Source organism: Mesorhizobium sp. LNHC229A00, assembly GCF_000502415.1.
Taxonomy (GTDB): Bacteria; Pseudomonadota; Alphaproteobacteria; order Rhizobiales; family Rhizobiaceae; genus Mesorhizobium.
Window position 1 is genome coordinate 1 of the sequence record NZ_AYWQ01000029.1, and the last position, 57,671, is coordinate 57,671.

Annotated in this window: 49 protein-coding genes and 7 pseudogenes (1 of these 56 running past the window's edge); 36 read left to right on the forward strand and 20 right to left on the reverse strand. The window is 60.6% G+C overall.

The features are described from left to right. Nucleotides 1-134 precede the first annotated feature (134 nt). The 5 genes and pseudogenes from X742_RS0138785 to X742_RS01000000170890 form a co-directional block, all read left to right on the forward strand. The gene (locus tag X742_RS0138785) at nt 135-584 is read left to right on the forward strand and encodes a DUF3734 domain-containing protein (RefSeq protein ID WP_198019266.1); all 450 of its coding nucleotides are present in this window, start codon (nt 135-137) and stop codon (nt 582-584) included. A gap of 1,396 nt (nt 585-1,980) precedes the next feature. Beyond that, a complete protein-coding gene (locus X742_RS142070; protein WP_023775167.1) occupies nt 1,981-3,327 on the forward strand; it encodes a family 1 glycosylhydrolase in 1,347 nt (448 codons plus the stop codon). After that, nucleotides 3,314-4,051, forward strand: coding sequence for an SDR family oxidoreductase (locus tag X742_RS142065; protein ID WP_023775168.1), 738 nt, complete (start codon nt 3,314-3,316; stop codon nt 4,049-4,051). The genes X742_RS142070 and X742_RS142065 overlap by 14 nt, the downstream gene beginning before the upstream one ends. Before the next feature lie 1,152 nt (nt 4,052-5,203). After that, nucleotides 5,204-6,232: a chemotaxis protein CheB gene (locus X742_RS142055; protein ID WP_023775171.1), complete on the forward strand. Its 1,029-nt coding sequence runs from the start codon at nt 5,204-5,206 to the stop codon at nt 6,230-6,232. A gap of 141 nt (nt 6,233-6,373) precedes the next feature. Beyond that, nucleotides 6,374-6,865: pseudogene (locus tag X742_RS01000000170890) on the forward strand (transposase); the annotation flags it as partial. On the opposite strand, the pseudogene X742_RS1000000171765 reads toward X742_RS01000000170890, so the two are convergent. Both X742_RS1000000171765 and X742_RS142050 read right to left on the reverse strand, forming a co-directional pair. Beyond that, nucleotides 6,861-7,737 (reverse strand): annotated as a pseudogene (locus X742_RS1000000171765) (IS110 family transposase); the annotation flags it as partial. The pseudogenes X742_RS01000000170890 and X742_RS1000000171765 sit on opposite strands and share 5 nt — an antisense overlap. A 235-nt stretch (nt 7,738-7,972) precedes the next feature. Beyond that, the gene (locus tag X742_RS142050; protein WP_023775177.1) at nt 7,973-8,293 is read right to left on the reverse strand and encodes a hypothetical protein; all 321 of its coding nucleotides are present in this window, start codon (nt 8,291-8,293) and stop codon (nt 7,973-7,975) included. 1,155 nt (nt 8,294-9,448) lie between these two features. Here X742_RS142050 and X742_RS142045 point away from each other — a divergent pair. The 9 genes and pseudogenes from X742_RS142045 to X742_RS1000000173340 all read left to right on the forward strand — a co-directional run. Next, nucleotides 9,449-10,663: an ROK family transcriptional regulator gene (locus X742_RS142045; RefSeq protein ID WP_031248633.1), complete on the forward strand. Its 1,215-nt coding sequence runs from the start codon at nt 9,449-9,451 to the stop codon at nt 10,661-10,663. Next, nucleotides 10,660-11,925, forward strand: a complete 1,266-nt coding sequence (locus X742_RS142040; protein ID WP_023775179.1) for a M20/M25/M40 family metallo-hydrolase — start codon at nt 10,660-10,662, stop codon at nt 11,923-11,925. The genes X742_RS142045 and X742_RS142040 overlap by 4 nt, the downstream gene beginning before the upstream one ends. Before the next feature lie 32 nt (nt 11,926-11,957). Next, on the forward strand, nt 11,958-13,019 hold the full coding sequence (locus X742_RS142035; protein ID WP_023775180.1) for a substrate-binding domain-containing protein: 1,062 nt from the start codon (nt 11,958-11,960) through the stop codon (nt 13,017-13,019). Nucleotides 13,020-13,084: 65 nt separating this feature from the next. Continuing rightward, nucleotides 13,085-14,146 (forward strand): substrate-binding domain-containing protein, encoded by a 1,062-nt coding sequence (locus tag X742_RS142030; RefSeq protein ID WP_023775181.1) that lies wholly within the window; start codon nt 13,085-13,087, stop codon nt 14,144-14,146. A 34-nt stretch (nt 14,147-14,180) separates the two neighbouring features. After that, nucleotides 14,181-15,149 (forward strand): ABC transporter permease, encoded by a 969-nt coding sequence (locus X742_RS142025; protein WP_023775182.1) that lies wholly within the window; start codon nt 14,181-14,183, stop codon nt 15,147-15,149. Between the two features lie 12 nt (nt 15,150-15,161). Beyond that, nucleotides 15,162-16,454, forward strand: coding sequence for an alanine racemase (locus X742_RS142020; protein ID WP_023775183.1), 1,293 nt, complete (start codon nt 15,162-15,164; stop codon nt 16,452-16,454). Further along, nucleotides 16,340-16,630, forward strand: a complete 291-nt coding sequence (locus X742_RS142015; RefSeq protein ID WP_348524196.1) for a hypothetical protein — start codon at nt 16,340-16,342, stop codon at nt 16,628-16,630. The genes X742_RS142020 and X742_RS142015 overlap by 115 nt, the downstream gene beginning before the upstream one ends. A 9-nt stretch (nt 16,631-16,639) precedes the next feature. Continuing rightward, a complete protein-coding gene (locus X742_RS142010; RefSeq protein WP_023775185.1) occupies nt 16,640-17,479 on the forward strand; it encodes an ATP-binding cassette domain-containing protein in 840 nt (279 codons plus the stop codon). A 98-nt stretch (nt 17,480-17,577) separates the two neighbouring features. Beyond that, nucleotides 17,578-17,886: pseudogene (locus tag X742_RS1000000173340) on the forward strand (DUF4158 domain-containing protein); the annotation flags it as partial. Nucleotides 17,887-17,960: 74 nt separating this feature from the next. Here the strand turns inward: X742_RS1000000173340 and X742_RS1000000174400 are convergent. Then, nucleotides 17,961-18,704 carry an AAA family ATPase gene (locus tag X742_RS1000000174400; RefSeq protein WP_023775186.1) on the reverse strand — a complete coding sequence of 248 codons (744 nt, stop codon included), beginning with the start codon at nt 18,702-18,704 and terminating at the stop codon, nt 17,961-17,963. Between the two features lie 318 nt (nt 18,705-19,022). Between X742_RS1000000174400 and X742_RS142000 the strand changes: the two genes are divergently transcribed. After that, nucleotides 19,023-19,262 carry a hypothetical protein gene (locus tag X742_RS142000; protein ID WP_023775187.1) on the forward strand — a complete coding sequence of 80 codons (240 nt, stop codon included), beginning with the start codon at nt 19,023-19,025 and terminating at the stop codon, nt 19,260-19,262. A 173-nt stretch (nt 19,263-19,435) separates the two neighbouring features. Here the strand turns inward: X742_RS142000 and X742_RS02020 are convergent. Continuing rightward, a pseudogene (locus X742_RS02020) lies at nt 19,436-19,908 on the reverse strand (leucine zipper domain-containing protein); the annotation flags it as partial. A gap of 169 nt (nt 19,909-20,077) precedes the next feature. Then, complete coding sequence (locus X742_RS141995; protein WP_023775189.1) at nt 20,078-21,109, reverse strand: acyltransferase; 1,032 nt, start codon at nt 21,107-21,109, stop codon at nt 20,078-20,080. A 317-nt stretch (nt 21,110-21,426) separates the two neighbouring features. Between X742_RS141995 and X742_RS141990 the strand changes: the two genes are divergently transcribed. After that, nucleotides 21,427-21,609 (forward strand): hypothetical protein, encoded by a 183-nt coding sequence (locus X742_RS141990; RefSeq protein WP_023775190.1) that lies wholly within the window; start codon nt 21,427-21,429, stop codon nt 21,607-21,609. 31 nt (nt 21,610-21,640) lie between these two features. Here the strand turns inward: X742_RS141990 and X742_RS1000000174405 are convergent, their stop codons facing one another. Further along, complete coding sequence (locus X742_RS1000000174405) at nt 21,641-21,955, reverse strand: hypothetical protein (RefSeq protein WP_023775191.1); 315 nt, start codon at nt 21,953-21,955, stop codon at nt 21,641-21,643. Between the two features lie 69 nt (nt 21,956-22,024). Next, the gene (locus tag X742_RS0138815; protein WP_031248636.1) at nt 22,025-23,410 is read right to left on the reverse strand and encodes an FAD-binding oxidoreductase; all 1,386 of its coding nucleotides are present in this window, start codon (nt 23,408-23,410) and stop codon (nt 22,025-22,027) included. Nucleotides 23,411-23,892: 482 nt separating this feature from the next. Here X742_RS0138815 and X742_RS1000000176830 point away from each other — a divergent pair, with 482 nt between their 5' ends. The 18 genes and pseudogenes from X742_RS1000000176830 (at nt 23,893) to X742_RS01000000170910 (ending at nt 43,535) form a co-directional block, all read left to right on the forward strand. Continuing rightward, nucleotides 23,893-24,183 carry an adenylate/guanylate cyclase domain-containing protein gene (locus tag X742_RS1000000176830; protein WP_023775194.1) on the forward strand — a complete coding sequence of 97 codons (291 nt, stop codon included), beginning with the start codon at nt 23,893-23,895 and terminating at the stop codon, nt 24,181-24,183. Beyond that, nucleotides 24,180-24,575: a hypothetical protein gene (locus tag X742_RS1000000176835; RefSeq protein WP_023775195.1), complete on the forward strand. Its 396-nt coding sequence runs from the start codon at nt 24,180-24,182 to the stop codon at nt 24,573-24,575. Before X742_RS1000000176830 ends, X742_RS1000000176835 begins: the two co-directional genes overlap by 4 nt. Before the next feature lie 5 nt (nt 24,576-24,580). Then, nucleotides 24,581-25,786 carry a hypothetical protein gene (locus tag X742_RS1000000176840; protein ID WP_023775196.1) on the forward strand — a complete coding sequence of 402 codons (1,206 nt, stop codon included), beginning with the start codon at nt 24,581-24,583 and terminating at the stop codon, nt 25,784-25,786. A 230-nt stretch (nt 25,787-26,016) separates the two neighbouring features. Next, nucleotides 26,017-29,049, forward strand: coding sequence for a GAF domain-containing protein (locus X742_RS141985; protein ID WP_023775197.1), 3,033 nt, complete (start codon nt 26,017-26,019; stop codon nt 29,047-29,049). Beyond that, nucleotides 29,046-29,435 (forward strand): response regulator, encoded by a 390-nt coding sequence (locus tag X742_RS141980; RefSeq protein ID WP_023775198.1) that lies wholly within the window; start codon nt 29,046-29,048, stop codon nt 29,433-29,435. Before X742_RS141985 ends, X742_RS141980 begins: the two co-directional genes overlap by 4 nt. After that, on the forward strand, nt 29,432-30,676 hold the full coding sequence (locus tag X742_RS141975; RefSeq protein WP_023775199.1) for an adenylate/guanylate cyclase domain-containing protein: 1,245 nt from the start codon (nt 29,432-29,434) through the stop codon (nt 30,674-30,676). The genes X742_RS141980 and X742_RS141975 overlap by 4 nt, the downstream gene beginning before the upstream one ends. A 410-nt stretch (nt 30,677-31,086) precedes the next feature. Then, the gene (locus X742_RS141970) at nt 31,087-32,124 is read left to right on the forward strand and encodes an IS110 family transposase (RefSeq protein WP_023775200.1); all 1,038 of its coding nucleotides are present in this window, start codon (nt 31,087-31,089) and stop codon (nt 32,122-32,124) included. A 706-nt stretch (nt 32,125-32,830) separates the two neighbouring features. Further along, nucleotides 32,831-34,468, forward strand: a complete 1,638-nt coding sequence (locus X742_RS141965; protein WP_031248639.1) for a methyl-accepting chemotaxis protein — start codon at nt 32,831-32,833, stop codon at nt 34,466-34,468. Between the two features lie 24 nt (nt 34,469-34,492). Beyond that, nucleotides 34,493-34,957, forward strand: a complete 465-nt coding sequence (locus X742_RS141960; RefSeq protein ID WP_023775202.1) for a chemotaxis protein CheW — start codon at nt 34,493-34,495, stop codon at nt 34,955-34,957. Next, entirely contained in the window at nt 34,957-36,192 is a 1,236-nt protein-coding gene (locus X742_RS141955; protein ID WP_031248642.1) for a CheR family methyltransferase, read from the forward strand. Before X742_RS141960 ends, X742_RS141955 begins: the two co-directional genes overlap by 1 nt. After that, nucleotides 36,192-36,896, forward strand: coding sequence for a chemotaxis protein CheW (locus X742_RS1000000173350; RefSeq protein ID WP_084569685.1), 705 nt, complete (start codon nt 36,192-36,194; stop codon nt 36,894-36,896). The genes X742_RS141955 and X742_RS1000000173350 overlap by 1 nt, the downstream gene beginning before the upstream one ends. After that, entirely contained in the window at nt 36,893-39,151 is a 2,259-nt protein-coding gene (locus X742_RS141945) for a hybrid sensor histidine kinase/response regulator (protein ID WP_023775205.1), read from the forward strand. The genes X742_RS1000000173350 and X742_RS141945 overlap by 4 nt, the downstream gene beginning before the upstream one ends. Before the next feature lie 26 nt (nt 39,152-39,177). Further along, nucleotides 39,178-39,495: a response regulator gene (locus tag X742_RS141940; RefSeq protein ID WP_245275648.1), complete on the forward strand. Its 318-nt coding sequence runs from the start codon at nt 39,178-39,180 to the stop codon at nt 39,493-39,495. A 22-nt stretch (nt 39,496-39,517) separates the two neighbouring features. Next, complete coding sequence (locus X742_RS141935) at nt 39,518-40,696, forward strand: chemotaxis response regulator protein-glutamate methylesterase (protein ID WP_023775207.1); 1,179 nt, start codon at nt 39,518-39,520, stop codon at nt 40,694-40,696. Next, on the forward strand, nt 40,693-41,541 hold the full coding sequence (locus X742_RS141930; RefSeq protein WP_023775208.1) for a diguanylate cyclase: 849 nt from the start codon (nt 40,693-40,695) through the stop codon (nt 41,539-41,541). Before X742_RS141935 ends, X742_RS141930 begins: the two co-directional genes overlap by 4 nt. A gap of 227 nt (nt 41,542-41,768) precedes the next feature. Continuing rightward, nucleotides 41,769-42,014 (forward strand): annotated as a pseudogene (locus tag X742_RS01000000170905) (IS110 family transposase); the annotation flags it as partial. A gap of 372 nt (nt 42,015-42,386) precedes the next feature. After that, the gene (locus tag X742_RS141925) at nt 42,387-42,704 is read left to right on the forward strand and encodes a YMGG-like glycine zipper-containing protein (protein ID WP_023775211.1); all 318 of its coding nucleotides are present in this window, start codon (nt 42,387-42,389) and stop codon (nt 42,702-42,704) included. A 201-nt stretch (nt 42,705-42,905) separates the two neighbouring features. Continuing rightward, nucleotides 42,906-43,535: pseudogene (locus X742_RS01000000170910) on the forward strand (tyrosine-type recombinase/integrase). 380 nt (nt 43,536-43,915) lie between these two features. Here X742_RS01000000170910 and X742_RS141920 read toward each other — a convergent pair. The 10 genes and pseudogenes from X742_RS141920 to X742_RS1000000176845 form a co-directional block, all read right to left on the reverse strand. Continuing rightward, on the reverse strand, nt 43,916-44,827 hold the full coding sequence (locus X742_RS141920) for an ABC transporter permease (protein WP_023775213.1): 912 nt from the start codon (nt 44,825-44,827) through the stop codon (nt 43,916-43,918). Then, a complete protein-coding gene (locus X742_RS141915; RefSeq protein ID WP_023775214.1) occupies nt 44,824-45,924 on the reverse strand; it encodes an ABC transporter permease in 1,101 nt (366 codons plus the stop codon). The genes X742_RS141920 and X742_RS141915 overlap by 4 nt, the downstream gene beginning before the upstream one ends. Then, complete coding sequence (locus X742_RS141910) at nt 45,921-47,444, reverse strand: ABC transporter ATP-binding protein (protein WP_023775215.1); 1,524 nt, start codon at nt 47,442-47,444, stop codon at nt 45,921-45,923. Before X742_RS141910 ends, X742_RS141915 begins: the two co-directional genes overlap by 4 nt. A 2-nt stretch (nt 47,445-47,446) precedes the next feature. Then, a complete protein-coding gene (locus X742_RS141905) occupies nt 47,447-48,541 on the reverse strand; it encodes a BMP family ABC transporter substrate-binding protein (RefSeq protein WP_031248644.1) in 1,095 nt (364 codons plus the stop codon). 33 nt (nt 48,542-48,574) lie between these two features. Beyond that, on the reverse strand, nt 48,575-49,954 hold the full coding sequence (locus X742_RS141900; RefSeq protein ID WP_023775217.1) for an amidohydrolase: 1,380 nt from the start codon (nt 49,952-49,954) through the stop codon (nt 48,575-48,577). 1 nt (nt 49,955) lies between these two features. Then, on the reverse strand, nt 49,956-50,615 hold the full coding sequence (locus X742_RS141895; protein WP_023775218.1) for a glutathione S-transferase family protein: 660 nt from the start codon (nt 50,613-50,615) through the stop codon (nt 49,956-49,958). Further along, nucleotides 50,612-51,457 carry an aromatic ring-hydroxylating dioxygenase subunit alpha gene (locus X742_RS141890; RefSeq protein WP_023775219.1) on the reverse strand — a complete coding sequence of 282 codons (846 nt, stop codon included), beginning with the start codon at nt 51,455-51,457 and terminating at the stop codon, nt 50,612-50,614. The genes X742_RS141895 and X742_RS141890 overlap by 4 nt, the downstream gene beginning before the upstream one ends. Then, nucleotides 51,454-52,104 (reverse strand): Rieske (2Fe-2S) protein, encoded by a 651-nt coding sequence (locus X742_RS0138835; protein ID WP_031248645.1) that lies wholly within the window; start codon nt 52,102-52,104, stop codon nt 51,454-51,456. The genes X742_RS141890 and X742_RS0138835 overlap by 4 nt, the downstream gene beginning before the upstream one ends. A gap of 162 nt (nt 52,105-52,266) precedes the next feature. After that, a complete protein-coding gene (locus tag X742_RS141885) occupies nt 52,267-52,530 on the reverse strand; it encodes a hypothetical protein (RefSeq protein WP_023775221.1) in 264 nt (87 codons plus the stop codon). Nucleotides 52,531-52,634: 104 nt separating this feature from the next. Continuing rightward, nucleotides 52,635-52,751 (reverse strand): annotated as a pseudogene (locus tag X742_RS1000000176845) (hypothetical protein); the annotation flags it as partial. A 103-nt stretch (nt 52,752-52,854) separates the two neighbouring features. On the opposite strand from X742_RS1000000176845, the gene X742_RS1000000173355 reads away from it, so the two are divergent. Beyond that, nucleotides 52,855-53,421 (forward strand): SDR family oxidoreductase, encoded by a 567-nt coding sequence (locus tag X742_RS1000000173355; protein ID WP_084569687.1) that lies wholly within the window; start codon nt 52,855-52,857, stop codon nt 53,419-53,421. A gap of 258 nt (nt 53,422-53,679) precedes the next feature. Here the strand turns inward: X742_RS1000000173355 and X742_RS141875 are convergent, their stop codons facing one another. Continuing rightward, entirely contained in the window at nt 53,680-54,918 is a 1,239-nt protein-coding gene (locus X742_RS141875) for an NAD(P)/FAD-dependent oxidoreductase (RefSeq protein WP_031248647.1), read from the reverse strand. A gap of 48 nt (nt 54,919-54,966) precedes the next feature. Here X742_RS141875 and X742_RS141870 point away from each other — a divergent pair, with 48 nt between their 5' ends. Next, nucleotides 54,967-55,587, forward strand: coding sequence for a TetR family transcriptional regulator (locus X742_RS141870; RefSeq protein ID WP_245275646.1), 621 nt, complete (start codon nt 54,967-54,969; stop codon nt 55,585-55,587). Between the two features lie 55 nt (nt 55,588-55,642). Here X742_RS141870 and X742_RS1000000171775 read toward each other — a convergent pair whose 3' ends face one another. Together X742_RS1000000171775 and X742_RS141865 are read right to left on the reverse strand one after the other, a co-directional pair. Then, on the reverse strand, nt 55,643-56,635 hold the full coding sequence (locus tag X742_RS1000000171775; RefSeq protein ID WP_051407793.1) for a glycosyltransferase family 2 protein: 993 nt from the start codon (nt 56,633-56,635) through the stop codon (nt 55,643-55,645). Then, nucleotides 56,632-57,671, reverse strand: partial view of a cytochrome P450 gene (locus X742_RS141865; RefSeq protein ID WP_023775227.1) — the 3' portion only. 265 nt of this gene lie beyond the right edge of the window; only the last 1,040 of its 1,305 coding nucleotides appear in the window; its start codon lies off the right edge, out of view; its stop codon occupies nt 56,632-56,634. The genes X742_RS1000000171775 and X742_RS141865 overlap by 4 nt, the downstream gene beginning before the upstream one ends.

A 57,671-nucleotide genomic window follows, 5' to 3' on the forward strand; every position in this document is an offset into this window, starting at 1 on the left:
GTGGCAAGTTCTGACATGGATGGCTCCTTTGCTCGGGACGACAACATCCCAACTATGGCGCAATGCGACGCCGGGAGCAGGAGCCATCCACACCATCGATAGAGATCGGTGGGCGCTGGCTTGTCGATGGTGGGTTGTCGGCCAATTTGCCGGTCCGTCTCGCCCTGGGAGAACCGCGGAATTCAGACGCGTTCTGCATTGCACTCGATCTGCTGTCAGCTAAAGGCGACCGGCCTGACTCAACCGGAGCCGCCGCGGGACGCGCTCAGGATATTGTTTTCAGCTGTCAATCCCGCCACGCAATCCAGTCATTGACCAGAGAGTATGACCTTCGTCAGAGCATCAGTCCCCAGGCAGAGTTGGCGACAACGGTACTGCTCTACCTAGCCTACAATGGAGGCCGGCACGAAACAGCGCTGAAGATGCTCGACTTCACAACGGGCTCAATCCGCGAACGCTGGGCTGCCGGAAAGGCGGATATGCTGCAAGCACTGGATCAAACCGCCGGTCTGCCGGCGCCGGTCTCCCGGTCGCTGTCCACTCTCGCACTTGAGCACGGAAAGCTGAACTGGATTGCTTTTTAGAGGCTATTCGCACGACCGTCACGGCCAGCCTACCAAAAAGGTTGCCTCCAACGGAACAGGCCCGTCCAGTGACTCTCATTCCGCCGTCCGACACAGCCATGGTCAACAGAGACCAACAAGTTCGGGCTGCGCAACACTTGGACATTTGCGCGCGCAGACGACAGGCTAGTTGGAGAAGCATGGACACGACCGGCGCAGCCATTCGACGTCACACGCCTGGTGCAAAACATATCGCGCGTCAGAGCTCCGTATATCGTCGTAGCGTCTGCTTGGCTCGCGGAATGCCCGCAACAGGGTGCAGTTGCCTTAGCCATTCAGGAGCTAGCTTCCGTTCTTGCAGGCGAACCTGCGGCCAGCCAGCGGGCTACAGAGCGCGTGTTGCGTTCGCCCGGCTGCGCAAGGCCGGCATTGAGCCCCGCCGCTTGCTGGCCATCTATTTGGGCGTTGGGCGTTGATCGAAGACCACCTTGGCGCTCACCGCACCCAGGAATTCAAAATCGTGCAGGCCGCGAAGGCCATTCACCGGCTCGCAAGCGGACGCATAGAAGCTGGGAGATGCTTAACCCACCGGGCCTGACATCCGCACAGAGTTGGACGCCTACCCGAGATCTTCGGGGCTCGTGCTGCGGAAGATCGGAGAGAAGCTGGAGACGGGGGGAAGTGGAGTGGCTCGCGAAGCGGTCGCGGAAATTGTCACCATGAAGACGAAACTTTTCGGGGAGCACCCATCACACCTTCCGGGGTGGCGACCTGCTTGGGCTAAACGCGAAGGCTAGGACATAGTGCGCAAAGGCCAAACGAGCGAGTAACTTAGTGGCGGCATCGGGTGCCCACATGTTGAGCCGCGCGGCGGGCAACGAAAAGCTTAAGTCCCCCCATTCCCCTTGTGGTGCGCCTTGGTGGTCCGGCTTTAAGCTCTCGTCCATTTCCAGCCCCTTCAATGCAGATGACTTGGACCCAACACTTTTGAGTTCTCCCTTCGTTTGGCTTCCCAGTGATGGACGATCCTTCGTCACTCCGGATATTCTCGCTGCACTATTACCGCCAGCTGGGACCCGGTCATTGAACCCGGCATCCGGTGATCGGTATACAGAACATCTAGCGGGCCATTCGACCTCAGGTAGCTCCAGGCTTCGACGGCCGTGCTTGCCTCGATGACTTCGAGGCCAGGGAAGCCCCGGAGGGTGTCTGCGATGTCAATGCGAATGAACAATTCGTCTTCCACAACCATTACCGCGGCGGGTGACAGCTGAGCCGCGATCCCACAGGTCAGCTTCGATGATCCGCCAGCGGTCCGCTCGTCCTCCGGCCGACACGGTTAGGGTTTGGGGCGGCCGATTAGCCGGAACTGCGCTGCAAGCTGGACGTTAGCAGCTTGGCTGGCCCAGGTCCTTTCATGTTCAATTTCGTCTTTGCTACCGGCATTGAAAACAGCGCTCCCACGATCAGGGGAGGACGGGAGCGGGTCGACGAAATGGAGAAATGTCGCTTCTACCAGCAATGGCGCACCGACTTCGAACTGCTCCAGGAACTGGGTCTTCGCTTTCTCCGCTACGGGCCTCCAATTCACAAGACCTGGCTGGGCGACGGACACTACGACTGGACCTTCGCCGATGAGACCTTCGCTGACCTGAAGGCCAGGGATGTTCTTCCGATCGTCGACCTCTGCCATTTCGGCGTTCCAGACTGGGTGGGCAATTTCCAGAACCCGGATTTTCCGCTGCTGTTTGAACGTTACGCGCACGACTTCGCGACCCGCTTTCCTTGGATCCAGCTCTACACGCCCGTCAATGAGATGTTCATCTGCGCCACCTTTTCAGCGCGCTGGGGTTGGTGGAACGAGCAACTGAGCACCGATACCGCCTTCGTCAGCGCCCTCAAGCATATCGTGAAGGGCAACGTGGTGGCGATGCGGGCAATCCTGCAAGTGAGGCCCGAGGCTATCTTCATTCAAAGCGAATCCTCGGAATACTTCCACGCCGACTCCCCCGAGGCCATCGGCAAGGCGGAGCGTTTCAATAGCCAGCGCTTCCTATCGCTCGACCTCAATTACGGGCATGACGTCGACGCGCGCACTTATCGCTACCTGCTCGAAAACGGGATGACCGCGCAGGAGTACAGCTTCTTCCTGGAAAACCATTTGCGCAGGCATTGCGTGATGGGCACCGACTATTACCAGACCAACGAGCACCGGGTCTGGGCGGACGGGACCACGTCGGCTTCCGGCGAGGTGTTCGGCTATGACGAGATTACGCGCCAGTATTTCAACCGTTATCGCCTGCCTGTGATGCATACAGAGACAAACATCCGGGAAGGGCCGAACGGGGACGAAGCCGTTTACTGGTTGTGGAAGGAGTGGGCCAACGTGCTTAGGATCCGCAACGACGGCATACCTATCGTGGGCTTCACTTGGTACTCGCTCACCGATCAGGTGGACTGGGATAGCGCCCTGCGCGAGAACAACGGAAGGGTCAATGCGGTCGGCCTCTATGACCTGGATCGCAACCCCAGGGCGGTGGGAACCGCATACAAGGCGCTCATCGCCAACTGGAACAAGCTACTCGCCACCCAAAGTGTCTGCCTCGCTTTGCCCGTCTTTTTGCCGTCCGAGCAGGACGACCCAAGTGTTCGCGCGCAGCAGGACTATGCGCGGGGCCTTTTGCATGTGGACCGGATCGCCGAAGCTGGGGCCGAACCGCTGGAACCCTCCAAGGACAAGGTGAAACCCGATGCGCCTGGCTGACAAGAGCGCGATTGTGACTGGCGCCGCAAGCGGCATTGGGCTGGCCATCGCGACCCGCTTGGGCGCCGAAGGCGCCCGGGTTACCATCGCCGACCTGGATGGAGGCAGTGCGCAGGCGGCCGCACAGGCAGTCCGAAAAGCCGGCGCGCCGGACACCGCCGTCTCAGTTTGCGACGTTTCAGACGAGATTGCCGTCGGGCAGTGCTGTCGATTGGCGCTCGCGCGATTTGGCAGGTTGGACATCGTCGTCAACAACGCCGGCCTGATAATGTTCAAGCCCCTCGAGGCGTTCACCAGCGCGGACTGGCTGAAGGTGCTGAGTGTGGACTTGCTGGGGGCAGTCCATTTCACGCGTGAGGCATTCGCGCACATGACCCATGGCGGGTCGATCGTGAACATCTCGAGCGTGCACGCGCTCGAAACGACGCCGCATGTCGCCCCCTACGCAGCGGCGAAAGCCGCGCTGCTGTCGCTCACCCGGTCCACCGCGATCGAAGGCCGGGCGCGTGGCATACGCGCCAATGCTATCCTGCCAGGGGCCATCGACACACCGATGCTTTGGGAAAATCCGAACATCAAGTCCGGCGTCGAAACCATCAGCCCGGAAGATGTCGGCAAGCCGGAGCAGATTGCCGCGGCCGCCGCTTTCCTGGCTTCAGACGACGCCGCCTTTGTCAACGGCGCGGCGCTCAACGTGGATGGCGGCCGGTTGGCGCGGCTCTAGACGTGCTGTCTGATTTTCATGGAGCGAGGCTGTTTAAGGTAGATTTTCGCCTAAACGGCGCCGCTATACGGCGTCGGCTCCCGGTTCACTCGTCCGGCAATGTGGATAGAAAATCGCGAGAGGATTGGATGCGAGGTACACCCCTTACAGGAACTATGGCTGCCTATTCGATAGCAAAGGTCCGCCGGGCGACGTGTGTATCGGCTCAACCTGAAGCTGGTGTCAAATGATTATGGCCATGCCTTGATTATAGAAATCCCGCGGATTGTACGCTCCCAGAAAATGCGGGCGAGTTGTCGCCTTGAGAGCTAACGCCTTTCATTGTTTGGCCGACATGCTCCTCCCTCTCTCGAACCGACTGTTCGTCAGGTCGACGGTGTTCCTCCGAGCGACGCCTCTGCTCGGCGGCAAGAAATTCGCGGTAGGCGAACTCCGCCTTCCGGCTTCCTCCCGCTCAGCCACGAGGTCGCCCGCGGTGCCTCACCCAAACCTGCTGCACGCAGTGGCGGCACGCATTCCCCCCACGGAGATATCGTCCGAGGTCACGGAACTCGCGGCGCAGCCGGATGTTTTCCTCGACTAACGGAGGGTCGCAGGATGTCTGGTGATGAAGATTATCGCAGAGTCGCCCAGCTGTGACGACTAAGATCCATCAGTCGGAAAACCCGCCGGGCAAAAAGAGGTCGGCTATGAACGTCGCTAATCTGCAGCTGGAAGGGTGGATGATGGCGATCGCATCAATCAACAATGTGCTGGTTCATAGCGCCTGCTATCGATTGACGACATCGACACTGCGCTGAGGAAGCGGAAAATCAATAACGAACGAGGAGCGAACCTTCGCCGATATGTTGCCAGCCAACCGTGACGCCATTTCCTTTCCCATCCGGCTCCTGCTGATGGCGAAGCATTCGCAAGGCGAAACCGACGTCCCATTGTTTTCAGAACTGGCGAAGATGGTCGGCCAGACGAAAGGTCCCCACACCGATTAAGGGCGACGACAAACGCGAGCCGGCCGCGTCTGATCGGTCAAGTGAAAACGTTGCGAGCGAAGAGTTGGACTTTTTTGTGAGGAACGGCGAAGCTGAAGAAGCGTCAGCCGCTATCGCGAGACTCCCGCGTTGCGGGTCCAACCGCACAGGAGCAGGACTGTATATGACGAAGCGAGACATCATCGCGATCGGCGGTTCGATGGGCGCGATCGAAGCTGCGAAGGATCTCCTCGCGGGGCTGCCTGACGACTTCCCTGCTGCCGTGCTGATGGTCATCCATGTTGGTGCACGGGGGCTAAACCACTTGGCAGCAATGTTTGAGCCCAACTCGCGGCTTCCAGTCACCACCGCCGTGGATGGCGATTTGCTGGAGCAGGGCCATGTCTACGTTGCGGCAGCTGACCATCATCTGATCGTCGTCGATGGGGTAATCAGGCTGGGCAAGGGCCCTCGCGAGAACTTGGCCCGTCCTGCGGTTGATCCTTTGTTGCGATCAGTCGCAATCTCCTATGGCCCGCGGGCGGTAGGGGTCATTCTCAGTGGGCTTCTAAACGACGGGGCGGCTGGCCTAGCGGCAATCGCGCGGTGTGGCGGAGCAACCGCGGTACAAAATCCGGCCGACTCAAAAGCTTCCGATATGCCGCTTGGCGCGCTCTACGGGACGGACGTCGATTATCGTGGATCAGCAGCCGATCTCGCGACGGTGCTAACGGAGCTCGTTACGCAGGACGTCGATACCTCGTTCGAGGTGCCCGCTGATCTGGAGCTGGAGGTTCGCATCGCGCTGGGGAGACGATCCGATTCCTCCACGATTTCCACCATCGCCGATGTCACGCCAATATCCTGCCCTTCGTGCGGCGGCGTCTTGTCTCAAATGCGCAGCGGTCCTCCTCTCCGCTTTCGGTGCCAGGTTGGCCATGCATTCACTGCCGAGGTCCTGGCCGAAGAACAGGAGCCGTCCGTCGACGAAGCGATCCGCACTGCGCTACGGATTATAGAGGAGCGTGTTGTGCTTCTTGAAAAGATGGCTGTGCAAGCCACCCAGGCCGGACAAACCTACAGCGCGAGAGAGTACGAGCAGCGCTCGGGGGAGCTGCGCGAACAGGCGACGGTTCTCAGAACAGCGGTAATGCGCCCTGGAGCAGCATTGGCTTTGGAGATGGGCCACAGCCACGCGCTTACCACGAGTTAAGTCTGACCAACAACTGGCGCCCATGGCGACCGCTTTGAATTCGGGCTGCCGGGTGGGCTACCATCAACGACCGGAAGGATGCGATGACAATGTCGTGCTGGTCTCGCCGCGCCGTTTTTTTCCGAGGCTCTGGGCCAGCTAATCGCCGTCATCGTCGCGGTTGGCGTGCACGCGGACGGCCGGCGCGAGGTCCTGGGCATGGAGATTGGCACGTCGGAGGCCGAGCCGATCTGGACGGAGTTCCTGCGCAAGCTGACACGCCGCGGCCTGCGCGGGGCGATAGTCGTCTCTGACGCGCACGAGGGTCTAAAGAGCGCCGTCACCAAGGTTCTGTCGGCGACATGGCAGCGTTGCCGCGTCCACTTCATCAGAAACGTGCTGGCCCACGCCGGCAAGAGCGGCCGCCGCTTCGTTTCGGCCTTCATCGCCACCGCCTTCCCCTAGGAGACGCCCGAGGCCGCGTCCGTACAATGGCGCGCCGTTGCCGACCAGATCCGGCCGAAGGTGACGAAGCTGGCGATAATCATGGACGACGCCGAGCCCGACGTGCTGGCCTACATGACCTTCCCGAAGGAACATCGCGCCAAGATCCACTCGACGAATCCGATCGAGCGTCTCAACGGCGAGATCAAGCCATGGCGGCTTCTTCCCGATTGAACAACTGACCGGATTTCAGCATCGCATGCATGATGACAGCGAGCTTGCGGGCGACAGCGACAGCTGCCCGCTTGAAGCCGATCTTGTCACGCAGCTTCAGCCCCCATGTGCGCAGACTGCTGTCAGCCCGGCTGCGCGTCAGGATCACGACTGCGGCCTCAAGCCCTCTCAGATGAGGATCCCCACGCCGCGAGATATGACCATCATAATCGACTTCGCCGGATTGATAGCTCGGGTTGTCAAGCCCAGCCACGCTCCGACAGCGCGCGATGTCTTGAAATTCGATGGATCCTCGATGGCACCTATGAATGAAGTCGCAGTGATGGTGCCGTCGCCGGGGATCGATATCAATAGCTGGCATGCGTCATTGTGCCGGGCGTTGGCGACGAGCTGCTGTCCGAGTTCAGCAGCGCGGGCGCGCATGCTGAGCCAAGCTTCGAGAAGTGGCAGGACAATCCGGCCAAGCTCTTCCTGATCGGCCAGCAGGCGCCGGACGTCGGCTTCGAACTTGCCGCTCTTGCTTCGCGGAATGATCAGCCCGAACGTCTTCATGAGCCCGCGGATCTGGTTGGAGAGCTCGGTCGTGATCTTAACCAGCCGGCTCCGCGCGGCCACCAGCGTGCGGCTCAGCATGCTGTCATAGCCCTTCACCCGCACCTCGCGGTGAAGCCGACCTCGGCCAGATGCGCCAAGCCGTCGGCATCGTTGGCGTCCGTTTTGTACGGTGTCATGTCCAGCGCGGACTTGGCATGCCCGGCGTCGATGCAGATCGCCGGAAGTCCTTCGGCGCTCAAGGCATGATAGAACCACACCGACAAGGGTCCGGTCTCGAACACCACCCGCTCTGCAATCATGTGACGGCTTCCGGCCTTAGGGCGACTCGCTCCCGCGATTACCCCATGTTTGAAATTTGCCAGCCAGCCTCAATCGAGCTTCTTGATGCGCCCNGCTCAAGGCATGATAGAACCACACCGACAAGGGTCCGGTCTCGAACACCACCCGCTCTGCAATCATGTGACCGCTTCCGGCCTTAGGGGGACTCGCTCCCGCGATTACCCCATGTTTGAAATTTGCCAGCCAGCCTCAATCGAGCTTCTTGATGCGCCCCTTTTCGAGACGAAACGCGCCGTTCTGTCCGCCCTGACGTGCGAAGTCGGTCTGTAGCTCATCCCATGTGCCAAGATACTCGCCGCAACCGACGCAATTGATCGGCGTGCTAGGTTGGGCGTCTTTGGGAATCTGCAGTCGGATAATGCGGCAATAGGGGCATTCCAAAAGATGGTCCAGATACTTGCCGGCCATATTTTCAATGATCGTTGTCGTCTTCCTCGCCCGTCGCATTAGGTTGACAACGTTGCCGATCACGTCAGCGGGTCGCTTGGGGCCTTTGGGTCCGGTGGGCATACCTGGATCGTCCTTAAAGACAGTGCCCGGGCAAGCGGGCCAACTTCAGCGATAATCTCAGCCGTTGGGATATGCGCGTCAATTGCAGCAGCGGTAAGGTTGAATACATGCGACATGATCCCGATCCCTTGAAGGTCAGGATGGTTGAGGCTGTTAGTCACTTAACTGTCGAACAATTCTCGGGCGCGGTCCGATACGGGTCTTCTCTCCAAGCTTTCGCTAAAGCATGTAGGAAAGTTTGGCACGCGGCGCGACAATAGCGTTCGCGCGGCAAATTTGAAACTGAGGCAAACGGTTACGGACCTGGACGGGCAGCGTCGCGGACATGATCGAGACCGACGCAGTCTGAGAACGCGGCTACCCGCGAGGGGGACGAGCTCGAGCGGGTGACGACGAAAATCGTCTCGGTCGTTGTGGACGCGGTGATCCTTGCGATGTCCGGACGGGTTCGCGGCCTGGCCGACCGCAAGGTGCGCCACGTCTCGGCCGGCCTCGACCTGCCAAGTCGCAGGACCGAGCTGCAAATCCTCGACAATGCCGTGGCGACCTGCCTTGCCGCCCTGGGAAAGGTCCTCCGAGCCACACCCTGCCAACCTGCTCTTGCCTGCTGCAAGCGTTGGCGCTGTACGCGCAATGGTCGAGCAGCGATCCGGGATCGTTACAAACGTGCACGTTGCGCGAGGAGGCCGCGGCAGCTACTGATGCGCTTCAGGCGGCACGCGAGCGGGTCGGCGAAGAACGGGCACTGCCTTAGCCTGCCAGGGCGAGGCTGCTTTCGGCTTTGTCGACAGCAAGGGCCAGCGGGCACATTGGGGAAACCAAGGCGGCACGCGAGGCAGCGGATGCGGGTGCAACCCGATGGGAGGCCGCGATCATGCGGTTGCATCCCTGGTCGGGAGATGCGCAGGCATTGGCCAGAGTCGCCATTCCGAATGCTGGGCGGCTTGGTGCATGGAAGGCCGTGGCAGCAGAGCTCGGGAAGAGCAGGGGCGTCCTTTTCGAACGTCTTGCCGAGCACCGTGTTTCGGCGTGGATCTTGCTCGGGCAGCGTGGCATTTCATGGGGCGGCTCGTTACTGTCTGAAATTACGCGTACATTGACAACTCCAATTTTGAATATAAGTTCGGTCATAGAACGAATTAACCGGAGTTCGATGTGACCGACCTGCCGCGCATATCCCGTCAGTTCTCACAGCGCTCCGTGATGGAAGCGATCGTCCAGGGCGGGCCGATCTCGCGCGCCTCGATAGCCAAGCTGACAGGCCTGTCGAAGCAGACCATCTCTGAAATCATGCGTGGGCTCGAGCAGGAAGGCTGGGTCCAGGAAACCGGCCGTACCAGCGGCCATGTCGGGCGCACCGCCGTCACCTACGAACTGGTACACGACGCTGCCTATATCATCGCCGTCGACCTTGGCGGCACCAAGGTGCGGGTCGCGCTGACCGACCTTGCCTGCCAGATCTTTGCCGAAGCCGCCACGCCGACCGATCCGCGCGGTGGCCAGTTCGTCGTCGATCAGATTGCAGCGCTGGTCTTCGATGCCGCCGCCAGACAGCGCGTCGCGCGCAAGAAGATACGCCTCGCCGTCATCGGCGCGCCTGGCGCTCCGGACCCGGCTACCGGCCGCATTCTATTGGCGCCGAACATTGCCGGCTTCGCCACGATGAATGTGCTGGATGCCTTCGAAAAGGCGCTCGGCGTCGCGGTGATGATCGAAAACGACGTCAATCTTGCGGTGCTTGGCGAGAACTGGCTCGGTCGGGGCCAGGGCATCGACAATCTCGCCTATATCGCGCTCGGCACCGGCGTCGGCAGCGGGCTGATGCTGGGCGGCCATCTGGTGCGGGGTGCTGCGCACGCCGCTGGCGAGATCGGCTTCATGCCCATTGGTGCTGATGCCTTCGCGGAGGAATCGCTGCGCACCGGCGCCTTCGAACGCGCCGTGGCCACCCACGCCATGACTGATCGCTACCACGCCCTCACCGGCAGGCAGGTCTCCGTGCCGGCAATATTCGAGAATGCCGCGCGTGGCGACAAGGACGCGCTCGCCGTGCTCGATGAAACTGCCCGGCACCTGGCGCAAGGCGTTGCGGCAATCGCGGCGATCGCCAATCCCGAAAAAATCATCCTTGGCGGCTCGATTGGGCTGCGGCCCGAAATGCTGTCCAGGGTGAAGGCGCTTCTGCCGCTATGCTTTCCCTATCCGGTCACGGTCGAGGCGAGCGAACTCGGCGCACGCGCAGCCCTCATTGGCGCGGCGGCAATCGGGCTTGGCCAGTTGCACAACACGTTCTTCGGCGTCGACGCGCCGGATGGCCGGATTTCCCTGCCGCCTGCCCAGGCCGCCGCCCTGAAGGAGGCCGCGATATGACTGACGATATCACCGCCCGGCTGCAGGCAGCGCTCGACCGTGACGATGCGCTGACGCTGTTTCGCGGTGCCATCGCCCGCGAGAGCATCACCGGCAACGAAGCCAACGTCGTCGACTTCCTCGAAGCCAGGATGCGCGATCTTGACCTCAGCGGCCTGACCAGGACGGAATTCCTTTCCGGCCGGCCGAACATCTGGGGCGAGCGCAAAGGCGCGGGCCAAGGAGCCGACCGGGGCAAGCGCCTGCTGTTCATCGGCCATACCGACACCGTCCATGTCGACGGCTGGCGTGAGCATTGGGCAGGCACCGAGCGTGAGGAACCGTTCGCCGCCCCCATCATTGACGGCGCTGTCTGGGGCCGCGGCTCCGGCGACCTCAAGGCCGGCATCACTGCTTCGCTTGCTGCACTCGCGCTGCTCGACAAGGCCGGCATTCGCCTCAAGGGCGACGTCGCCTTTGCTTTCGTCGGCGATGAGGAGAGCGGCCAGCCCGGCACCGGCATTTCCGCCGGGATCAAGCACTTCGTCGGCAGCATCGAGGCAGGCGAGGTCGCCGCCCCCGATTTCACCGTCTATGTCGAACCGACCCGCCTTGCCGTCTATGCGGCTCAGATCGGTTTCTTCATCACTGACATCACGATTACGGGAAGGTCCGCCTATTTCGGCGTGCCGGAACTCGGCAAGGATGCGCTTCGCGCCAGCCATGCCGCGATGACGGCGCTGTGGAAACACTCCGACGAAATCGCCGCTCGCGCCGAGCACAGACTGGTCGGGCGCGGCTTCCTGCTCATCACGGGCCTGACAGGGGGCGGCTATATCGCCGTGCCCGAGCGTTGCACGCTATCGCTGATCCGCAAGCTGCTGCCGGGCGAGGACCTCGACACCGCCGCCGACGAAATCGAGGCCGCCGTGCGCGGCGCCATCAGCGATCCGGAGATATCGGTCGAGTTCGCCTATCCCGCCGGCCGCGACCATTCGCTTGGCGGCACCGCCGCCGAGATTGACCAAACCCGGAACGAAGTCGCCCTGCTGTCGGATGCGATGGCCGGCGCGATGAGCGGACGCGGCGGCATCGAGGGCGCGCCGTTCTGGTCGGAGTCCCCGTTCTTCGTCAACCGGCTCGGCATTCCCGCCGTCTATTGCGCGCCGGGTGATATCAGGAATTGCCACACATTCGAGGAGCACGTCGATGTCGAGGAATATCTCGCCGGCATCGTCGGCTTCGCCGCCTTCATGGCCCGCTACTGCGGGGTGGCCAAGTGATCAACCACCGAAGCAAAAATGGGAGAACTGACATGCTGATGAAGAAACTGATCGCCGCCGTCTTTGCCGGCGGACTGTTGCTGGCCGCCAACCCGGTCGTTGCGCAGACGGTCGGCCCGCAGGGCGAAGCCGCCACGCCAAGCGCCGACGTGACGCTGAGCGATGCCGACATCGCCGCCCTCAAGGACAAGGGCTACAAGGCGGCGCTGCTCTGGCATACCTCCTCCGACTTCACCAATGCGGTGACATCAGGCGCCACCGACGAGTTCGCTCGCGCCGGCATCACCATTGCGGTGAAGACGGATGCCCAGTTCGACGCTGCTCGCCAGCGCAGCGACATCGAGACGGCTTTGGCCGCCAAGCCGAACGTCATCCTGGCGCTGCCGCTCGACCCGGCCACCTCGGCCGAAGCTTTCCGACAGGCGGTCAAGGACGGCACCAAGCTGGTGTTCCTGTCCAACCTGCCCAAGGACTACAAGCAAGGCACAGACTACGCCTCGATCGTCACCGACGATCTATTCCAGATGGGCAAGCAGGCGGCAGATGCGATGGCCAAGGCCATCGGCGGCAAGGGCCAGGTCGGCTACATCTTCCACGATGCCAGCTATTACGTCACCAACCAGCGCGACAAGGCCTTCAAGACCACCATCGAGAAGGACTACCCTGATATCAAGATCGTCGCCGAACAGGGCATTTCCGATCCGGCCCGCGCCGAGGAACTGGCCAATGCCATGCTGCTGCAGCATCCCGATCTCGACGGCATCTACGTGACCTGGGCCGAGCCGGCCGACGGCGTGCTTTCGGCGCTGCGTGGCGCCGGCAACACCAAGACGAAGATCGTCACGCTCGACCTCGCCGAGCCGGTGGCGCTCGACATGGTCAAGGGCGGCAATGTCGCAGCACTCGTCGCCGACAAAGCCTATGAACTCGGCCGCGCCATGGCTGCTGCCGGCATGAAGTCGCTGCTCGGCCAGCCGACACCAGCCTTCGTCGTCGCTCCGGCGCTGACCGTGACCAAGGAGAATGTCGCGCAGGGCTGGAAGGACTCACTCAACCGCGAGGCGCCGCAGCCGGTGCTCGACGCAGCAAAGTAAGGCTCTCGCTCCGGTACGGCCCGCCGCACGGAGCTTTTCTTCGACCCAACAAAAAGGGAACTGACATGCGCAAAGCATCTGTAATCATGACTGCCGTGGCGAGCCTGTTTGCCATGCACGCCTTCGCCGCTGAAGGGGTCACCACAGGGCCGAATGGTGAAAAGCCGGTGCCAGCGAGAAGTCTTACGCTGACGGAGGCGCAAGAGCAGCAGATCAAGGACGGCAAGTTTACGGCCGCCCTCGTCTGGCACGAGATGAGCGAATACACCAACGCCGTCAACGCCGGCGCCCATGACGAGTTCAAGCGCCTCGGCATCGAGGTGGTCGCGCAGACCGATGCCGGTTTCGACGCCGCGCGACAGAAGGCCGATGTCGAGACGGTGATGGCCAAAAAGCCGTCGATCATCCTGTCGCTTCCCGTCGACCCGGCAACCGCAGCTTCGGTCTACGATCCGGCCCGCCACGCCGGCGTCAAGCTCGGCTTCGTCGACAATTGCCCGGCCGGCTACAAGCAGGGCACGGATTACGTCACCATCGTTTCCGACGATCTCTTCCAGATGGGCAACAAGGCCGGCATCGCCATGGCCGAGGCGCTCGGCAAGAAGGGCAAGGTCGGCTACATCTTCCACGATGCCGATTTCTACGTCACCAACCAGCGCGACCAGGCCTTCAAGAAGACCATCCAGCAGGACTATCCTGATATGAAGATCGAGGCCGAGGCCGGCATGGCCGACCCGGCGCGCAGCGAAGACATTGCCCAGGCGATGATCACCCAGCATCCGGACCTAGACGGCATCTATGTCACCTGGGCCGAACCGGCGCTGAGCGTGCTCTCGGCCTTGCGCGGCGCCGGCAATAGCCACACCAAGATCGTAACACTCGACCTCAACGAGCCTGCCGCGCTCGACATGGTCAAGGGCGGCAACATCGCGGCTCTTGTCGCCGACGAGGCCTACAGCATCGGCGTGACGCTGGCGCGCGCCTCGGCAGGCTCGCTGGTCGGCAACAAGGCCGAGCCATTCTATGCCGTTGATTCCATCGCCGTCACCAAGGACACGGTGAAGGACGGTTGGAAGAAGTCCCTCAACAGGGACGTACCAGCGGCCATCGCGGAAGCAATGAAATAGGCTCAAGGCGAAGCGCTCTCACCGGAGGGATAAAATGTCCAGTGCCAACACCAGTGCCGGTAGCAGCTTTGCCAGCCGCTCCAATCTGCAGCAATATGTCGTCTACCTCGGTTTCCTGGCGATCTTCCTGTTCTTCGCCATTGTGCTGAGGGACAGCGGCTTCCTCACCGTCCGCAATTTATCGAACATCGTTTTGCAGACGACGCCGGTGACGATCATGGCCATCGGCCTGGTCTTCGTCATGTCGGCCGGCGAAATCGATTTGTCGATCGGCTCGATCGTGGCGGTGGCGGCCCTTGCAGCCGCCGTCACCATCAACGCTTACGGCATGCCGGCAGGCATCGTCGCCGGCCTCGGCGCCGGCCTGCTTATCGGCGTCATCAACGGCGTCCTCGTCGCCTATGTCAGGCTGCCCTCCTTCCTGGTGACGCTGGCGACGCTTGGCCTGTTCGCCGGCGTTTCCCGTTCGATGACAGACCTGCGCTCGATCTCGGTGACCAATGAAGCCTTCACCGGCTTCTTCGGTTCCGGCTCGCTGCTCGGTGTCCCCTCGCTGGTCTGGTGGTCGGTAATTGCCGTCACCATCGGCCACTTGGTGTTCCGCGAAACCCGTTTCGGCGCGCATGTGCTGGCGACCGGCGACAATGCCCGCGCCGCAAGCGTGTCGGGCATTAGCGTGCCCAGGATCAGGCTCGCCGTGCTGGCCATCAGCGGCGGGCTGGCCGGTCTTGCCGGCCTGCTCTACGCCGGTCGCCTGCAGGCGGCGAAATATACGCTCGGCGAAACCGACCTGATGACGGTCATCGCCGCCGTCATCGTCGGCGGCACGCTGCTCAATGGCGGCAAGGGATCCGTGGTCGGCGCGCTGGTCGGCTCGCTGATGATGGGCATGCTCAACAACGGCCTGATCCTGATGGGCCTGTCGGTCTCCGACCAGATGATCGTGCGCGGCCTCATTATCCTGACCGCCGTCGCCGTGTCGCTGCGCGAAAAATCCCGCTGAAGGAAGCCATACATGTTTCTCGACGTTCTGCGCCGCCGCAACCCCGCTTTCATTGAAGCAGCTATGCGGTTGCACCAGCAAGGTAAGCTGCCGGCCAATGCTTATGTGCTGGATCTAGACACGGTTGAGGCCAATGCGCGGATTCTCAAGGACGAAGCCAGCCGCAACGGCCTGAAGATCTTCGCCATGACCAAGCAGGTCGGCCGCTCCTCGTCGTTCTGCCGGGCGGTGACGCGCGGCGGCATCGACCGCGCGGTCGCCGTTGACATGGCCTGCGCCCGCGCCACCCACAACGCAGGCATGAAGCTTGGCCATCTCGGCCATCTCCAGCAGGTCGCAAAATTCGAAGCGGCGGCTGCGGCGAAAACCTTCAAGCCGGACTACTGGACCGTGTTCAACGATGCCAAGGCTGGGGAAGCTGCGGCAGGCGCCAAGGCGGCCGGCTATGTGCAGGAGCTGCTGGCTCGCATATCGGCGGAAGGCGATATTTTCTACCGCGGCCATGAAGGCGGCTTCGACGCCGCCGACATCGTCGATGTCGCCGACCGCCTCGATGCACTGGCCGGCGGCCGCTTCGCCGGCATCACCACTTTCCCTGCTTTGCTGTTCGACCATGCCTCGCGAAAAGTGCTGCCGACCCCCAATCTGGCGACGCTCGCCAACGCGGCCGAAGCGCTGGCCAAGACAGGCCGCAAGGGCATCGAGATCAACGCGCCGGGCACCACCTCGAGCGTTATGCTGGCGGCACTCGCCGAAGCTGGCGCGACCCAGTGCGAGCCCGGGAATGGACTGCATGGCACCACGGCGCTGCATGTCATGGAAGATTTGCCGGAGCTGCCGGCGGTGCTCTATCTCACCGAGGTCTCGCATCTCTCGGGCGGCAAGGCCTATTGCCTTGGCGGCGGCTTCTACATCGACCCGATCTTCCCCGACTATGACGTCAAGGCAATCGTCTCGGCCGAGCCGACGACGGCAGGCTCGGCACTGCGCAGCGTTGAGGTGCCGCCGCCCTCGGCGATCGACTATTACGCCATGATTGATGCCGCCGGCGCGAACGCGCCAAAGCCTGGCGACAGCGCCGTGTTCGGCTTCCGTGGCCAGGCCTTCGTCACCCGCGCCCATATTGTCGGCATCTCNATCTCTCGGGCGGCAAGGCCTATTGCCTTGGCGGCGGCTTCTACATCGACCCGATCTTCCCCGACTATGAACTCAAGGCAATCGTCTCGGCCGAGCCGACGACGGCAGGCTCGGCACTGCGCAGCGTTGAGGTGCCGCCGCCCTCGGCGATCGACTACTACGCCATGATTGATGCCGCCGGCGCGAACGCGCCAAAGCCTGGCGACAGCGCCGTGTTCGGCTTCCGTGGCCAGGCCTTCGTCACCCGCGCCCATATTGTCGGCATCTCGGGCATTTCGACGGGCAATCCGAAAGTGGAAACCATCGAGAACGGGTTCGGTGAACCCTATGCCTGGCCCGTCTAGGAGAAACACATGACCTTGAGCGCGCCCATCCTTCAGCTGCAGGACATTCGCAAGAATTTCGGCGGCATCACCGCGATCGAGAGCTTCTCGCTCCAGGTTTTCCCGGGCGAGATCGTTGCACTTGTCGGCGACAACGGCGCCGGCAAGTCGACGCTGGTCAAGATCGTCTCGGGCGTCCACCCGCCCTCTTCCGGCACCATCATCATCGAAGGAAAACCGGTGACGATGTCGAACGCCACCATGGGGCGCTCGCACGGAATCGAGGTCGTCTACCAGGACCTGGCGCTGGCCGACCAGCAGACGGTCTACATGAACATGTTCCTCGGCCGCGAGCCGCTGAACCGCCTCGGTCTGCTCGACCGCCGCCGCATGATCGACGAGACCGAGAAACTGGTGAAGGAACTGGACGTGCGCATCCCCTCCGCCCACGCCACTATTCGTNTCGGTCTGCTCGACCGCCGCCGCATGATCGACGAGACCGAGAAACTGGTGAAGGAACTGGACGTGCGCATCCCCTCCGCCCACGCCACTATTCGTGATCTCTCCGGCGGCCAGCGCCAGGGCGTTGCGATCGCGCGCGCCACGCATTGGGCAAGCAAGCTGATCCTGCTGGATGAGCCGACAGCGGCGCTGGGCGTTGCCGAAACCGCCCGGGTGGAGGCTATCGTCCAGTCGCTGAAGCAGCGCAATGTCGGCATCCTGATCATCAGCCACAGCCTCGACCAGGTCTTCAAGCTCTCGGATCGCATCTGCGTGCTGAGGCGTGGCAAGCAGATTGGAATTCGCGAGACCGCGAAGACCGATAAGAACGAGATCATTGCCATGATCACTGGCCTGCAGCAGCAATAGCAGGAACTATCTCTGAGAGCCTCCCGCCAGGGCAACACCAAGTGCCTCACGCAGCGCTCATCCGACACTATTCGTTGTTGTCGGCTGACAGGTTTTAGATTGGACTTCGCAGACGAGAACACAATCAGCTCGGATTTGCCGTTCAGCTCTGCCTGATGCGATATCCGGGCAGGGTGTTAGNCAGACGAGAACACAATCAGCTCGGATTTGCCGTTCAGCTCTGCCTGATGCGATATCCGGGCAGGGTGTTAGCGGCCGATGAAACTCCGCCTCGCGCAATGCTAAAGTACGTAGCTGAGCAGATTGGCGCCGACGCTGGAAAGTTTGCGCTCTATGCACGCCGTGAAGAAACGCGTCGCGATCACATTGCTCGCTTGATGGTTTATCTGGCCGCACGGTCACAAACGGATGGAGCGGGCTCGCTCTGTTCAAGTGGTTGATAAAAGGAGGTGCGCCGTGGATGGCGTTAGCGTGGCCGTTCCTAGTCCGCAACATCTTGCTCTCGTCGGCGATCTCTCTTCGTTGATACCCAGCCCGTTTGGATATCGGCCGCGCCGCGCAAACTTGTTAATCGAAGCGCTATTACTCGGGTGGCGGCTCTGAGGCCGTCTGAATCCAAGCTTTCGACGCAAATAGTGGGTACCAGGAACGACTTAATTTCTTCCTCGACCAGCTTAACGTGTTCGATTTGATCAAGACTGCTCTGCAGATCAAGATCGAGGAACTTCTGAATGATTCCGAGAGTACGCCGGCGTTCCCTCAACCGAGCCTCTAGAATTCGTCTTGGCGCCCGCAATTGGACAAGAAGGTCCGGTTTGGGCAGAAGCTCGAGAGCACGCGACACTCGTTCACGATCCGTTATTCCGCTGAACAAAACCAGTGAGGATACGAATTGAACCATACCTTGATCAAAAATTGAGATCTTTGGATTAGATGCCATTGCGGCGCGCCAAGCTTGAAGAAGAGCCTCAAGATGCCAGTGCAGACGAGCTGCCCACATCTCGTTCTTGGGTGGGAGAATCTCAAACAGTTCTCCGAGAGAATGCTGTGCAATACACTTTGAATGAACGCCAGAAACCAGTTTAAAGGCGGCTCTTCTAACCGGGTGTGCACGGTCAGCGATCTGCAAAAGAACGGGCTGGCCCTGACCTCGCAGAACGCGCGCCAACTCGGAGGCCAAGGTGGTCTTACCAGCACCGGAGGGCCCAAATAGCTCCAAGATCATCTTTCAATCCAGACTGAGGGGAGCCGTCCGATAGTAATCTTAGCCAACGAACCAGGAAATGCGTCATCCGTACGAATGACCGTATCGTGAGTAAGACCGGGGCCCCGCCGCCGAAAGGTCTTGCGAAGGAAAAGGTCGACGGCTAAGGCCGCGTCTGGTCGGCCGCGTGCGGTTCCTGAAGGGCGAAGAGAAGCTACGTCACGCCTCAAGAACTTTCGGGAAAATAGCAGGCATTCTTACGCACCTTCTTGCAAGCGGACGCTGGCGAGGAATATAATCCTTTCGTTGCGGCGAACCCCTCAAACGGAGATCGCCACCATGGCTAGGTCAAAACCATCCAAACAGCTTTCCCAGGCAGAAATCGACCGCTTCCTGACGGCCGCAGAGGCTCTGCACAAGAGCATCATCAAGCCATTCATCTCGCCCCATTGCGAGCATTACCGCGCCACGCGAACCCTGCATGAGGCGCTGTTGAAGTCTGTGCGGGAAGTGACGGGGAAGGAAGTCGAGTTCATCCAGTGGAACACTACCGGGCCGGTGCGTCCTAAGGCGGAATGAACGCTATACGATTAACCCGCTACGGCGATTCCCAGGCCGATGGCGAGGCCGAGGCCGCATTGGCGAGCAGCGTGGTCGCGGACTTCCTTCATGTTAGTGAAACCTAATATTAAACCGACTCGTTACAGCGCCCCGGAGCGCACGGCACCGCCCCTACGGCTGGGTAGCGCCAGCCCACATATGCGGTGGCCAACCCGTTCAAATCGTCCGAGCTTCTTGATGTCGATGTGGCGATGTGGATCATGTCGCGGGGATGCTCGCGTTCGTAGCGGCGGATCGGTTCGGCTGGCGCGATGTCCTTCAGACGCGACAATCCGGCACGCCTGAGAACCCGGCTGACGGTGGCGGGCGAGACGCTCACCGCCACGGCGATGTGTTTGCCGGTCAGCCGCTGGCGGCGCAGGACGACGATGCGCTCGGCCACGGCCTGGCTGGTCAGACCCGGCATGACGTTGGGCCGTGACGAACGGTCGGCCATCCCTTTACTGCCTTCGGTCTTGTAGCGCTCGACCCAGCGCGCCACAATCTTGGGTGACACGCCATAGGTCCGCACCGCATAGGCTGTGGAAAGGCCGCCTTCTATCACCAAAAGCGCCATCTCCTCTCGATGCAGAGGCGTGAGACGGGCATTCTGGTGGATGTTCATTCGGACCCTCCGGTGAGTGCTGAAGCGTGGTATCTCCAGTCTCCTCGGTTTGGTCCGAATGGACAACCTAGCCAACCTGTGATCCGCATTCAGCGGGGGCGGAGGAACCCACCTTGCAGCACCAGTCATGGATGGAATGTCCGCCCCAAATAGCGCGGCGCCCGGAGGACTAGCGGCCGCCGACGGTCGGCGTGATGCTAGGCCTTCGCTCGTCGACCATCCGAGCCGGCGTGATCAGCTTCCTGGCCCACAACTGAACTGGTTGCTCAATGTACCTCCGCGAAACGACGGCCGTGCCAATCGCAGCCGGGAAAAGGACCGTGATCACGAACCAGGGCTGTCCGCTAAGTTGACCGAACAGATGGCTCAAAACCAGCTTCACCGGCACATGCAATACGTAGAGCGAGTAAGAGCAAACCCCTACGCGAACCAGCAATGGGGTCGCGAGAAGTAATGCTCGATCCGACGAAGCAGCCCAAACGGCAGAGATGAATGCTGCATTGACCAAGAAGTAGAGAATCGGACTGATGTGCGCCCAATCCGGGCGCCCAAAAAGCGAATAAAAAACCGCCAGGATAAGCGCAACGCAAGTCAATTTCGTCGCTCGGTCGGTGCGGATGCGGTAGAGCATCATGCCGGCGATAAACAGATGTCCGAACTGCGGCATTAGAAGCGACTGCACCATCCAGTCATTGTAGAAGCCCCACCCGTGGCCGCTTAGCAGGATTGCGCCTCTAAGCAAAATCATAAGCGTTAGCCAGGCAATCGATATAGCGTCTATATTCTGGAGTTGGCTGATTTTGAAAATCACCGCCATGGTAGCGTAGAACACGAGTTCATACGCTAAGCTCCAATATGGACTAACAAGGTTAGGCGCGTAAAGAAAGGCCTGCAGCATCGTGGCATTGATCAGTATGGTTCGACCGGTGGTTTGATCAGTCATCCATAGGAAAAGGCCGGCTACGCCGATTGAAAGCCAATATGCAGGATACAAACGGGCCGCACGACCGATGACAAATTCGGTTAACGATTTCACTCGCTCGAGCGTCATAAGGATCACGAACCCGCTGATCACAAAGAACAACTCGACGCCAAGCAGGCCATAGTAGGCGGGCCTGTCGACGTAGTGGTAGGCAACCACGCCAAGGGCGGCCAGACCTCGCAATCCGTCAAGAGCGCTGAGTCTTCGCGAGGCGGTCATTGGGTGCAAGCAATGAGATCAAACAAGACCGAGACGTAGCGCGCCTGCGCCATTCGTCAATGATGCTGATTAGCGCCGACCGCCAACTGGAAGCTTGGGTCATGAAGAGTAGCGGTAGGCGAGTTGCAACTTGGCGACAACAGAACACTGCCGCGAACACGAGCGTTCTCCGCCTGGAATGGGGCGGTGAAGAACACCGCCCGTTCTGGATGTCGGTTCCGACCGTTGGGGCTGGGGGATCATACATTCTGGGACTGACGCCGAGACACTTAGATGCCAATCTGCCCCGCCAGCATCCCCGCTTGGCGACCTGGTCCATGCTGCTCGAACAGGGCCTGGACAACGGTAATCTGATCGTTGCGTTGGCGGCTTTGGACGGCATCGAAGCCGCGGAGCGGGAGATCGAACGTCAGCCTGCCCAAGACAAGGAACGACTGAGCGCAGTGCTGCGACACGACACCGACGGCGGCAATGTCAATCGTCCCGATTCCGCAGGTTGATTTTTCGTGGCGGTGTTCGTTATTGCGTCGACTATTGAGTATCAATATAGGTCGACGAAAATCGGCTCTGGGTCGTCAGGCTGAATGGCGGCTTGTCGACGCGATTATCACGAAAGCTGTCGCTCTGATTGCGGCCCCTAATCTGCCGGCCAGCTTTGCGCCTCATTTCAGACATTGAGACCACGTCGTCTGCGCTCGGAAACGGACCCTCGCGATCTAGAATCAGCAGCTGGATGGACCAGCAAGCGCGTCGCGCAGCACACGGCTTGGCTGAAGAGTCCAGCACCAGATTCAGCCGTTCTGAACGCCCGTCGCCGACGATGACGACGAAATAAGGATGCGCCATAATGCTGCAATCACACTCCCATCCAAGGGAAAGCGTGGATCAGCTCACCTGGCTTTTCTCGAAGAGCGCCTAATGTGTCGCGGTCGAGATGTTCTGGTTGACGCTAAAAAAGTTGGTAGGGTCGTATTTCCTTTTTACCTCGGCAAGCCGGCTGTAATTGTCGCCGAAGGAGGCGCGGATCACTTGGTCCGCGGGCTCGCTCAGAAAATTCAGAAGGTGCATGCCGCTCGAATGCGGCTCGAATGCATCATACATGGCCCGTACCCAAGCAATATGCCTTTCGCTTTCGGCCGCATCCGTCCACTGTGCAGTCATCCCGATGTTGTATTCTGCGTTCCGCTGGACGAAGGCGGAGTCCGCGTAACTGATCCGGCCGGGCGCGCCGCCGTAGAACTCTACTATGCAGGCCGAAAGAGGCGACTCCATCCGATTTCCATGCTCGACAAGCAGGTCGATGATCGCGTCGGTAAGCTGCGGAACGAAGCTCGCCTTCCAGTAATTGTGGGTGCCGTCCGGGAATGCGCCGTCCAGCAGCTTCTGCATAGACGGGAAAGGCATTGCCTGGATGGCGTCAAGCAGCGGTGGACCGAAGGCTCGCAGCGGCGCCAGCACGCGCGTGCCTTCGTCCACGTCACCGCACCAGCATGTGATTATGCCGACCGCCGGCATGCCGTCCGGCGTCGTCAGCATGGCCGCGTAAGCAGTCAGTTCCTCCGGCGCCGTAGCCATGAAGTCGCGATAGAAGCGCAACACCTGGCCGGACTTGTCGCGGGCATGAACAATCAGGCCGCCGAGCACCGAAGATATTTTCTTCGCCCGGAAGGTGAAGCAGGTGACGATGCCGAAATTGCCGCCTCCGCCGCGCAAAGCCCAGAAGAGGTCGGGGTGGTCTGCCGCGTTGGCCGTCAGCAGGTGGCCCTCCGCAGTCACCAGCTCAAACGAGATTACATTGTCACAACTCAGTCCGTGCTTGCGCACCAGCCAGCCTACGCCGCCGCCGAGCGTCAGACCGGCAACGCCGGTCTTCGAGACGACGCCGACCGGCACCGCCAGCCCATGCAGATGCGCCTCTCGGTCGAGATCGCCAAGCGTCGCGCCGCCCTGAACTCGCACGGTCTGGGTTTTGGGCTCAACCAGCACGCCACGCATAGCGGAGAGGTCGATGACGATGCCGTTGTCGCATAACGCCCGCCCGGCGACATTGTGACCGCCCCCACGCACCGCGACAAGAAGGTCGTTCTGAGCAGCGAATCTCACCGCGTGGATTACATCAGCGACACCGAGGCAGCGTGCTATCAATCCTGGGTGTCGGTCGATTGCCGCGTTCCAAATACGGCGCGCCGCGTCGTATTCGGCATCAGCGGGCCGGATTGAGCGTCCAGCCAACCCGGAAGTAAACTCATCGATAAGATCGGCGCCAATCGGCACACCACTGCGGTTCTGAAGCTCCGTCACCTGCTACATCCTCCTCCTCAACGTCCTCGCGTAAGCTCACGCCTCGAGGCGAAAGTTAGCATAGCATCGGTTGGCGTGCCTGTGATGCCGAAAACACTCTCGACCCGATCAGCGGCGCTCGGAGCGTGAGTGGCTGCTTTGCCAATTGGATGTGCTCGAAAGCTGTCAGTCCGCTGGCCGCCCCAATCCTGTCGAGCAGCAATGCGCCTCATGTCGGTCGCTGAGGTTCCTTGATCGTCTCCCGAAAGCAGATGTTCGGCTTGGGCGGTATGACGACCGGGTCTAGCCCGAAGCGGGCACTCCCTTTTGCGAGCGCAATGCTTTAGGATGGTCTATTGGCGTCGACTGCGTCGCAATCGATGCCCGGAGGATTGACAAACTATCCGGTCGGACCGCAGAGCGGAGGGTGTTCCTTGACAGGTGCCCGAGTAGACGGGCGCTTAGCGGCGATCATGGCGACTGACATAGTCGGTTTTTTGCGAATGATCGACGCGGATGAGGCCGCGACTCTTTCGTCGTTCAAGGCGTTGCGGGCTGATATCGTCGATCCCATACTCGCAGAATATAAGGGCCGTATCGTCAAGCTGATGGGCGACGGAAGCTTGGTCGAGTTCAACTCGGTCGTCGATGCCGTGGCGTGCGCGGTAGCAATGCAGAAAGGCGTCGCCGTACATCAAGCGGGCAGCGCTCCTGATCGGCGCATCGTCCTTCGGATCGGGATCAACCTGGGCGATGTGGTGGTCGAAGGGACGATCTCTTCGGCGACGGCGTGAACGTTGCGGCACGGCTGGAGCAGCTCTCCCCGCCTGGCGGCGTGGTCCTCTCTGGCACCGCCTACGATCAGATGAAAGGCAAAATCAGCCTGCCGCTCGACAATATGGGCGAGCAACGGGTCAAGAACATTTCTGACCCAGTGCGGACCTATAGCGTTAGAATGGACGGGGCGCCGCGGGCCAGGAAGCTGCATGCGCGCCGCCGTCGCCAATGGCTGCCAATGGTCGCGATGGCCGGCGTTTTGCTCGCAGTTGCGGCAGCCGGAACCTGGTGGCTGAGGCCGACTGATAACGCCATTGACAAGCCAGCTATAGCAGTTTTGCCCTTCGACAACATTGGTGGCGACGAATCCTCGGGGAGGCTNATAACGCCATTGACAAGCCAGCTATAGCAGTTTTGCCCTTCGACAACATTGGTGGCGACGAATCCTCGGGGAGGTTAGCCGACGGCATAACCGAGGACCTCATCACCGATCTTGCTGACTTTTATGTAATTGCTCGAAATTCCACTGCGGTCTACGCTGGAAAGCCGATCGACGTCCGTCAGGTCGGCGCTGATCTGAAAGTGCGATATATGCTTGAAGGCTCCGTCCAACGCGCAGCCGATCAAATCCGCGTCACCGCCCAGCTTATCGACGCTAAAACAGGCGTCCATATCTGGTCCGATCGCTGGGATCGACCGTCGGAGGATGTGTTTGCGCTCCAGACGGAAATCGTGAAGCAGGCTGCCAGCCGCCTCGGCGGCACCGGGGCGATCATGGAGGCTGAGCACAGGGCAGCACAGCGCAAGCGGCCGGGGAACCTCAGCGCATATGAGAAGTATCTCCTCGCCCGCGAGAGGCTCATGGCGCCGACCAAGGAGGGAACTGACGAGGCCATTGGGCTGTTCAAGCAAGTGCTTGACGAGGACCCTAAGCTTGCCCGCGCGTGGGCGGATCTTGCATGGGCCTATGATCACACGACTTGGTTCGGGGCTGACTACGCAACGGCTCACCCGCTCGCATTGGAGGCGGCGCAGCGGGCGGTGGACATGGATCCTATGGACGGCGCGGCTCATGCTGTCTTGGCCAACCAAATCCTGTATGATGGGGACTACGGACGCGGAAAGGCGGAACTCGACACCGCGCTGCGTCTAAATCCCGGCTCAGCCAATATCCTGATCCTGGCCGCCAGCTGGGCGAGCACGTTCGGCGACCCTGAACGCGGCGGCGAGCTTGCGGATCAGGCGATCCGACTCGACCCCAACTACCCGCCCGTCATGGCGGGGTCATTCTACATCGCCTACTTCATGGCCGAACGCTATAAAGACACCCTGCGCGTCATCGACAAGGAGCCGGTCGAGAGCCGTACCCGATTGAGCTGGGCTATTCGGGCTGCCAGTTATGCCGCGCTCGATGAGCGGGAGAAGGCGGAGGCAGCTAAAAAGGAGGCGTTGACGCATCACCCAGATTTGACCGCCGAGAGCTTTGCGAACGAGCCTGGGTTTAATGAGACAGAGCGCAAGAAGCTCGCCGAAACGATGCTTGCCGCTGGTTTTGCGGCATTGCGCTTCCTGAAAAACTTGCCAGCCTTGCAAAGCCTTTCCGTCTGCCTCAATGCGTAAAGGGCTAAGGGCAAACGACGCTTAAGCCTCCCTGGTGTCGTCTGATGCTGACGCAAAGCCGTTGGGACCAACCTGGATGAAATAGGTGGGCTTTCTAGCCCCATCATTCCGAAAGAGACGTTCCGTTTTCGGCCCAAACCGTTGGGCGACCTAGTATTTCTACTTTCGTTCTGCCTATGGTTCGCATCTCGACCTAGTGGGCAGCGCTGCGACCGAGGGCTAGAACCTGCATGCGGCAATCACACGGCGAACTCGAAGCTAGGATTGGGCATCTCACGCGGGAGCTCAACGAAGCGCTCGAACGCGAGACGGCGACCGGCGAGCTGCTTCGCGTCATCGCCTCGTCGCCAACCGATATCAAGCCGGTCCTCGACGCTGTGGCGGCGAGCGCCGCCCGTCTTTGCGATGCCTATGACGTAATCATCCGTCTCAAGAAGAACGATATGCTCCATCTCGGTGCGCATTGGGGCCCAATTGCGGTCGATGAGGCGCCGTGGCCACTGGAGCGAGACCGGGTGATGGCGCGGTCGGTGATCGATGCGAGGACCGTCCAGGTCGAAGACCTGTCCGAGGCCGGCGCCGAATTCGCGGCAGGACGGGAAAAGGCCATTCAGTACGGCTTTCGCACCATTCTGGCGACACCTCTCGTGGGGGAGGGAAGAGCGATCGGTGCGATTAGCCTGCGGCGAAGAGAGGTGAGACCGTTCAGCGACAGGCAGATCGAGGTTCTGAAGACCTTCGCCGACCAGGCCGTGATCGCTATCTCGAACGTGCGGCTGTTCGAAGAAGTTCAGGCACGGACGGCCGAACTGACCGAAGCGCTTGCTCAGCAGACTGCGACCGCCGACGTGCTCAAGGTCATCAGCCGGTCGGCCTTCGACCTTGAACCTGTATTGCAGACGCTACTCGATTCGGCGATCCGCCTGGCAGGCGGAGATATGGGCTCGATCTCACTACGCGATGGCGATCGGCTACAGGTCATGACCGGGACCGGTTGGACGGATGAACTTCGCGCTTACGAGAAGAGCCATCCACACCCGATCGGGCGTGGGACATTTCAAGGTCGAGCGGCCCTCGAAGGGGCAACCGTCCATGTGCCCGATGTGTCCCAGGATATGGAATACAAAAGGCCGGAAGCGGCGAGCATGGGCCATTTCCGCGCGGCCCTTTCGGTACCCCTCAAGCGAGGCCAAGACGTGATCGGCGTCTTCGGCATGGCGAGACGGACCGTGGGGCCGTTCTCACAACGCCAGATCGAACTGGTGGAGACCTTCGCCGATCAGGCTGCTATCGCCATCGCGAATGTGCGCCTGTTCGACGAGGTGCAGGCGCGCAATCGCGAAGTAACCGAGGCGCTGGAGCGGGAGACTGCGACGGGCGCCATACTGCGCGTCATCGCCGCGTCACCGACCGACATCCAGCCGGTCCTTGACGCCGTCGCCGAAAGCGCCGCGCGCCTCTGCGACGCCTATGACGCGACGATCTACCTGCGACGCGCCGGTCGGCTGGCGGTGGGAGCCCATCACGGGCCGATCCCCGTCGACGACACCGGCCTGCCGGTCGCCCGCGACGTGGTCACCGGCCGCGCGGTGCTCGATCGCGCGCCGGTGCATGTCCTTGATTTGCAGGAGGCCGGCAGGGAGTTTCCGGTCGGAGCCGAGTTTGCGCGACGGCTCGGATTCCGCGCAATCCTTGCGGCTCCGCTCCTGCGCGAGGAGGACGTCATCGGAGCGATAATGATCCGGCGCGCCGAGGCAAGGCCATTCACCGACAAGCAGCTCGAACTGCTGAAGACTTTCGCCGACCAGGCCGTCATCGCGATTGAGAACGTCCGCTTGTTCGAGGAAGTGCAGCAGCGGACGCGGGAGGCTACCGAGGCGCTAGAGTACCAGACGGCGACCAGCGATGTGCTTAGCGTCATCAGCCGCTCGCCCACTGATGTGCAGCCGGTGTTCAACATGATAGCGCAAAGTGCCGCCCGTCTGTGCGAAGCGCAGTTCTGCTTCGTCTACAGATATGATGGCGAGCTTCTGCATTTCGTGGCGCATCACGGCATCACCGAAGAAAGCGTTCATATAGTACGCAACACCTTTCCCGTGGCTCCTACTCGCGGCAGCGCCGCCGAACGGGCGATCCTCTATCTTGACGTGGCGCAGATCCCGGACCTCACTTTAGACAATGAATTCACGCATCGCGCCGCGGCGGCTTTTTCGGGCCTGCGCAGCGCTGTCGCCGTGCCGATGCTGCGTGACGGCCTGCCCATTGGTTGCATAGCAGTCGGGCGCGCTGAGACGGGCGTTCTTGCCGCCAAGCAAGTAGAGCTTCTGAAGACTTTCGCCGATCAAGCGGTCATCGCCATCGAGAACGTCCGCCTGTTCGACGAGGTGCAGGCGCGCACCGAGCAACTGTCGCGCTCGCTCGACGACCTGCGCAAGGCCCAAGATCGACTCGTGCAGACCGAAAAGCTCGCCTCGCTCGGCCAGCTGACCGCGGGAATAGCTCACGAGATCAAGAACCCGCTCAACTTCGTCAACAACTTCTCCTCGCTGTCCGGCGACCTTATCGTGGAGCTGCTCGAGGCGTTGCAAGGCGCGGCGCTTGACGACAAGACCCGCAAGGAGATTGACGAGTTATCGGAGATGCTGAAGGGCAATCTCGACAAGGTCGTACAGCACGGCAAGCGCGCCGACTCGATCGTCAGGAACATGCTGCTCCATTCGCGCTCGGGCTCCGGCGAGCACCGGCCGATCGACATCAATGCGGTCGTGGAGGAGAGCTTGAACCTCGCCTATCATGGCGCCCGCGCCGAGGGAAAAGGCTTCAATATCATGCTGGAACGGAATTTCGATCCGGGCGCCGGTAAGGTCGATCTCTTTCCGCAGGAGATCACCCGCGTGCTGTTGAACCTGATCTCCAACGGCTTTTACGCGACAACGAAACGGCGTGCGGCTGATGGCGAAACCGGCTACGAGCCGGTGCTGGCGGCATCGACGAAGAACCTGGGCGATGCGGTCGAGATCAGGATCCGCGACAACGGCACCGGCATCCCGCCGGAGGTGAAGGAAAAGATGTTCAACCCGTTCTTCACCACCAAGCCGGCGGGCGAGGGAACGGGGCTCGGTCTGTCGTTAAGCCACGACATCGTCGTGAAACAGCACGCTGGCACCATAGAGGTCGACACCGAGCTGGGTTCCTTCACCGAATTCCGCATCGTTTTGCCGCGCAGCGCCGCAACGCTCGCCAAAGCTGGAGGAAGCGCTTGAGTCTGCTCATCCTGATCGTCGACGACGAACCCGACATCGAGCTGCTTTTCCGGCAGCAGTTCCGGCGCGACCTGAGAGCCGGGCGCTTCGACATGGCATTCGCGCTTTCGGCGCTGCACGCTCTCAGGGTGATCGAGGCGGCGGAAAGTGCCTCGCTGATCCTCATCCTATCGGACATCAACATGCCGGGCATGAGCGGCCTCGAGCTCCTGCCGAAAGCGAAGGCGTTGCGTCCCGATGTGCCCGTGATTATGATCACCGCATATGGCGACGCCGAGACCAAGCGGAAGGCGCTCGAAAACGGCGCCGAGGCGCTGTTGACGAAGCCCCTCGATTTTGTTGCGCTGCGCGGCGAGATCGACGCCCGCGTCGGGCTCGCGGCGTGACGGCGCTGATCCTCGTCGTCGACGACGAGCCGGACTTGGAGCCGCTCGTCCTGCAAAAGTTCCGCCGCCAGATCCGCGACGGCGACGTGAGCTTTATCTTTGCCCGCGATGGCGTCGAGGCGCTGGACGTGATCGCCGCCAATCCCGGAATCGAAATGGTCGTTGCCGACATCAACATGCCGCGCATGGACGGGCTGTCGCTGCTTGCGAAGCTCCAGGACGCCGAGGAGCGTTTGTCGACCATCATCGTGTCGGCCTACGGCGACATGGCTAACATCCGCACGGCAATGAACCGCGGAGCCTTTGATTTCCTTATGAAGCCGATCGATTTCGCCGACTTGGAGACGACTATCGCCAAGACGCTGAGGCACCTTGCACTTCTGCGCGACGCGCGGGGCAAGCAGGTGGCGGCCGAGCGCGCGCACGCCTCGCTGTCGCGCTACTTCTCGCCCAATCTCGCCGAGCGGCTCGCCAACGACGCTGGCGAGCTTGCCGGGCGGCGACGCGAGGTGGCGTCGCTGTTTACTGACATCGCCGGATTCACTGCGCTTGCGGAAACGCTCGACCCGGCGGTACTGGGCGAACTGCTAAACGTGTACCTCGCCGGCATGACTGACATCGTTTTCCACCACGAGGGCACGGTGGCCAAGATCGTGGGGGACGCACTGCATGTGCTCTTCGGCGCGCCGGGCGAGCAGCCCGACCATGCCCCCCGCGCCGTCGCCTGCGCGCTTGACCTCGACGACTTTTCGGAAGACTTCCGCGCCGGCTGGCGCGCCAGGGGCGTGGCGCTCGGCCCCACCCGTATCGGCGCCCACGCCGGGCCGGCGATCGTCGGCAATTTCGGCGGCGCCCGCTTCTTCGACTACACGGCCTATGGAGACACGATCAACATCGCGGCGCGGCTGGAAGCCGCCAACAAACAACTCGGCACCCGTATTTGCGTGAGCGAGAGCGTCGCGAGGCAAGTTATGAATTTCCGAGGGCGGCCGGTGGGTGACCTCGTGTTGAGAGGACGAACGGAGTCGCTGCGCGCTTACGAGCCACTAAGGCCTGAGCAATGCGACGACCTCGCGACGAAGGATTACCTGGCCGCCTTCGCTAAGCTGGAAGCCGGCGACCCTAGTGCGGTCACCTCGTTCGCTGCTGAAGTAGGCAGGCGCGCAGGGGACCAGCTTGCGAGCTTCCATTTGAAGCGCTTGCTGAACGGGGCAACAGGTCCGCGGATCAACATGGATTGATCGATTCGATGTTTAACGCCCGCTTCCTCTCCCTTCTATTTCTGAGGCTCGTTCCCAATTCTGCAATACGTGGACGGCACCGGCGGGCGCGTCGATCGTAGGATGGCTCGCAATGTAACATCCTTGACCATCGATAAGCGACGGCCTCGGGTTCCTGCAGCCCGTCCGACTTGGGTGAGCTTCGGGCGGCCGCCCCTTCAGGCGAATTTCTGCCTTTCCATCTTGGCTGCGCAAAGCGGACTGGCAGCCTTCGGCCCCGAAGCTGCCGGACGGCAATGCGCCTCATGCCTGCCGTTCCGTCGGGTTGGATCGTGCTCTGAAAGCAGATGAGGTGGATGGCTCCCGCTCCCGGCATCTGAGTGCCACAGTGGGTTTGCTGTCAGGCAACCCGAGCGAAGGAGCCATCCGCCATGCAGATTACCACCGTGGGCCTCGATCTGGCCAAGCGCATTTTTCAAGTTCACGCCGTGGACGCGTCTGGAGACGTTGTTGTGCGCAAGGCACTGCGCCGATCGCAAGTTCTGCCGTTCTTCGTCAAGCTACCGCGCTGCCTGATCGGGATCGAGGCCTGCGGGACGTCACATCACTGGGCTCGAGAACTGACGGAGCTCGGCCATGAGGTCCGCTTGATGCCGCCGAGCTACGTGAAGCCTTATGTGAAGCGCGGCAAGAATGATGCGGTGGACGCGGAAGCGATCTGCGAAGCGGTGACACGCCCGACCATGCGCTTCGTGGCGATGAAGTCGGCCGAGCAACAGGCGGCCCTGTCGCTTCACCGCACACGCAATCTTCTGGTCAAGCAGCGCACGCAACTCGTGAACATGATCCGCGGCTTGTTGGCTGAGTTCGGCATCGACATTCCCCAAGGTTTGGAGCGGGCGCTCAGGCTGGCGCACCAGATCGCCGCGAAGGAAGCGAGGCCGGAAGTGCCGGCAATGGCAACGCAGGTTCTCGGTCTCCTGTGCGGGCAGGTGCTCGACACCCATGTTCGTCTCCAGGCGATCGACCGTTCGATCAGTGCCCTCCAACGAACCGACGACGTCGCACGACGCTTGTCGACGATCCCCGGTATCGGTCCGGTAGGGGCTACAGCGTTGGCTGCATCCGTTGCCGATCCGGGACAGTTCCGCTCGGGTCGAGAGTTCGCCGCCTGGCTTGGGCTGACACCTTCGCAAAACTCGAGCGGCGGAAAGGACCGTCTCGGGCACATCACCAAGATGGGCGACCGGTATCTGAGAAAGCTCCTGGTGATCGGCGCGACCTCTCTGATCCGACGGGCAAGGCATAAGCCCGAGGCTGCGGATCCGCGCCTCCTCGCGTTGCTCGCCAGGAAGCCAGCGCGCGTGGCAAGCGTAGCCATGGCAAACAAGATGGCCCGCGTGGTGTGGGCGATCATGGCGCGCGGCGAAACCTATCAAGCTCGCCATGCCGCGAGCCTTGCGGCGTAAGGTTCGAAGAGATGAAATTTTAAGGGCCGAGAACAGTTCGAGCCGATCGATCGGCTCCATGAGGTTGTGAGAGCGACGCGATGTGATGGCGAGACCGGTCAGGCCGGGAACAGGGACAACCCGTCGAATGTCCGAGGCATCATAGCCTGATAAGCAGATTGGGACCCAGTTCGCCGACCCCATCAGGGCCAGCAGTCTCGAATGGCTGCATCAAAAGGCCGGACAGAAGACTGCACCCGACCAACGCGCCATAATGTCGAATTACCTCTTGCATCGCGGGAGCCATCCACAGAGGACATTTGCCCGGCTCGGTATTCAGAATGGTTTGCGGTTTGCTTAAACCACAATGGGCCCACTATGCTTGATAAGATGGTAGCCCGAATGACTTGAGCAGCTTCGCCGGAGCTCATGGTTGAAGCGGAATAATCGCTCCCTCCGGCAGCCTTGCTTTCAGCCATACACCTACAACAAAGTTGTCCGGCCCGCAGGGGGATTTTGGCCAATATGCATGTTTGCGTAACAGCGCGTTGTGCGCTCCAATGGAGCACAGGCTCTGCGACGCGGCCGGCCCATAGCGTTTGGCGCCGGTTGAACGGAAAAGAAACCATTCAGGATCAGACTGCTGGTTTCGACACGCCTGTTCGAATCGTCGGAACAAATGGTGCTAGTCGCGCTAGCGCAAAATGCCCCAATGGCGGAACCATCCATGAAAAGCCTGACGATACGTCACCGCATACTCGTGAGTTTCGCTGCCATCCTGGTAGTCATGTGCGTGATAGGTGTGATCACGTACGTATGGTTTCTTCAGACGCAGCAGGAAGCGACCGAGGTCGAAAAGGGCATCCTCCCAGATCTCTATCACAGCACAGAGATCATGATGGGTCAGATAACGGCTCATAGCCTGCTTCAGGAATATGCCCTTCAGGACAATCCGACGGACAAAAGCGTGGTTGAAAGCACCATCGTGGGCAATCGCGACCGCGTACAGCGGTTGATGGACGACTATGAACGAACCATCTTTTCGGATGTCGACAAGCAGAACTACGCCGTCGTCAAAGACCTCGCCAACCAATTTCGTCAGGCAGAAACTGCTGTGCTGGATGCAAGCCGGGCTGCCTTGTCAAAAGGTGAAGCCCCCAATGAACGCCCGGCCATCAAGAACACCGTCGAGCCGATTTTTCTGAAATTGCAGTCTGCCCTGCAAGCGATGGTTGATGATCACAGAGGCGAGGCAGACAGCGCGACGCAACGGATCAGTGAGATCGTCAACACGGCAGAAGTGGGTTTGGCATTTGGCTTGCTTGTAGCCCTCGGGTTGGCCTTTCTTTGCGGGTATTTCCTGTTCCGCGCCATTACTGGGCCGCTCACCCGCCTGGTCGATGCCGTTCAGTTGATGCGGCAAGGCGACTTCAGCGGCCGGCTCAACGTCGGGCGCCGGGACGAGTTCAGCATGCTTGCTGATGGCTTCAATGCAATGGCGGACGATCTCACCACGCTTATTGGCCAGATTCAGAAATCCAGCATCCAGGTCAACACTTCCATCACCGGAATTGCCGCCACCTCCAAGCAACAACAGGCGACTGCAACTGAAATCGCAGCGACCACTACGGAAATCCGCGCGACGGCAAAGGAGATCTCCGCCACGTCGAACGAGCTCGTCCGCACGATGAACGAGGTCTCGGCGGTCGCCGAGCAAACGGCAGCGGTCGCCGGCGGCGGACAGGCGGGACTGACCCGCATGGAAGCGACCATGCAGCAGGTGATGGACGCGGCCAGCGCCATCAATTCCAAGCTCGCGATCCTGAGCGAGAAGGCTGGCGGCATCAATCAGGTGGTGACGACCATCACCAAGGTGGCCGATCAGACAAACCTGCTTTCCCTTAATGCGTCGATCGAAGCCGAGAAGGCGGGCCAATATGGTCGCGGTTTTGCAGTGGTGGCGACCGAAATTCGAAGGCTCGCCGATCAGACGGCCGTTTCCACTTACGACATTGAGCAGATGGTCAAGGATATCCAGTCGGCAGTAGCGGCTGGTGTTATGGGGATGGACAAGTTTTCCGAGCAGGTCCGTCGCGGCATGCAGGAGGTTCAGCAGGTTGGCGGGCAACTCTTCGAAATCATTCAACAGGTGCAAGGCCTGGTGCCGCGCTTCGAAGTTGCCAATGAGGGCATGCAAGCTCAGGCTACCGGTGCAGGGCAGATCAGCGATACGCTGACACAGCTGAGCGATGCGGCTCAGCAAACAGTCGAGTCGCTTCAACAATCCACGCTCGCGATCGACGACCTCAATCAAGTTTCGGGCGGGCTGCGAAGCAGCATTTCCAGGTTCAAGTTGAGAGCATAGCTGAGCTGCTACCCGGAGGTGATAATGCTATTTCTCGCCTTCAACATGGGACATGACCTCTACCTACTTGATGTTCATCAGGTTGAAGAAGTTTTGCCGTACGTCGCCGCTAAAGGACTCCCAGGTGCGCCAACCGGGGTGATCGGCCTTGTCGATTATCGCGGCGCGCCGATCCCGCTGATCGATATCACTCTTCTTGCGCTTGGCCGCCCGTCGGTTCCGGTGCTGAGCACGCGAATGGTTGTAACGCGCTATTCCTCGCTGGATGGCGAGCAGCGCCTGCTAGCTATGCTGGCAGAGCGAGTCACGGATACGCTCGAGCGAGATCCTTCCGAATTCGCACCGTTTGGACTCGAGCCAGGAACTCCGCCTTATCTCGGTCCGGTGGCCTCGGACGAAGAAGGACTTACACAGTGGGTCAAGGTCGAGGCACTGCTTTCAGAAGAAATTCGTGCCGCACTACTGTGCCAGGTAGCGATGAGTGAATGATGTCCGATCCAGTAGAAAGGCTTCTGAAGGAAACCATCGGACTGGACACCGCCAGCGTTGGCCCGACAGTCGTCCGTCAATCGGTCCGAGAGCGGATGACTGCATGCGGGATAACCAACCCTGAGACCTATTGGCGGCTCTTGACGGGTTCCCCACAAGAACTGCAGGAACTGATTAATGCCGTCGTGGTCCCGGAGACCTGGTTCTTTCGCGATCGGGAAGCGTTCACGGCCTTGGCGCAGCATGCACGCATGCACAGGCGCGCCAACCAGCCCATAAAAATCTTGAGCCTGCCATGTTCAACGGGCGAAGAGCCTTATTCGGTCGCCATGGCGATGTTCGATGCTGGATTTGGAGCGCAAGAGTTCAAAATCGATGCGGTGGACATCAGCACCCGCAATCTTGCGATCGCCGAGCGCGCCGTCTACGGACGAAATTCGTTTCGCGGCAGTTACCTCGAATTCAAAGATCGCTATTTCGAACCGGCGGAAGGCGGGCACCAGGTTAATCCTGCGGTGTTGAAACAGGTTCGGTTCAGAGCCGGAAACCTGTTCGATTCTCGAGCGTCCTTTGGGGCCGAGGTTTATGATGTTCTCCTCTGTCGTAATTTGCTGATCTATTTTGATCGAGAGCTGCAGGATCGCGCGCTGGTTTCCCTTAAAGCCCTCCTCGCCAGCGATGGACTTCTGCTTGTCGGTCCTGCGGAATCGGCTCTTCCGAGGCTGCATGCTTTCACGTCCGCTGAATGGCCGATGGCGTTTGCCTTCCTGAAGTCAGGCACGGTTCAGGTCGTGGCCCAGACCGTTCCTGTCTCCAATTCAACACTGCCCCCCTCGGTGCCCAAGCCTTTGAAGAGCAAGATTGTTCCCCCGGTGGGCAGACAAGGGCACTTGCAAACCACGGCCCAGATGCTTGTTCAGATCACGGAGAGCCTTGCAACGATTGAGCGGATCGCGAATGCGGGACGGGTCAAGGAGGCACAGGAAGTCGCTCTGTCGCATCTCAAGCAATTCGGTCCTTCAGCGGAAATTTTCTACCTGCTGGGCCTCGCTCAGGATGCAGAGGGGGCTGCTCCCGAAGCGGTCCAGAACTATCGGAAGGCGCTCTACCTCGCACCGAACCATCGGGAGGCTCTTGCCCATCTTGCTCTGCTGCTCCGTAAGCAAGGTGACCACCATGGTGCCGAGGCGCTGACCGATCGGCTGGGTCGGATCCAAACGAGGAGCGGCACCTGATGTCAGCTCCGACAACGTTCGCACGCCCGGTGGAAGACATTGAAATTAACGACTGCTGGCGGCGGATAGGCGTCCGAGGTGACAAGTCTTGTCCCGAACTGGAGAAGCATCTCCATTGCCGCAATTGCCCCACTTACAAAAAGATAGCCCGGGGGCTGTTGGATCGCGCCGAGTCGTCGGACTATCGCGACGAACGGGCTAGAAATACCGGCCGCGAGATCAGTTCGACAGCCGAAGCCGGCGCGTTTCGGACAGCGGTCCTGTTCCGTCTGGGAGAGGAATGGCTGGCACTCCCAGCTAGTATTTTTCACGAAGTGGCCGAACCCCGTTCGATCCATTCGCTTCCACACCGCAGGAACAGCGCAGTGCTTGGCATCACCAATGTCCGCGGCGAGTTGCTTATTTGCCTGTCCCTGGCTGAACTGCTTGACATCGATGAGAGCCAGAACGGGGAACAAGGTAGACAAACCAAGAGTTTCCGTCGCCTGGTCGTGGTGGGTGAGCGCGACAAGCGAGTCGCTTTCATGGTCGACGAAATCCACGGCATATATCGCTACAGCGAAAATCAAACGCTCACTCCGCCAAGATCAGTTGGCAAAGCGGTCTTGTCCGCCATCGTTGCTGTGCTTCCATGGCAGGGGCGAACGGTTGGGTGTCTCGACGGAGGTCAACTGCTCGCGATGGTGGATCGGAGCATCGCATGACCGATGAGGATTTCAGTCAGGTTTCTATGTTGAGCCTGTTCCGGGCTGAACTGGAAACGCAGTCTCAAGCTTTGATTTCTGGCCTACTGGCGCTCGAACGCGATCCGATATCTGCCGACGCATTGGAAGGCTGCATGCGAGCAGCGCATTCCCTTAAAGGAGCTGCCCGTATCATCGATCTGATGCCAGCGGTCAAGGTTGCGCATGCAATGGAGGAGTGTCTGGTTGCCGCGCAACGTGGGCATCTCAGGCTGCGCCGGGAGCACGTCGACACGCTTCTACAAGGCATCGACATTCTTAAGTTGATAGCGTCGAACCCGACTTCGAACGATGGAGGCACAAACTCTGAAGTTGCCAGCTTCCTGGAGACGTTCAAGAAAGTACCCTTGTCTGACGGCGTACCCCTGGAACGCAATCTTGCAGATGATTTCACACTGCCAAGTGACGTCCAGGAAGACCTGGCAAGGTCATCTTCAGCAAGCCTTCTCGTTCGGCCGGAACCTCAGACTGATGGCAGTGGCGTGGGCTCTGAGCGAATGGTTCGGGTTACGGCGGACAGTTTGAACCGATTGCTCGGTCTGGCCGGCGAGTCCCTGATGGAGGCTCGGCGTCTCAGGCCATTCACCAACGGGTTGCTCCGATTGAAGAGACTGCAGTCGGACCTTGCAACCGCCTTCGATGATGTTCGCATGAAGCTGCCGTCGATGGACGAGGGATTGGCCCAAGCGCTTACTGAGGCGCAGCACAAACTTCGGCTGAGCGAAGTGTTCCTGGGAGCGCGCCTGGATGAGCTGGATTCGATAGACCGAAAGGCCACTGACCTCGCCAATCGACTCTATGACGAAACATTGGCGAGCCGGATGCGTCCGTTTGAAGACGGCGTGCGGCGTTATGCGAGAATGGCTCGTGACCTCGGCCGTACGCTTGGCAAGAAAGTGCGACTGGAGATCGTTGGCGGTTCAACCGGCATCGACCGTGATATTCTTGACCAGCTTGATGCACCTCTGGGGCATCTTCTCCGCAACGCTGTCGACCACGGATTGGAGTCGCCTGAAGAGCGTCTCGCGATCGGCAAAACCGAAGAAGGTCTCATAAGGCTGGAAGCGAGACACAATGCTGGCCTGCTGCAGATCTCTGTTGTGGACGATGGGAGGGGGATCGACCTCCAAAAACTGCGTGAGACCATCGTGACCCGACAGCTTGCAACGGCGCCAACCGTTGCAACGCTCAGCGAGGCGGAACTACTGGCGTTTCTGTTCCTTCCGGGTTTTTCAATGAAAGCGGATGTTACGGAGATTTCTGGCCGTGGCGTGGGGCTTGATGCAGTTCAGGCGATGACGAAGGAGGTCCGGGGCATCGCAACAGTCTCCTCAGAAATCGGCATCGGAACGCGGTTCCAATTGCAGCTGCCGCTGACGTTGTCAGTGCTCCGCACACTGCTCGTCGACATCGACGCAGAGCCCTATGCATTCCCACTCGCCGCGATTTCCAAGACAGTAAAGTTGAAACGCGCGGACATCGAACTCCTGCAGGGGCGGGCGCATTTTCGCTTCAACGACCGACAAATCGGACTGGTTACAGCACGCGAGGTGCTGAACCGTAGTGAGACTCTCCTGGAACAGGATGATATGTCTGTCGTCGTGCTCGGTGGAAATCAGGGCGAAGCATATGGCCTGATTGTTGATCGTTTCCTCGGAGAACGTGAGTTGGTGATCCGTCCTCTCGATCCTCGTTTTGCCAAGATCAAAGATATCAGCGCGGCGGCGCTCATGGAGGATGGTTCGCCGGTATTGATCCTCGACGTCGATGATTTAATTCGATCTGTGGAGAAGCTTGCCTCATCGGGCGGGCTACGAAGTCTTCGGCGAACTGCGGCCGACGCCGACGCTCGGAGGCGCAAGCGCGTGCTTGTGATCGACGATTCACTGACGGTCCGCGAACTTGAGCGCAAGCTGCTGGGCAATTACGGCTACGATGTCGAGGTCGCAGTTGACGGGATGGACGGGTGGAACGTCGTCCGATCGGGTCCCTTCGATCTTGTGGTGACTGACATCGACATGCCTCGCATGGACGGCATCGAACTGGTGAGCTTGATCAGAAATGATGCCCAGCTCAAGAACACACCGATCATGATCGTTTCTTACAAGGATCGGGAGGAAGATCGCACGCGCGGTCTTGATGCGGGCGCGGATTACTACTTGACCAAAGGAAGCTTTCACGACGAGGCGCTTATCCATGCNTCGACGATTCACTGACGGTCCGCGAACTTGAGCGCAAGCTGCTGGGCAATTACGGCTACGATGTCGAAGTCGCAGTTGACGGGATGGACGGGTGGAACGTCGTCCGATCTGGTCCCTTCGATCTTGTGGTGACTGACATCGACATGCCTCGCATGGACGGCATCGAACTGGTGAGCTTGATCAGAAATGATGCCCAGCTCAAGAACACGCCGATCATGATCGTTTCTTACAAGGATCGGGAGGAAGATCGCACGCGCGGTCTTGATGCGGGCGCGGATTACTACTTGACCAAAGGAAGCTTTCACGACGAGGCGCTTATCCATGCAGTTGTCGACCTGATCGGCGAGGCGACGACATGAGACCAGACATGCGGGCCAGCAAATGAGGATCGGCATCGTCAACGACCTGCCGATGGCCGTTGAGCTTCTCCGGCGGCTCGTCATTTCGAACATGGAACATCAGGTCGCCTGGATCGCGACCAACGGGCGTGAGGCAGTCGAAGCCTGCAGACGCGACCTCCCGGATCTCGTGCTTATGGACCTGACGATGCCGGAGATGGACGGCGTGGAAGCAACACGCAGGATTATGGCGGAGACACCCTGCATGATCCTGCTGGTGACAGCCAGCATCGAAGCGAACGTGCCCGGCGTCTATGAAGCGATGGGCCACGGCGCGCTTGACGCGGTCGATATCCCGTCGATCGGTATCGACGGCAAAGCATCATCGCAGTCCGCACGGCTTCTAGCCAATAAGATAGCGACAATGGGCAAGCTGGTCCGAGACGCACCATCGACGTCGAACGGGAGGATATCAAATGCGGCTCCCTCATCGTCTGGACACCTAATCGCGATCGGTGCCTCCGCGGGCGGGCCTGCTGCTGTTGCCACCGTCCTGAGCGCATTTCCCAGTGACTTTGTGGGCGCGATTGTGCTCGTCCAGCACCTCGATGCTCAGTTCGTTCCAGGCTTGGCCAATTGGCTAGGGCAGCATACCGCCCTTCCAATTCGTGCAGCTCGGGAAAGAGATGTGCCTCAAGCAGGTGCTGTTCTCATCGCCAGCAGCGCGGATCATCTGGTTTTCAAATCAGCCCAGCACCTCGGATACACGTCCAGCCCAAGGGACAATGTCTACCGACCGTCGGTTGATGTGTTTTTCGAAAGCGCGGCACAGTGGTGGCCAGGCTTGGTGATAGGTGTCTTGCTCACAGGAATGGGAAGGGACGGTGCCCGCGGTCTGAGACAACTTCGCGACAAGGGACATCTCACAATTGCGCAAGACAAAGAAACTAGCGCTGTTTATGGCATGCCCAAAGCCGCCGCTGCGATCGACGCGGCTATTGATATCCTTCCTCTAGGCTTGATCNGTGCCCGCGGTCTGAGACAACTTCGCGACAAGGGACATCTCACAATTGCGCAAGACAAAGAAACTAGCGCCGTTTATGGCATGCCCAAAGCCGCCGCTGCGATCGACGCGGCTATTGATATCCTTCCTCTAGGCTTGATCGGCTCACGTATTATCGAGGCCTGCGAGCGATCTACGTGGAAAGGCACCTTGGTATGACGCAAGAACCGGAACTGGTCCCGCCGCTCCCGGAGAATTATTCGTCGATGGTTCTCCTAGTCGATGATCAAATCATGGTCTGCGAGGCCGTCAGACGCGCTCTCGTCAACGAGCTGGACATCGCTTTCCACTTTTGCACCGATCCATTGAAAGCGATGGCGGTTGCGGACGAGGTCAGGCCAACGGTTATCCTGCAGGATCTCGTCATGCCGGGAATGGATGGGCTGAATCTGGTACGGGAATATAGGAAGAATTCTTCGACACAAGCTGTGCCGGTTATCGTGCTNTATCGCGCACTGCGGGAAAGCCAGAGACAGCTGATCAGCGCAAATCTCGAACTTGAGCGTCTGACGCGGATCGATGGCTTAACCGGTCTCGGCAACAGGCGCTACTTCGACGAGTACCTCGGCGCTGAGTGGAAACGCGCCCTGCGCGCGCAGACGCCCTTGTCGTTGCTGATGATCGATGCGGACAATTTCAAGCGCTACAATGATGCCTATGGCCATATGGCTGGCGATGATGTGCTCAAGCAAATTGCCCACGCGATCCAAAGTGGCGCCGGCCGTTCGACCGATCTGGCTGCGCGGTACGGTGGGGAGGAGTTCGTCGTCGTCCTGGTAGATGCCTCCCTGGCGCAAGCGAGCGCAATCGCAGAGCGGCTCGTCCAGGGCGTACGAGATTTGAAAATATCCCACGGCACTGGGCACGTGACCATCAGCGTCGGCGTCGCTAAAACGGTACCCACTGAGAATGAGACCCCACATGATCTCGTAAAAGCCGCTGATCTGGCACTTTTCCGTGCAAAGTCGGGGGGACGAGATCGCGTGGTGGTCGATGGTGTGTGACGTTTCGCGCAACATTTTCCGCCACATGACTTGGCGTTTCATGGACGCCGCGGACGTTTAGTTGTCAAATCCCATCGGGACGCAACCGACTGAATTTGAGTCTCAAGCGGAACGGCAGACTTCTCGCCGTTTTTAGCCCAAAGCTGCCGGTCCGCTTTTGATGCGGTGGACGGCTCTCCACCCCTTTCGGCTATAGTCGCGGGGGCTAGAGCTGGAGGAGATCTGCCATGGGCATTGCTACGACGATTGGTCTGGATATCGCCAAGTCGGTCTTTCAAGTGCACGGTGTGGATGCGGCTGGCGAGGTTGTCATCCGGAGGAAGCTGACCCGTGGGCGGGTCCTGGGGTTGTTCGAGAATCTGCCCCGATGCCTCGTCGGGATCGAGGCATGCAGTTCCTCGCATTATTGGGCTAGAGAACTGATTGCCCGAGGCAATGATGTGCGGCTGCTTCCTGCGCGGTATTTGAAGGCCTAGTTGAAGCGGGAGAAGAACGATGCGGCCGATGCTAAGGCCATCTGCCGTGACCCGGCCGAGGCGCCTGCTTTCCACGTTGAAGGGCTCTTTCAAGATGGCGAGGCCATACCGGAGCCGTCATCGATCGAGCAAGTGCTTGCCGGTGGAGGTCGGGGCGCTCTCACCACAATTGCAGTCCCATTGTAGATCGGCCGGTAACGCCCGCCCATCTTTGTGATTTGGACACCACGGTCTTCAACGGGCGAGAAACCTTGATTGACTTCGTGAGAAGTCACGCCGCCGTTTCGCCGCAATGCGCCAGCACTTGGGCGAAAGCGCCCCTGTTTTCAGTCTGTTGTCAGTTCCCGGCGCTTCAGAGGAGTTCTCGTGATGATCATCAAGAAGGCCATCCTGGCAGTGCTTATCACCGCAGCCCTTGCCGGCTGCGAAACGCAGACCGAGGGCCAGCAACGGGCCACCACCGGCGCGCTCGTCGGCGGCGCTGGCGGGGCGCTGCTTGGCCAGGCGATCGGCGGCAACACCAAGAGCACCGTGATCGGCGCCGCCAGCGGCGCCTTGCTCGGCGCGGTCGTTGGCTCGGCCACCACCCCGCAGCGCCGCGAAGATCAGCAATGCCGCTACCAGGACCGCTACGGCCGCATCTATATCGCGCCCTGCGACGACCGGTATTACAACGGCAATTATTGATTAGCTTCCGAGTGAGGGAGCCGGCGCGCAATGCCGGCACTCACGCCGTCATTCTTGTGTACGGTATGCCCGATACGACACTCTGAAGTGTCTGCATGGAATCTCTAATCGCGCTGGAAGCGGTAAGTCTGCATGCGGCTCACGAGCTTCCAGCCCGCCGATCGTTTTCTCTTCGGCCAATCAAGGCCGAGGAGAAATAATATGGGTTACTCTCAATACGATGCTGCCAGTCACGGTCGCGCTGCCTGGAATGCTGGCAAGAAAGTGGGGACGAAGCGACCCCTTACAAAAAAACAGATCTGCGCGATCCGCTTCTTCCTTGACCCCGAGAGGCGCGTTCGTGATCGTGCTCTTTTCGATCTGGCAATCGACAGCAAACTTCGCTGCTGCGACGTGGTTAAGATCAAGATTGGCGATCTGGCCGCGGGCTCGGAGATTCGGACGCGTGCGACTGTCGTGCAGCAGAAGACAGGTCGCCCGGTTCAATTCGAGCTAACAAGCGACGTGCGGGCCTTCTAGCTTGGCTCGAGAGGCGTGGCGGTACAGTCGACGACCATGCGTTTCCAAGTCGGATTGACCGTGCGCGCCACATGAGTACGAGGCAATACGCCCGCCTCATCGATGAGTGGGTGACCGCAATAGGTCTCCGGCGGGCGGAATATGGCACGCACTCGCTGCGACGAACAAAGGCGTCAATGATCTAACAAGGCGACGGGTAACCTGCGCGCTATACAGATCCTGCTTGGCCATACCAAGATCGAGAGTACTGTTCGCTATCTCGGTGTCGACCTCGAGGATGCGCTGACCTTGGCTGAACGAACCGAAATCTGACATTGGAGCGGTCATCCTTGCAATCTTGGGTGGCCGTTTCCAGCGCAAAGTTCTTCTGCCGCCACATCCGGCTTTGGGTGGAAAGCGGTCGTGCCGATCGTCAGCAACTAACCGCAGCTAAGCGCCTCATTTCGGACGCTGAACTCGAAATCCTCATTACCCGAAAGCCGACATGGATTGCCGCTGACGTTGTCATTGCTGATCTGACAACGCTCAACAACCTGACCCGATTGCGAACGCCCAAAGCTTACGATTGCCATATCCCAGCTGCCAACCGCTCGAGGCATGGTCTTGAGGATTGCGTGCAGCCCTTCATGCCCCAGGGACGGTGCTGCCTGCGCTCAGATGTCGGGTTATTGCCGCCCGGGCGGCGTGCGACACTATTGTTCGAAAGGCTCTCCCAGCGATGCCACGCCGTTGAGCTTGAGCAGACGTCGGTTCGAAGAAATGATGCCCAGCACGACGATTGTCACGAGATAAGGCAGGCTCGATAGAAGTTGCGAGGAAACGTCCAGTCCGGTGGCCTGGGCCGCCAGGCTTGCCAGGGAGACGGCGCCGAAGAGGCAGGCGCCGAGGAAGATACGGCTGGTGAGCCAGGTGCCGAAGACGACGAGCGCGATCGCGATCCAACCGCGCCCGGCAATCATGCCATCGGCCCACAGCGGCGTGTAGACCACGGCCGCGTAGGCACCGGCGAACCCTGCAAACGCGCCGCCGAAAGCGACGGCGGCGAAACGCACGGCGATTACCGGATAGCCGAGCGCATAGGCCGCCTTAGGATTTTCGCCGACGGCGCGCACGACAAGGCCGGTCTTGCTGTAGACGAATACCGCCCAGATGGCGACGGTCGCGGCCAGCGAGAGCCACACGATGACGTCCTGGGCGAACAGGCCGCCGATGACCGGGATATCTGAAAGCCAGGGCAATGAAAGCTTCGGTAGGCCTTTGACCGTGAGGCTCTCATAGCTCTTACCGAACAGTGCCGAGAGGCCTTGGCCGAGTATGCCTATGGCGAGTCCCACTGCGACCTGGTTCGCGCGGAGCCCCAGCGCGATGACGGCAAAGACAAGGGAAAGAGCCGCGCTGGCGAGGCCCGCGGCGAGGAAACCCAGGAGGTGACCGCCGCCGTGATAGACGATGATGAAGGCGACGACCGCCCCCATGGCCATCATTCCCTCTACGCCGAGATTGAGGACGCCGGCTCGCTCGGCCACCATTTCGCCCAGCGCGGCCAAAAGGAACGGCGTGGCCGCAGCCAACGTTCCGGCGACGATGAACTCGAGGGCATTCATGGCGTGCTTCCGTGAGCAGCATGGCGCCATTCGAGCCGGTATCGGACGAAGGCAATCGCGACGAGATAGGCGAGCAACAGGCTGCCCTGAAAGACCCGGACCGCGGCGACCGGCAGATTTGCCGAGACCATGGCGTTGTCGCCGCCAATATAGAGGGCCGCCATGAGCAGCGCGGAAAAAATGATGCCTATCGGGTGAAGGCCGCCGAGATACGCAACGATGATGGCGGCATAGCCGTAACCGGTCGAGATGGAGCGCTGCAATTGGCCGAGTGGCCCGGCCACCTCCGCCGCCCCGGCGAGGCCCGCCGCGAAGCCACCGATGAGGAGGGAAAGCCAGATCGCGCGTCCTTCGTTGAAGCCGGCGTATGCGGCCGCGCGCGGAGCAAGGCCGCCGACCTGCAGCTTGTAGCCAGCGAAACTCCTCTGCATGAAGACCCAGGCGGCGAGGGAGAACGCGAAGGCGATAAGCAGCGAGACGTTGACGCGGGTGCCGGGGATCAGGATCGGCACCGTCGCGTCGTACTGGAACATCACCGACTGTGGGAAGTTGAAGCCGGCCGGATCCTTCCAGGGGCCTAGAAGCAGATAGTTGAGAAGTTGCGCGGCAACGAGCGCCAACATGAGTGATACGAGAATCTCGTTTGCGTTGAGCCGCACGCGCCAGAACGCCGTGAGCGAGGCCCAAAGCGCGCCGCCCAGTGCGCCGAGGAAGAGCATTCCAGGCCAAATCCACTGGCCGGTTGCCTGCGGGAGCCAAATGGGAATGGCCGACGCGAAGATTGCGCCGACAATGAACTGGCCCTCGGCGCCAATGTTGAAGATCTTTGCGCGAAAGCCGATCGCAAGCCCCTGCGCAATCAGCAGCAGCGGCCCCATCTTGAGCAGGACTTCCGAGAACGAGGCCCAAGACAGGAAGGGCTCCAGAAGCATCGCTTGGAAAACGGCGACCGGATCGCGGCCCATCAGGAGGTAGAGCCCGAGATTGAGCAGCGTCGCCACGCCGAGCGCGGCTGGCGGGGCGACCAGCTTGATTGCAAGCGAGGCGTGTTCCCGGCGTACCAGAACGGGAAGGAACGGCCGGGACAGGGCGCTCATGCAGGAACCTTTTCGGCGGTTGAATGGGCGCCGATCATGTATCGGCCGATCTCCTCGGGTCTGGTGTCGCGGGTCACCAGCGGCTGGCTCAGCCGGCCCTGATGGATCACCTGGATGGCATCGCAAAGCTCGAACAGTTCCTCCAGTTCCTCCGAGATGACCAGGATGCCCATGCCTTCGTTGCGCAGGGCGACAAGGCGCTGGCGGACGGCGGATGCGGCGCCGACGTCCACGCCCCAGGTGGGCTGTGCGACAAACAGCAATTTAGGGGACAGCATGATCTCGCGTCCCACGATGAACTTCTGCAGATTGCCTCCCGAAAGCGCGCCGGCCTCCGCTTCGCAACCGGGCGTGCGCACGTCGTTTTGCCGGATGCAGTCCTCGGTGAAGGCTTTGGCACGAGCAGTGTCGACAAGGCCGCGTTTCAACAAGCCGAACGGATGGGCGGTCAGGAGGCTGTTGAGGACGAGAGACATCTCCGGCACCGCGCCGCGGCCGAGCCTTTCCTCCGGAACGAAAGCGAAGCCCAGCCGGCGGCGGGCCGCCGCATTGAGCGCGCCAACATCCTTTCCCATCATGTAGATGCGATCGGATTTCTCGCGCGGCAGCATCGTCTCGCCTGAGATTAGCGCGGCGAGCTCGCTCTGCCCGTTGCCCGAGATGCCAGCGATTCCGAGAATCTCGCCCGCCCGAACCGTCAGGCTGACGTCGGAAAGCTCGGCGGCGAAGGGATCGTCGGGCCGATGGTCTAGGCGGACGATTTCAAGGCGCTTTTCCCCGCCGGAATGTGCAATAGCCGGCATGGGCTTCGGCATGTCGCGGCCGATCATCATGCGGGCGAGGTCGTGTGCGTCGTGGCCGCGGGGATCCACATTTCCTGTGATGCGACCGCCGCGCAGGATGGTCGCGCGGTCGCATACCGCGCGGATTTCCTCCAGCTTGTGCGAGATGAAAAGAATGGACACGCCGCCGTCGCGCAGCCGCCGCAATGTCTCGAAAAGCTTCTCCACCGATTGCGGTGGCAGGACGGAGGTCGGTTCGTCGAGGATCAGGAGCTGCGGTTCGGTCATCAGGCAGCGGATGATTTCCACCCGCTGCCGCTCTCCAACCGAGAGCGCGTGCACATGAGCGAGCGGATCGACCTCCAGGCCGAAGTCGCGACCGAGCTTGCGGATGCCTTGCGCAAGATCCCATTTCCTCCCGGGCACGACCAGCTGGACGTTCTCCACAACCGTCAGCGTCTCGAACAACGAGAAATGCTGGAAGACCATGCCGATCCCCTTGCGCCTCGCATCCGCCGGGGACGCGAGCGCAAGGGGCTCTCCTTTCCAGATCGCTGTTCCCGCGTCTGGCTGCTCGACGCCGTAGATCAGCTTCATCAGCGTCGACTTGCCCGCTCCGTTTTCCCCGAGGATCGCATGGATCGAGCGCGGAGCCACATCCAGATCGATGCCTCGATTTGCATGGATCTGGCCGTAGCTCTTGGAGATGCCGCGCAGCGACAGCAGCGGGACGGTCATTGTCACTTCGGCAGCGGCGTAGTGACACCCTTGACATGCCAGTCCATGGCGACGATCTCGGCCACGGTCATCGTCTTACCGGCGGGGACGCCTTCGCTGCCGTCGGCCTTGGCGATCGGACCGGCAAAGGGCGAGAAACTGCCGTCGGCGATCTTGGCTTCGACTTCCTTGATCTTGGTCATGATGTCTGCCGGGATGCCCGGGTTCCAGTCGACGACTTCGACGACCTTGTCGCCGACACCCAAGAAGGCGCTGGCGCCCTTGAAGGTACCGGCAAGGTGGGCGTCGACCGAGGCTTTGAAGAAGGGCGACCAATCGGTCGCCACGCAGCCGAGATAGGTCTTGGGCGCGTATTTCTTCATTGACGAGTTGAGGTTGAAGGCGGGGATGCCGGCCTCCTCGCAAGCCGCAATGACCGAAGGCGTGTCCTGCGCGTTGGAGAAGATGACGTCGCATTTCTGCGACAGCAGCGCCTTGGCGGCTTCCTGCTCCTTGGCCGGGTCGAACCAGGAGTTCACCCATACGACCGAAACCTCGACATCGGGCTTCACGGCTTGCGCACCCAATGTGAACGCGTTGATTGATGTGATCAGTTCGGGGATGGCGAAGGCGGAAACGGAGCCGAGCTTGCCGGTCTTCGAAAGCGCGGCTGCCGCCATCCCCATCAGATAGGTGCCCTGGGAGTATTGTGCCGCGAAGGGCGAGAAGTTCGGCGCCACCTCGAAACCGGAAGCATGCAACACGGTGACGTCGGGATTGCGGCGCGCGATCTGCAGGGCGCCGTTCTGATAGCCGAAGGAGCCGGCGATGAGAACCTTGTTACCGTCCGCGACCGCCTTGTTCATGATGCGGTCGGCGTCGGGACCTTCCTGAATGTTTTCGAGAATGGTGACCTTCACCTTGTCGCCGTAGGCCGCCTTGACCGGATCGAGCCCGTCGGCCAGCGCACGGCCCCAGCCAACGTCGCCAACCGGCGAGGGGACCACCAGCACGATGCCCAGTGGTCCGTCGGCGGCGAGCACGCGGCTGCCCACCGCGGCGACAAGCCCGGTAGCGGCAGCGCCCTTCATCAATGTTCTGCGGGTAAGATTTGTCAGCATGTTGGTTCCCCTTGCTTTTGGTTTTGGTTGCTAGAATTCCACGGTGGCGAGCGCCGCCTCGGCTTGCGCGAACAGCCTTGCCTCGTCGAGCCCCGGGAACTCTCCCCGTGCCCAGACGATGCGGCCGTTGATCATCGTCATGTCGGTCGGCGCGCCGATGCCTACCTTGGCCAGCAGGCTCAGCGGATCGTGCCGCGTGCCGACATAGTCCATGCGCCGCGTGTCGATGGCGAACAGGTCGGCGGCCATGCCAAGCGACAGCCTGCCGATGTCGCTGCGCCCGAGCAGCGCCGCGCCCCCGGTCGTTGCATAGCCGAGAAAATCGCCAGGCGGCGGAACCGGGTGGTCACGTGTCGACGCCGACAGGCATTGCAGCATGTAGGCGGAATGGATGCAGTGCATCAGGTTGGAATTGTCATTCGAGGCTGCACCGTCGCAACCCAGCCCCACTCTGAGCCCGAGGGCCGACATCGCCGGTATGTCGGTGATTTCGGCGCCGACGAGATAGACCGGCTCCGGGCAGTGCGCGACGCCGGTGCCAGTGGCAGCCAACTTGCGCAGTTCGTCATGGGTCAGCTCCCAGCAATGGGCATAGAAGGCATCCGACCCGCAGAAACCTATCTCCGCGCAATAGTCCACCGTGCGCAGGCCGTGGCGGGCTTGCATCACCGGGCTTTCGCCTTCGCCGACATGGGTGTGCATGCGGACCTTGCGGTCGCGCGCCAGTGTCACCGATTCCACGAATGTCTCGCGATAGCAGTTGACCGGCTGGCACGGCGCGACGACGACCTGGCGCATGCTGAACCTACCGTCATCGTGATAGGTATCGATCAGCCGGGCGCAGTCGGCGATGAACTCGTCCGTCGTTTCCAGCATGGCGTCTGGAATGGTCGAGCCTTCCGACTTCGGCAGTGTGTTGCCGCCACGTCCGGCATGGAAGCGCATGCCGAGCAGTTCGGCCGCCTCGAACTGCCGGTCGATGAGCCTTTTGCCGGCATGCCGCGGAAAGCAGTACTGATGGTCGAAGGCCGTGGTGCAGCCGTGCTTTATCAACTCCGCCATGGCCGTGACCGATGCGTGGTAGAAGCACTCCTCGTTCAGCCGAGAAAAGATCGGATAGATGCGGTCGAGCCATTCGATGACCGACAGCTTGGTCCAGTCCAGGTCGGCGCGGTTGCGGACGAAACACTGGAAGAAGTGATGATGGGTGTTGACGAGGCCAGGATAGACGAACCAACCGGTGGCGTCGTGGGGGACGGTCCCGACAGGCAGTTCCCCTTTGTCCAGGCCCTCGCCGATGGCCCGTACAGCCGCGCCGTCGGTCAACACGTCGACGTTGCGGCGGATGCGCGAACCGTTGCCATCGTCCACGATCACCGCGGCGCAGTTCTTCAAGAAATAGCCCGCCACGTCAGGCCTCGCCTCCTTCAGGGATCGGCTCGGGCTTGAGCTCGTGCAGCCGATGGATGCCGGGCATCTCGATGAAACCCTCGACGGCGCGGATCGCCCGCGACCAGAGCCGGATCGCGGGATAGGGATCGAGCGAAACGCCCCCGTCGGGCGCCAGCGCCGCATAGGGAAAACAGGCAATGTCCGCGACCGTCGGCCGGTCCAATGCGAGGAAGCGCTGGCCGCGGATACTCTGTTCGACGAGACCAGCTTCCAATTCGCGCAGGGCCGCCGTTCCCTGTCCCTGAAGGGCATCGATGTTCCCCGGGCGCAGCAGCATCTCGTGCAGGCGCGCTGCCCCCAGGCTTGCGGTCAGCCGATGCGAGAAGGAAATCCACTGCTGGACGCGCGCCGCATGCATGGCAGTATCGTTGCCCAACCATTGCGGTGCCGCCGTCGCGGCAAGGTAGACAAGCATGGCCGAAGATTCGGTCAGGACGAGGTCGCCGTCCTCGAGAATCGGGATCGAACCCGCCGGATTTAGTGTCATGAGTTCCGGACCGCGATGCTCGCTGCCGGGATGAAAATCGACGGGCCGGATGCTGAGCTTCACTCCTGCCAGCGCGGCCATCAGGCGCACCTTGTAGCAGCTTGGTGACAGCACGTAATCGTAGAGCTTCATTGCGCCACCAGTTGCGCGCCGTAGGTGTAGCCATGGCGCTTTAGCCAGCGCCGGTAGGCAACCGAAGTCAGGTCGGCTCGCGTGGGTATCTCCATGGCGGGGTCAAGCGGCAGCAGCCCTGGAATCTGGTTTTCGAGGATCGACCGGTCCTGGACAAAGATCGTCTGCTGGAAATGGATCAGGTCTGTCATCGGAGTCTCGTCGTCGAACAGCGCCATCCATGGCCACACGTTACACAGGTCTTCGGCAAGCGGCTGCACGAAAAGCGTAATGACGTCCCATTCGCCCGGGCGCGGCGGGCAGGTCTTGTAGAGGATTGAGCAGGTCGGCGCGGGCACGCGATACATATATTCCGTCGTTATGCCGCCTTCCGCCGATTTGGCGGCCTGCGGCTGGTAGAACTTCACCTGGGTCGCCCAAACCTCGTCTTCGTCCTCCCGGATCTCGACCTTGTAGTTCTGGACCTCTGTGTGCGGTTCGGAGCCCAATATGTCGGTATGGACGAACGGAAAATGAGCAATGTCCAGGAAGTTCTCCACGGCGCGCAATGGCGAGCAGCGCACGCGAACCACCCCGACATCGACGAGCCGGCGGCCGGGCTGATCGGCCTCGGGGATCCCAAACAGCGGCTTTTGCGGATCACCGAGCGAAGACCAGACATGACCATAGCGGATGCAGGCCGGCAGCGCGTGTTCGTTGCCGCCCGTGACCTTCGCGTTTCCGTCTTCGCCGCGCCTCACCACGATCGGCTCGCCCATCAGCGCCGTCATGCGTCCATGCACATCAAGCTGGCTAGCGAGGCCGACCGGATACCATTCGTCGATCATCGCGTTACGGATCATTGGGCGATCCCGCTGCGTGAAATATGCTCGGCCGCCCGTCGCAGCGCCTCGGCGGCCCTCGACGCGGCGATACGCTGGGTCGGATTGCTATCTTCGTCCACCAGAACATGCATCAGCGTCCGCGCTTGCCCTTCGGGGGCAAGCAGCAGCTGGACGGTCTGGGCATTGTGCGTATAGTCGAGCAGGCCTGCGGCGGACTTCGTGCCCGCCGCCGCCTCCAGCGCTGCGATGTCCGTTTCCGCCATCATCGAGCGCAGGGGGGCAAGGCCGTCGAACCGCGGCGGCCCGGCGGCGGGTTCGCCAGCGGAAATCCATATGATACCATCGCCGTCCTCAACGGGCTGCATCGCGACACGAATCGTGTCCGGCGGCGTCAGTCCCGGATGGGCCGGGATGCGCAGGCAGTTTCCCTCCTGGGCATATCTCCAGCCGTGATAAATACAGGACAGGGTCTCACCGCGCACGAAGCCGCGGGAAAGGCGCATGCCGCGATGGGGGCATCTGTCGGCAAAGGCCGCCGCACGGCCGGAGCGGCTTCGCCAAAGGGCAACTGGTCCGGCTGGCGATTGCGCCGGCATTACGGTTCCCGCCGGCAAGTCCGCAGAGAGGGCAATAGGCATCCATGAGCCGGTCGGATAAGGCCGCATACATCAACTTTCAAACAACACCAGGTATCTTCCCGCGCCCAGCTTCGCGGTAAAGGATATGCTAATAGACCGGGTTACGTTTGCACAACATTTCCTCACTGACAACAATGCCCCAAAAAAGGTGCATGGCGCCTTTGGCGGGCAGAGGCCGCAGGCCGGAAACTAGCCCGATTCGCTCTCGAGCGGCGCCCGGCGGATGGCTTCGACCCAGACATCGATTGGTCCAAGAGAGCACCCCATCTCCATCATGTCGATGAGCTCGGCCGGACCGGCAATGTCGAGTTCGATGCGGTCGCGACCGGCAACGCATATTGCCTGCGCGAGCCCGAGCTTGGCGGCGTAACGCTCGATCCACAGAAGAAAGGATGCCGCCTCGACATCGCCGAGGATCGTCATGCGCTCTCGCGAGGAATATTGCTCGCTCATAGAACCTCGGCAATGAAACAGATTAACTATATACCTATTTACATTGTGCTCAATCGCTGAAGCATTGGACGACCTACTGCCCTGGGCCTATGCCCCCGCGCCGCTCAAGGCCGTGGCCTGAGAGCAGCGGTTACCTTCCGCGCGACATCCAATCCGGCAGGCACGTCGGTATCCCAGCGGTCACCGACAACGATGGTCGCAGCCGCCGTCACTCCGAGTCGCTCAAGCGCTCTGCATCATGAAGCCGCTTGGCTATCCGACAGATAGGGCTGGCGACCGATGGCCTTTTCTATGTGATCAGGCAAGCGAAGCGGCAGCGGCGGAATGTTGGACAAGGTTACTCAATGGGGCAGCGTGGACGCCGTCATTAACAATGCCGGGGTCGGCTCCCGCCGATCAGGCATCGAGGCCAATGAATCGCCAGGCCAGCGCTGGTCAAAGTTGCGCGGCCCCAATCTCGATTCGGCCTACTTCGCCTCCTCGTACGCGCTTCCGGTGATGCGCGATTGCGGCGGTGGGTCGATCGTAAACATCTCGTCGACGGCCACGCTGCACGGAAACTGGGGATTGTACGGCGGTGGCAAGGCGGTGGTAGAGGCGCTCACACGCTCGCTGGCGATGGAAGGTGCGCCATTCGGAATCCGGGCCAATTGTGTCAGCCCCGGTTGGATCGCCAATGAAAAAGAACCCGCGTCGAGCACAACCTTCTCGGGCGAATGGGAAGTTCCGGCCGGGTGTCTTCAACCGCATGGCAACCCCCAGCGAGATTGCTGCAGCGGATGGCCTTCCTCGCTAGTGGGAAGCATCCTTCATCACCGGTCAGACGCTTGTGGTCGATGGCGGAATTGGTTTTGCCTGCGCCACGCTCTGGTGGGGTTTTTTTCACCGTAGCGCTCTCCGCGACCACGGAGCGCTAATGGATCGTGTGAACGAACTGAATACTGCGGGTCACATGGCGAGGGGCCATATAGATGATGTAACGCCATGCGATCAAGTAAATTGTTTTCATTTAGGTTAGCACAAATGGCCGCTCGCAGTACTCCCCCTTAGCCTTCGGGTGTCTTCCACCCTCGTGCGTTTTGGTCTTCGGCGCCGGAGGCTACGCCGGCGCCCTTTTCTAGCCTTTGTGCGTCTAGCTGGGCGATGAGTTCAAGCGACGATCTTGAACTCATTTTTGTTGCATTGTTTGCGCACGCCAGGCTGCGAGGGCGCCGGCAGTGTCGCCATTTTTGCTCGGCTGAGACCTGAAAGTTTTAAAGTGATCCCACGCTTGATCGCAGGGATCCTGTTGACCAGACCAAGCGCGACATTGCGCAGGACGCGCAACAGCGGGGCGCGCGTAAGCGCCATGCTCGTCAGTCTCCCTGCCAGCTCAATCACTTCCTGCGCCGCCGGGCGACGCAAGCCCTCGTATAGGTTGAGCTCACTTTCCGGACGGACGCCGTTAATCACATCGCCGAGCAGTTCTCCCAGCACCACGGCATCGATCAGACCGGTATTCATGCCCTGGCCGCCGGCCGGGCTGTGCACATGCGCGGCGTCGCCCATCACGAACAGCCTCTCATGGCGATAGGATTTGGCGATGCGGTGATGCACGCGAAAGCGTGAGCTCCATGTCAGGTCGAGCACCCGCGCCCGGCCGCCGGATGGTCCGCGGGCGTCGAGCAGCGCCTGGATGTCTGCGATAGCGGGCTTGTCTGGCGCCTCGTCGACGGTCGCGACGATCCGGTACGATCCATCGGGCAGTGGCGCGACGACGACAAGCCCGGCTGGCGAGAACAAAAGCGAGACTTCCGTCGCTCCTAACGGCCAGTCGAGACGAACGTCGGCAAGAACAAAAACACCGTCATAAGCCTCGCCGTCAAAACCGATGCCGGCGGCCTGGCGAACCACGCTATGCATGCCATCGGCGCCGACCACATACCGCGCCGAGATCGTCGTCTCGCGGCCATCCTGAACCACTGTGACATGTGCGCCATCGGCGTCCTGCGTCACTGACTTGGCTTCGACGCCCCGGTGGACAACACCACCCAGCTTGGCGATACGGTCGGCAAGAACTTCTTCGGTCAGGTTCTGCGGGATCATCAGCACGTAGGGATATGGCAAAGGCAGGTTGCCGAAGCCGAGCTTGAGCAACATCCGATCACGATCGCGGATAGCGAAATTCTCGAGCTTCAGGCCGAGTTCAACCAGACGCCCGGCGACGCCGAGCCGCTCCAGCGATGCAAGCGTCTGCGCATGAACCACTCCGGCGCGCGAAGTGTGGAGGCCCATGGCAAGGCGCTCGACCAGGACGTGATCGATCCCTGCCTGGTGCAGGGCGATGGCCAATGCGAGGCCGGTCGGACCGGCGCCGATGATCATCACTTCGGTGGTGTCGGGCAGCACTTCTTTCTCTCCGTTTATCAACAGCTGTTGACTTTCTAATAGTCACGCTTGAATTTGTCAACAGTCGTTGATAAACGAGTGTTCATGAGTACGAACCCGTCGAAGAAGCCAAGCAAATCCGACCGCACGAAAACGTCGATCCTTGAGGCTGCCAGAGGACTGTTCGCCGAGCATGGCTATGACGGCGCATCAATCCGCGACATCGCTGCGCGTGCCTCGATCGATCCGGCGATGGTGATCCGGTACTTCAACAGCAAGGACGAATTGTTCGCCAGGGCGGCACTCTTCGACCTGCAGCTTCCGGCAACATTGGTGACCGAACACGCCCCCATCGGCGAAGCAATCATCAAACGTTTTCTGGAGACTTGGGAAGGATCGCCGGGTGCTAACGGCATGGTCATACTGCTGCGCTCGGCGGCGTCGAACGAATTCGCCGCCGAGAAGGTGCGCGACGTGTTCGCCAATCAGATTAGGCCGGTTGTTGCGGCATTCGGCAGCCCTGCGGATGCCGGGCGGCGCGCCGGGCTGGTCGCCAGCCAGTTGCTGGGATTGGCAACATGCCGCTATCTGCTACGGCTGCCACCCGTCGTGGCTTTGTCCCAAGAAGAAATCATTGCGAATGTCGGCCCGGCGCTGCAGCGTTACGTTATGGGTCCGGAGGTCCAGTGAACTGTTTGCTCCGGCTCAATGGTCGCGCCGGGTATGAGGCCCGCGCGGCGAACCATCATTTGCCCATTGTCAACCTGTAATGCTTGCTTTTGATGCCTAAGAGGCCCTGCGCCCGGCCAGTTGCCTCGCCTAAAGCTCTTAGAGCATTGAAGAATGTCGCCCCTCCCGTAAAGGGCGCGAGCAACAATAGCACCAAGCCCGTCAGCAGTTTGAAAATTGCAGACACAGGCGCACGGAGCCATTTCGTCGCCGGCCTACGATCGGATTTGTCATTCAAGGAAACAAGGGCGTGGTCGCGCGCTCGTCTTATCTGATACCATGGCGACAACCGTTCGCGAACGATCTGCTCGCGAACGACAGCCTTGTGTGCCCACCCCGTTTTGGCGCCAAGTCGCCATGCATCACGTAAAAACCGCGTATCTTCTCCTCCAGTTAAATTAAAGCGCTCATCGAACCTCAGCTTCTCCTTTCGAACGAAAGGCAGGCTCACAAGCCAGTTGTTCGTTGAGAGGACAATTTGTGACTCTTGGCCGTTGGCTTTCCTTTCGCCGCATGTTTGCTCCACCTGCTGGACGCGGGATGAAAGACCCTTCCAGACGATCCGATTCCAGAAGGTCAATGGATGCGGGTCGACAAATGCCCTGACCGGCCCTCCGACAATGTCATACTGGCCGCGTTGCTGTTCCGCCACGAGTTCGAGAATCCAGCTGGGCGTGACGACCTCATCGTCATCAACGAACGCCAGTCCATCGAAATCCGAATTGGTGGCAAACTCGAGAGCGGCGTTACGCGCGAAAACAATACCCAGACGCGGCTCGACGAGATGGTGAATCTTGATGCCGGTACAGTTTGTCGCAAAACGTTCAGCTGCCTGCCGCAAGACTTCGCCATTGCCATTCTCAACAAGAATTATTGCCAGCTCAAGGTTCGCGTCGGTGTCGAGGCGAGCAACTGAGTCAAGGAGTTCCGAAACCATTTTCGGCCGATCTCGCGAGGCAATGCCGATATAGACGCGCGTCACGGCCCCATCACGCAGTTCGCCGATCATCGTCTTGCCGTCAATGATATCTGAGAGTCGGGACCTGGCTCATAGTGGAAGTGACCCCGGCTGACGGTCCCATAATTCAGGAGTTTGACGGAGAAGTTTTCTGCGAGCTCCTCGACAAGCAAGCCGCTCAACTGAAGTGTCCAACCAGCACCCAGACATCGGTGATGATCAAGTCCAAGCGGCGCATAGGAAGCGCTTGAGAATTTCTTGTCGACAAACCGGTCAGGCTTGAAGACATCCGGATCGAGAAACTTGTTCGCGTCTCGATGCGCTTCCCATATGCAGATTCTGACTCGACTACGCCTCGGAATAAGAAAGCCTTCGAAAATGATCGGCATGATGGCAGTTCGAAGGATAAACTCGCTTTGCTGCATCCGGAGCGTCTCAGATACGGCTGATTTCGCCATCACCTCGCGTCGCCGGGCGTCGGGTTCGTCTGCTATCGCATTCAGGTAGTTCTCCTCGCCTGCCGTTTCGAGGAGTATCCAACGCCACAAACCGTGGAAATCGTAGCGAGCAAATTCAGTCATGTGTATTAAGTTGCCGACAACGGTGTCATCGAGCGTTTGGAATCGTACCATGTACTCGAGCAAGCTCGAAGGCGGGCTTTCCGAACCCTTCAGATCGTCAGCCAAATTAAGCACTAAACCTTTGATACGCTCGTACTTGGCGCGCTCGGTGGGCGTGATGACAATGTGCATGCCATTTGGAGCATAAGCGTTGTATGCGTCTGTGAGTTCACCAGCGATCTTCGACCCGTCTTTGGCACCCAAGATGAGTTGCAGCATCAACGCTGTCGACGCCTGTTTAAGAATTTGGGCTGCCGTCTGGGAACGCAACCGGCCTTCGCCGGTGGTCAGTTCGGTCAGACGACCGTGAAGGATAGCCCTGAATTCCGAGCTGCGACCCTCAATGGAGATGGCTCGAAAAGCAGCCAAAAACATGCGCCGATAATCGACATGGGTAGTTCCCTCCATTGCTCGTAAAAAGCCCTCGGGAAAGATCGGCGTCATGTCGATAGTTGCGGCGCGCAACT

Bases quoted from the DNA above. Each gene is read 5' to 3' on its own strand.
- X742_RS142070 (WP_023775167.1), top strand. From the start codon at position 1,981: ATGTTCAATTTCGTCTTTGCTACCGGCATTGAAAACAGCGCTCCCACG.
- X742_RS142065 (WP_023775168.1), top strand. From the start codon at position 3,314: ATGCGCCTGGCTGACAAGAGCGCGATTGTGACTGGCGCCGCAAGCGGC.
- X742_RS142055 (WP_023775171.1), top strand. From the start codon at position 5,204: ATGACGAAGCGAGACATCATCGCGATCGGCGGTTCGATGGGCGCGATC.
- X742_RS142050 (WP_023775177.1), bottom strand. From the start codon at position 8,293: ATGCCCACCGGACCCAAAGGCCCCAAGCGACCCGCTGACGTGATCGGC.
- X742_RS142040 (WP_023775179.1), top strand. From the start codon at position 10,660: ATGACTGACGATATCACCGCCCGGCTGCAGGCAGCGCTCGACCGTGAC.
- X742_RS142035 (WP_023775180.1), top strand. From the start codon at position 11,958: ATGCTGATGAAGAAACTGATCGCCGCCGTCTTTGCCGGCGGACTGTTG.
- X742_RS142030 (WP_023775181.1), top strand. From the start codon at position 13,085: ATGCGCAAAGCATCTGTAATCATGACTGCCGTGGCGAGCCTGTTTGCC.
- X742_RS142025 (WP_023775182.1), top strand. From the start codon at position 14,181: ATGTCCAGTGCCAACACCAGTGCCGGTAGCAGCTTTGCCAGCCGCTCC.
- X742_RS1000000174400 (WP_023775186.1), bottom strand. From the start codon at position 18,704: ATGATCTTGGAGCTATTTGGGCCCTCCGGTGCTGGTAAGACCACCTTG.
- X742_RS142000 (WP_023775187.1), top strand. From the start codon at position 19,023: ATGGCTAGGTCAAAACCATCCAAACAGCTTTCCCAGGCAGAAATCGAC.
- X742_RS141995 (WP_023775189.1), bottom strand. From the start codon at position 21,109: ATGACCGCCTCGCGAAGACTCAGCGCTCTTGACGGATTGCGAGGTCTG.
- X742_RS141990 (WP_023775190.1), top strand. From the start codon at position 21,427: ATGCTGCTCGAACAGGGCCTGGACAACGGTAATCTGATCGTTGCGTTG.
- X742_RS1000000174405 (WP_023775191.1), bottom strand. From the start codon at position 21,955: ATGGCGCATCCTTATTTCGTCGTCATCGTCGGCGACGGGCGTTCAGAA.
- X742_RS1000000176830 (WP_023775194.1), top strand. From the start codon at position 23,893: ATGATCGACGCGGATGAGGCCGCGACTCTTTCGTCGTTCAAGGCGTTG.
- X742_RS141985 (WP_023775197.1), top strand. From the start codon at position 26,017: ATGCGGCAATCACACGGCGAACTCGAAGCTAGGATTGGGCATCTCACG.
- X742_RS141970 (WP_023775200.1), top strand. From the start codon at position 31,087: ATGCAGATTACCACCGTGGGCCTCGATCTGGCCAAGCGCATTTTTCAA.
- X742_RS141965 (WP_031248639.1), top strand. From the start codon at position 32,831: ATGAAAAGCCTGACGATACGTCACCGCATACTCGTGAGTTTCGCTGCC.
- X742_RS141960 (WP_023775202.1), top strand. From the start codon at position 34,493: ATGCTATTTCTCGCCTTCAACATGGGACATGACCTCTACCTACTTGAT.
- X742_RS141955 (WP_031248642.1), top strand. From the start codon at position 34,957: ATGTCCGATCCAGTAGAAAGGCTTCTGAAGGAAACCATCGGACTGGAC.
- X742_RS1000000173350 (WP_084569685.1), top strand. From the start codon at position 36,192: ATGTCAGCTCCGACAACGTTCGCACGCCCGGTGGAAGACATTGAAATT.
- X742_RS141925 (WP_023775211.1), top strand. From the start codon at position 42,387: ATGATCATCAAGAAGGCCATCCTGGCAGTGCTTATCACCGCAGCCCTT.
- X742_RS141920 (WP_023775213.1), bottom strand. From the start codon at position 44,827: ATGAATGCCCTCGAGTTCATCGTCGCCGGAACGTTGGCTGCGGCCACG.
- X742_RS141915 (WP_023775214.1), bottom strand. From the start codon at position 45,924: ATGAGCGCCCTGTCCCGGCCGTTCCTTCCCGTTCTGGTACGCCGGGAA.
- X742_RS141910 (WP_023775215.1), bottom strand. From the start codon at position 47,444: ATGACCGTCCCGCTGCTGTCGCTGCGCGGCATCTCCAAGAGCTACGGC.
- X742_RS141895 (WP_023775218.1), bottom strand. From the start codon at position 50,615: ATGAAGCTCTACGATTACGTGCTGTCACCAAGCTGCTACAAGGTGCGC.
- X742_RS141890 (WP_023775219.1), bottom strand. From the start codon at position 51,457: ATGATCCGTAACGCGATGATCGACGAATGGTATCCGGTCGGCCTCGCT.
- X742_RS0138835 (WP_031248645.1), bottom strand. From the start codon at position 52,104: ATGCGGCCTTATCCGACCGGCTCATGGATGCCTATTGCCCTCTCTGCG.
- X742_RS141885 (WP_023775221.1), bottom strand. From the start codon at position 52,530: ATGAGCGAGCAATATTCCTCGCGAGAGCGCATGACGATCCTCGGCGAT.
- X742_RS1000000173355 (WP_084569687.1), top strand. From the start codon at position 52,855: ATGTTGGACAAGGTTACTCAATGGGGCAGCGTGGACGCCGTCATTAAC.
- X742_RS1000000171775 (WP_051407793.1), bottom strand. From the start codon at position 56,635: ATGATCGGCGAACTGCGTGATGGGGCCGTGACGCGCGTCTATATCGGC.